We start from the raw sequence: 53,506 nt of genomic DNA on the forward strand, positions 1-53,506 counted from the left end.
GCGTGGGGGTTCAAGTCCCCCTCCGGACACGATCTTGAGAACGAACGCAAAAGGCCGTTGACCTGGCTTTATCCAGGTTAGCGGCCTTAGTTGTTTCTCGGGCTGTTGCCGCCGTGGGATCACCGTGGGATCACGGCCCTAGATGAGGACTGTCGAGGGTGTGATCTTGCCTCCGTCGAGCGAGACGGTTACGGTCCCACTGCTGCGCATATAGGCGCGGCTGGCGGCAGAGCCCGCGTAGCTGGGAGGCCGCCTGTTCACGTGGAGGAACAGTGGCGCAGATCGAGAAGAGACCGACGAAGGACGGCAAGACCACCCGGTGGCGGGTGAAGTGGCGCGACGGCGGCGGCCGTGATGGTGACTGGGACGGCGAGACGTTCGACTACCAGGCGGACGCGAAGAGCTTCAAGGCGCTCGTCGACGCCTGCGGTAACCGTCGGCCGTCGCCGGAGCGGCTGGTAGAGCACGGCTTCGGCTACCTGGTGCCGGGTTCCGCCCCGGCGCCGGAGGCGCCGGCCGTGATGACGTTCCGCGCGTACGCGCTGGCCTGGCTGGAGACGCTGACGAAGCCGAGCGTCGAGACGAAGCGGAAGTACCTGGAGCGGCTGGAGAAGCACGTCTTCCCGACGCTCGGTGACCTGCCGATCGACAAGATCACTCGGCGTGTGATGCGCGAGTGGCAGACGGCCCTGCTGGCGACCGGCCTGTCCCGTAAGACGATCGCCAACATCCGGGGCGAGAGCGTGTTCCCGATCTTCCGCGCCTCGTGCCGCCCCGGCGAGGACGAAGAGCCGCCCCTGCGGTCGTACAACCCGCTGGACGGCCTGGCCCTGCCCGACGGCCCGCGCTTCGAGCGGGACATCCTGGAGACGCCCGAGGACGCGGCGATCCTGCTCACGGCGGCGTACGAGGTTGACCCGGAGGCCGCCGACCTGATCCTGACCGCTCTCGCCACCGGCCTGCGGTGGGGTGAAGTGGCCGCTCTGACACCCGAGGCGGTGCGGGCGCACGCCGGCACCGTCGAGGTCCGCCAGGTCCTGCGGAAGGTCAACCGGCAGTGGGTGGTCGACCCCAAGCCGAAGTCGAAGAGCGGCTACCGGCAGGTGCCCGTCGACCCCCGGGTCATGGAGATGCTGCGCCGCCGTGTGGCGTCCGGCATGGCGTTCCTGTTCGTCGCGCCGCGCGGCAACCACTGGCGGTACGAGGACTTCTACGAGTGGCGGTGGGTGAAGATCCGCAAGCTGGCCGAGTCGCGCGGCCTGCGCGGGCACATCACGATGCACGGCCTGCGGCACTCCCTGCTGACCCTGCTGGCGAACGAGGGCTTGGAGCTGTCGAGCCTGACGCACGTCGCCGGACACCGGCAGGTGTCCACGACGATGGACGTGTATGTGCACAGCACTAGGACGCACCACGAGCCGGTGCGGCGCATCGTCGGCGGGTTCCTGGAGGCCGGCATCCGTGCCGGCGAGGAGCAGCGCGCCGCCGGCGCCGGCCGGGCCGCCGAGTACAGGGGTCGGGTCCACCGATCCTCGACCGAGCGCCGGCCGACGATTTCGGCCACGGCCGGTCGTTAGTCGCTACGGGGGAGTTGGTCGGGCGGAGGGATCGCGCAACCGCCTGGGCAGGCGGCGTGCCGGTGATGCGCCGCCTGCCCGCGAGCCCTTGAACCCGTCAGAACTGCCCGATCAGGTCTGCCAGGCGTTCGACCGGCTCGCTGGATGGCGCGAACAAGACCGCCGCGAGCAAGAGCAGGATTGCGATCACGAGAACGACCACCCAGACGTTGACTGTGGCATTCAGGATCCACTGGGAGCCCCCGGTGTTCTCATCCACCTGCGGGTTGGCTGGCGGCGGGGTGGGCTCAGGACGTACGCTCATCGCGTCGTTCTCCTCGCTAGCTGTGGGCGGAACGGTTGAACGGCTCCGGGTGCAACCGGGGCCGTTCGCGTTTGCGACGACCGCGCCGTTCGAACTCATGCTCCGCTGCCCGCAACAGTCGCGCTTTCAACTACGGTTGATGAATGTTCCGAGAGCTTGGGCTGCCGAGTGACGACGATTGGGCGACGCGCGGTCCGATCTGGATCGACAGCGCGCTCCGTGACTGGTTCAAGAGACTCGCGCAAGAGAGAGTCCAGCAGTGGGATGAAGAACCGTCGGCGTACGAGAAGTCGATCCTGCGGTTGAACCCGGAGCTGCGCTTACATCTCGCTGTCATCTCGCTCATGTCCGCAACCCGGCTTCGACTTGACCGGGAACTGCTTCTCCTCACTGGGCAGGCTGAGGAGTTAGGTGCCACCTGGACCGCGTTGGCCGAGGCGCATGCTACGACCCCGCAGAACGCCCATAAGGTATTCGCTAAGCGCCTGATGGGTGTTCGGGGCTCTGTGGCGAACGGCTGGGATGTTGAGCAGGCAGTGGACGAGTTCTACCGCCGAAAGAGCTAGCTGCGTCGGCTTCCGCCATCCTCCTAGGACGGTCTAGAGGTGGTTGTGGATGCCGCCGGATGCCGGAACTGACCGGCAGCGAACGACCTGGTGTACAGGCGGCGCCCAGGTATTAGCGCCGCGCCAGTGCCGGGCACGCCTTGTAGGCGGCGGCGAGGTCCTCGTCGGTGAAGCGGACGAGCCGGCCGAGCCGGTGGCACGGCACGCGGCCCTTGGACACCCAGCGCCGCAGGGTCGTCTCCGCGACGCGCAGCTTCGCTGCGGCTTCGGCGTAGGTGTACTCCTGCACGTCTCCTGCCTTCCATGATCTCCGACGAGTGATAATGATGAGGTCACAGTAAAGCATTGCGGCCGTACAGGTCTACGAGGGAGTCGTGGAGTAGTCCTCGGCCTTTTCGGGGACTGCTCTCGCGTGGGACACGCCTGCTACCACGCGGTGATCTAGGAGTTGACTGCTGCCCAGCGGTTCCGCGAACGAGTCACGCTGACTAGAGTGACGGCATTGGGGGTGGGATCGTACGCATGTTCGATCACGCTCCCTGTTACGTCCGACCGTTTCGCTCGTTGCGCACTGCGGGTGGAGGCTACGTTACGCACCGTACGGATCGTCGGCCAAGTTGGATCGTCAGCCTAGGAGAGGGAACGATGACATCTCGGCAACGAGGCAGTTGCCTCCCCTCCCGGTCGACCGCCCCGTGCATGGAGAGAGCTGCAGAAGCCCTTGGATGGTCGGGCGTGGTCGTGCCCGACGTGTCACTACTTGGCACCCACGTTTCGGTAGTCGTGCTTCGTGATGCCGCCGCGCACGAGTGGCGCTTGGAGAACCGGTGCGCCGAACCTCTGCTTGATCCTGACTCTCTAGCCATGTGGGAGTGGCCGCAGGGCCGCGGTCTGTTTCCCCCGTCTGCGGTGTCCATCCAAGGAGTCCTCGCTGGCGTAGAGAGGTCCCCCCGCAACGCGCTTTCGACCGCGCGGAAGTGGCGCGGGTTCGCCGCTACCGCCGTGGCCTTGCCATCGATCGCCGCGGCAAGTCGAGATCTCCTCCTGGAGTGTTCGTACTCGGGAGTTGCCGTTGTCTGCGAGGACCAGGACGAGGCGAGGATCATCCAGCCTGGGCATTCCGGCCGCCTAGCCACCGCACGTCGAACAACCGTGGACCGCTGGATCGAGGAGCAGCTCTATGGACGCCTCTTGGCGGACGCGGAGCTAGCGGACGCGCTCCTGTAGCGTCGCCGGCTCCAATGCCTTGAGCCAGCCCCCAAGGAACGGGGGCGGTTCCCACTTGTCGGTGTTGCTCTCAACCTCGTAATGGCGGACCTGCGCGTTCCAACACTTCGCGCGCCAGCTCTCCGTCCGCGCGGCCCTCGTCGATCCATGAGGCAGGAGTTCGTCCCGAAGATCAAGCAGCACCTCAAGGGAGTGCTCGAACGCCAGCCGCTCCTGCTCGGGCCAGGGGTGGATGGCCAGTTGCCCCAAGGGCCGGGAGTGGCAAGCCTCGCAGGCGCATTGCCAGAGTCCATCGTCAGGGTCCGCCTGTGCGGCAAGCGCGATCTTGTCGACGCTGATGTAGGCGAGGCACTCCTTCACCATCGCGGCAATCTGCGGATCGTGGCCGCCTCCGCCGCCCCCGTCCTTCATCGGGTAGAGGTGGCGAAGGCTGGTGGATGTACCCACTGCGGCTGCGAGGGCGCCCATGCAGAGCGCCCCAAGGGCAGACACGTCGCAGCGCAGCAGCATCACCGGAACGGGGCAGTTCAACAACCGCAGCAGCGAGCGGACCATGTTCTTCAGGCCGAGTGGGTCCTTGTCGTGCTCCAAAATGACCGCGATGGGCACGCCCGCCTGCTCGATGGAGGAGAGGAGTGTGTCGAGCGCCGGCGCAGAACGTAGCCAGGAGATGTGAAGCGGTAGCAGGGCGATCGCATCTTTGATATCTGCCGCGCGGCGAAGAATGTCTCGAAGCCCCGCTTCGTCGCCCTCGCCCACGTAGCCGGAGTCCGTGAGAACCGGAAGTCCGAGGTTCCTTTGATCGCTGATCCAGGTGCCGTTGAACGGGGTCCGCGCGGCCACGCGGTTGGCGCCGGCATAACGAGCGGCGTCGAGCAGCAGCGGCTGGCGGAAGTTGTTGTGCTCCCGCAAGTGTCGTGCGGCCTGGTAGACACGGGACGCCGCGTCCGTTGCCCTGAAGTTGCCCTTCCTGGCGGTGATCACGAGACCCGCGTTATCTCGGCGCGCCAGCCTGGCAACACTCAGCGCCTCGTCCGAATAGCACTGAATGAGGAGGGCTTCCTGGAAGGGCTGTAGCCGTGAGGGCATCCGGCTGTCGCTTTGCTCGCGGGCGTTATCCAAGCTCACTGCCCGTACCTTCCTGGTGATTCGGCGCTGTGTCCGTTCGGTCTGGCAAGTAGTGGCGTGCGAAGGGTCCTGGCAGCATCAGGGCCGTCGAGGCAGCTTTGTCCAGCGTCCTGCCCAGACTGCCCAAATGAGCGCCAACGACGCGCGTCATCAGCTGCGGCCTTTCCTCGGCGACGGCGCCGGGTTCGACCTTCGCCCAGCCAAGCTGATTCAGCCTGATTCGCAGCATGCGGTGTAGTTGGTCGTCGATGAGCCCGAGGCGGGAGGCTTGCTGGATCAGGGCGGCAATCGACATGCCCCAGGTGACCTTGAGGTCGAGCAGGCGTCCGAAGTCCCGTGTGGTCAGAAGGGCTAGATCCTGACCGATCGCGGCGGAGGGCGCGATGAGCTCGCCGGCGAACTCGAACGCCTCCTGCTCGACCGCTTCTTCCCCGGTGGCGACCTGCCAGCCGTGTAGCACCAGATGGCCTAATTCGTGGGCGACGCTGAGCCGCTGACGGTCGCCGGGGAGGGCGGTGTTGACCACGATGATGGGCCGGCGCTCGGGCAGGTTGAGGCTTACCCCGTCCTGCGCATCCGTGCCGAGGTCTCGCCGGATCACGGCAACCCCAAGTTGTTCGACCAAGCAGATCACGTCGTCGATGGGCGCGTCACCGACGCCGAGCAGCGCTCGAACGCGTTGAGCGGCCTCGTGCGGGGGAACCGCACCCACGGGCAGCTCGGGCAGACCGACCTCTGGCCGGTGTGGTAGCTCCTCGATCAACCGGGTCGCGGTCAGGCTGATCAGATGTGTCAGTCCCTCAATGCGCCTGGTGGCGAGGGCGGTGAGCTTGCTCCGACGTCGACGGTGGTGAACGCAGGAGACATTGGTACCGAGGCTCGGTTCGCGGACGGCGAGGAGTTCGGCGGGAACCTCAAGGACTTCGGCGAGCTGGCCAAGCTGCTCGCCCTCAAGCTCAAGCTGGCCGCTTTCGATCTTGGACACATAGCCCTGGGAGACGCGGGCCTTGAGGGCGAGCTCGGCTTGCGTCCACGCCCGCGACTGCCGAACTACGGTCACGGCCGCTCCATTGCCTCGCATATTGCCTCCCTCCATCATGTCCGGCCACAGTAGCACGGCGGTGCGCGAAATATTCCTGAGTCATTCCTAGATCATTCCAACATCGTTTTAGGTGAGCCAGCATGTACGGCTACAATGCCGTATTGCGTTCATACACGCTCTGCGCTGGAAGTGCTGTTGGTGGCACACCGCCGTTCCACGGTGGAGGCCCAGGTTCAAATCCTGGCCGGCGCTCGACGCCCGGCCACAGGGGAAGGTGGTAGTGGCGCGTGTTCCACGGCAGCATCCCGGCCGACCTGCGCTCGATCATCTACGAGCACGCCGAGTCCTGGCCCGACACTGACCTGTACGTCGGCTGCTCGGGCAACTTCACGATCGAGCGGACGCTGCACAGCCGGCCCGGCGAACAGCGCGCGATCCACGGCAACGACGTCCAGTCGTACTCGAGCGCGCTCGGGTGGTGGCTCGCCGGCCGGGAGCTGGACTACCGGCTCAAGGACGAGCAGCGCGAGGAGCTGGCCTGGCTGGAGCCGTACCTGACCAGCTCCACGGACACCCTCGCCTCGCTGATGCTCGGCACGCGGTTCCTCCAGTACGTCGGGCGGCCCGGCGTCTACTACGAGCGGATGGTCCGGGCGACCGTCGGCCAGTTCCCGACGATGCACGCCAAGACCGTCGCCAAGCTGAACGCGCTGACGCTGCGCCTGGCCTCGTACTACTGCGGCGACGTGCGGGACTACCTGCGTGACGTCGTGCCCGACGACGCCCCAGTGGCGATGTTCCCGCCGTTCTACGCCGGGGACTACGAGGCGCAGTTCGCCGGCATCGACGAGTTCTTCGACTGGCCGGCGCCGACGTACGACACGCTCGACGAGGACGGCAAGGAAGAGATCATCGGCGCGGTCCTCGACCGGCCCCACTGGATCCTCGGCCTGCACATCGCCCGCGAGGAGCTGCGCCCGTGGCTACGCGGCGTCGTCCAGACCTCCAACCGCGGTATGCCGATCTACGTCTACGCATCGTCCGGAGCGCGCCGCGTCGTCGCGCCCGCCCAGCAGGTCGCCCCGATCCTGATGCCGAAGATCGGACCCGCGGACGACCTCGGCGACCGCATGGCCATTCACGTGCTCAACGGCGGCCAGTTCGCCGCCATCCGCTCGCAGTTCATGAGCAAGACGATCCTGCCCGGGTCGCCGCTGCTCGCCTGCGGCGTCAGCGTCGACGGCAAGCTCGTCGGCGCGTTCGCCTACCTGCCGCCGAAGTTCGACCCGGCCTGCGCCTACCTGATGAGCGACTTCCCCGTCTCGTGGACCCGGTACCGGCGGCTGGCGAAGCTGATCGTCATGGCGGCTGCCAGCCGCGAGGCCCAGCTGCTGCTCCAGCGGTCCCTGTCGAAGCGGCTGACCGCCTGGTCGACGACCGCCTTCACCGACCGGCCGAACAGCGCCAAGTACGGCCGGGGCATCCCCGGCGTGAAGCTCCAGAAGCGCAGCGAACCGGCCGCCGACGGCATCCACCGGTACCAGCTCCAGTACGGCGGCCCCCTGGGCGACTGGACATTGGCCGAGGCGCTGGCCGAGTGGAAGCGCCGCCACGGGAAGGACAAGCGATGAGTGACGCCGACGAGCCGCTGACCCTGCGCCGGGAGACGGTCGACCCGGCCGAACTGACGCTGCTGGAGGTCAACGCGCGGTACATGCGCAAGGAGACGTTCGACCGCCTGGTGGCCAACGTGCGCCGAGACGGTGCCCTGACCAGCACGCCGCTCGTGTGGCACGACGCGGCCACCGAGCGAATGGTGGTGCTCTCCGGCAACCACCGCATCATGGCCGCCCGCGAGGTCGGCCTGACGGCCGTCGACGTCATCGTGGTCGATCAGGAACTGTCGCGTGCCCGCCAGGTCGCGCTCCAGCTGTCGCACAACGCCATCGAGGGCGAGGACGACCCGGCGACGCTCAAGCACCTCTACGAGGAGCTGGACGACGTGGACTGGCGGGCCTACTCGGGCCTGGACGACAAGCAGCTCGACCTGCTCGCGCAGGTCGACCTGGAGGGCCTGTCCGAGGCGAACCTGGACTTCGCCACCGTGCAGTTGGTGTTCCTGCCGATGGAGCTGGACGCCGCCCGCGCCTCCTTCGACGAGGCCCGCAAGCTCGTCCAGGCCGACGCCCGCTGGCTCGCCGGGTACGGCGACTACGAAGCCACCCTGGACGCGCTCGCGACGACCCACGGCGCCCACAACGTCGGCAACGTGGCCACCGCGCTGGGCCTGATCCTTCAGGTGTTCGAGCGGCACCTCGGCGAGCTGCGCGACGGCGTGTGGTTCGACCCCGAGTCCGGGGAGCCCATCGGCAACGTCAACCGCCTGGTGCCGATCGAGACGGTGCTGGAGACGCGCTCGCTGCCGGCCGGCGCCGCTGCCGTGGTGGCTCGCGCCGTCAATCAGCTGGTGCGCAAGGGCGAAGTGCCTGCCGACCAGCGGTGGCGGGCACTTGAGTTCTTGGCCGCCGACTATCTGTCGGGGTTATGAAGGTGACGTGCGGGGCGTCCGTCGCGCCGAGGCGCGGCGGACGCCCGCTGCCTAGCCCGTGCCTAGCGGTGCGGGTTGGTCGGCACCAGCTCGGACGCGCCCGCGTACGTCAGGTCGAGATAGTCGCCCGGGTGGTAGACGAAGTGCCACTCCAGTCGCACGCGGCTCGTGAAGGTGACTTCGGCGTTGCCGTCCACGTTCGGGTCGACCACCCGCAGGTCGTCCCGCCCAGCAACCGCGGCCAGTCTGCCCCAACCGGTGAAGGTCACCTCGGTGACGGCATCGACCCTGCCGACGTGTTGATCGTCGGGGTCGTGGTACACATCCCAGTTGATCGTGTCGAGGTCGGGCGTGACCCCGTCGATCACCATCTCGCGCAGGATGTCCGTGGGCAGCTCGACGTCGTCGAAGGTCAGCCCGGCGGTCCAGTTCTCGCTGTTCTTCCCGAGGTAGCGCCCGATGCTGTTGCCCGCCATCGTGCGGCATGCGCTGCTCACCGCGTCCGGCAGCAGACTGTCCAGCGACGGGAACAGCGCCTCCAGCTCCGCCTGGGTCTTCCGCTTCCGCTCGTCGTCCTGCTGATCGCGGGTCAGACGCAGCGCGGTGGCGTAAGCGATGCCTTCCTGCTTGGCCAGTTTCTTGGCCCGGTTGTCCGTGCTCACGGTCAATCCATCCTCCGGCGGACCCCACGCAACCACCGGCGACAGGGGATGTGCCGGAGCTACCGCACCCGCGTGACGATCAACGCCGTGTCCCTCGGTGTCCCCAGTGCCAGGCGTGGGCCGGCGGGCGACAGGAGAATCCGGCGGCGCGGGGCCACCGTGCTCTCAACCGTAGCTCGCGAGATTGGCATCGGGAATTGGCCAAGCCTGGCATGTCTCTGCCCGGTGCCTACCCGGCCGCAATAGAGAACTGAAACCCCCGAAGGAGAACGAGATGTCCGACTCTGCTGACCCGTACGCCGGCCTCGACGAGCGGCAGCGCTACGACCTGGACCGTCGCTGCGACCACCACCCGCCGACGAACCTGGAGCAGGCCGAGCGCCACCTGGCGTGGCGTACCGCCGTGAAGGTGCTGATGGCCGAGGCGATGCGCAGCCTGCCCGCCGGCCGGGAGACGGCCCTCGTCCTGACCAGCCTCGACGACGCACTGATGTACGGCAACGCGGCGCTCGCCCGACCGCCGATGCCCGGCGGACCCACCCCCGGACAGCACTGAGACAGGGCGGCCCGGCCTGACTTCCCCGCAGACCGGGCCGCCCGCACCAGGCGCGACAGCACGAGGAGGTGACCATGAGCGAGCCGGAGTTCCTGCCCTGGGACCGGCAGCGCCGAGAGCCCGAGAAGGCGTACGGGTACTTCCTGCTGTACCGCGACCTGGGCCGCACCCGCACCGTCGCCAAGGTCGCCACCGAGGTCCACAAGAGCCGGGATTACCTCCACAAGCTGGCGAGCACCTGGAAGTGGGTGCAGCGGGCGCAGACGTGGGACCGCGAAGAGGACCGGCTGTACGCCGAGGGCCTGGCCGAGCAGCGACGCGACATGGCCAGGCGGCACGCGCGGATTGCGTCGGCGCTGCAAGCGAAGCTCGTGACCCGGTTGCAATCCCTCGACGCGTCGAAGCTCGGCCCGGGGGACATCGCCCGCTGGCTGGAGGTGGCGACCCGCGTCGAGCGCCTGGCCCTGGGCCTGCCGGACTCGACCACCGCGCACACCGGACCGGATGGCGGCCCGATCCGCGCCGAGGTCGACCAGATGAGCGAGCAGCAGCGGGCCGACTTCTTCCGGGCGCTGATGGCCGAGGCGGCGGCCCGCGCCGGCCAGACCGACGCCGTTGGGGATGTCGACGACCCCCACGACCGCGACGACGAAGGCGACGACGAGGAGGCGGCCCGTGAGTCGGCGACGCAAAGCTGACGGGAAGGTGCGGGCGCCGCGCTGGGCCGTGTGGTGCATCGCCGTCGGCGGTCTGCTGGTCGTCGCGTCCAGTGTCGCCGCCGTGGTGCTCGCGGTGGCGCGGTGAGGCGCGGCCCGCGGTCGACGCGGCTGCTGACCGGGCACCGGACGCCGCCCTTCGCGCAGCCGACCTCCCGACCAGGGGGGTCGGTCGTCGGCCCGCAGACGTGGGCGGCGCTGAACATGCAGCCCCGCCGGGCTGTCGGTCGCGCCCGCGTCGGCCCGACCCGGGCGCAGCGGCGGACGCTGACCCGCCGGGTGTGGGCGTGGAGGCTGCTGCTGTCCGGCTGGTTCACCCTGACCGCCCTGACGCTGTGGGCGGCGGTCCGCTGGGCCGGCCTCGCCGGCCTCGGCTGCCCGGCGTTGATGGTCACGGTGCTGCTGGCGCTCGCCTGGTGCGCGGTTGTCGACCTGCGCGACCGCGAGGCCGAGATGCGGAACGGGCGCTGACCGATGCTGCTGGCCTACCCGGACCCGGCGATGATGACCGACGCCGAGCTGGCCGCCTACCTGCGCGAGGTGTCCGAGGTCCAGGGTCTCGTCCGATACGACTGGTCCCGGCACGCCCGGTCCGAGCAACTGGAGCCCAACAAGGCGTACCGGATCTGGATGCTGCTCGCCGGCCGCGGCTTCGGCAAGACCCGCACCGGCGCCGAGACGGTCCGGAAGTGGGCGACGGCGAAGCCGGGCGGGCACTACGCGGTGATCGCGAAGACGCACCGCGAGGTGTACAACGTCTGCTTCACGGCCCGACGTGCCGGCCTGCTGGCCGTGGTGCCACCCAAGGACGTGAAGACGTTCAACAAGAGCGAGCCGTACCTGGAGCTCAAGAACGGCGCGATCATCCGCGGCTTCGGCGCGCAGGACCCCGACGTGCTCCGCGGCTACGACTTCGACGGCGTGTGGTGCGACGAGTATGCCGCCTGGCCGGTGCAGACAGCACAGGGCGTGTTCGACATGCTCTGGTTCTGCATGCGCGAGGCCGAGAGCCCACACATGGTCATCAGCACGACCCCGAAGCCGCTGCCGCACGTGAAGAAGCTGCTGACCCGGGCGGCGAAGCAGAAGGCACGCACCCGCCGGCCCCGCGTCGTCATCACCCGGGGCAAGACGCTGGACAACGCCGCGAACCTCAGCCAGGAGGCGCTGGAGGAACTGCTGGAGCAGTACGGCGGCACCCGCCTCGGCCGGCAGGAGTTGGACGCCGAGCTGCTGACCGACGTCGAGGGCGCGCTGTGGAAGTCGGCGTGGATCGAGGCCGGGCGCGTCGACAAGGACGACCTGCCGAAGCTGGTCCGCACCGTCGTCAGCGTCGACCCGGCGGACACCGTGTCGGAGACGAGCGACGAGACGGGCATCGTGGCCGTCGGCCGAGGCGAGGACGGCGAGCACTACGTGCTGGCCGACCGGAGCATGAAGATCGCCGGCATGGCTGCCGCCCGGCGGATCTGGCAGTGCTACCTGGACGTCGACGCGGACGTGGTGATCTACGAGGGCTCGTCGGCGTGGATGCGGGACATCCTCGTCGACGCGTGGGTGGCCATGCAGAAGGAGGGCCTGCTGCCCGGTGGCGACCCGCCACTGGACGTCGTGCAGGCCCGGGTGAGCAAGCGGGTCCGCGCCGAGCCGGTGGCCGCCCGGTACGAGGTCGACCCACCGCGGGTGCACCACGTCGGCGCGTTCCCGGCGCTGGAGGACCAGCTGACGACCTGGACGCCGGAGTCGGGCGACTCTCCGGACCGGCTGGACGCCCTGGTGCACGGCGTGACGTACCTGCGATCGAAGGAGTCCCGGCGGGCAGTGGTTGCTTCGCCGCTCGGCCGGCGGCTCCCCCCATCGGCAGGCCGGCGATGAGGGGAGGTCCCGGCCTACGCCTACCTGTGGACTTCAACGCCAGCAGCGGCGGCCCACCTGGTGATGTCCTCCCGCCCAGAACGGTGCCAGTAGGGGAGGCGAACACCTCCAGCCGCCGTGACCTGCTCTACCTCGGGGGCGCCGAACGATTGGAACAGCTCACTGGCGAGCCTGTGCGTCGTCGCGACAAGCCCGACGCCTCCGTCGCTCAGGTCGTCGATGTCAGCGACTGTGTCGGCGAACGGTTTCTCGGTCACAGTCTCCCCTACTTGCTCGTTCGGCCAGCCGAGATTGGAGACCAACGCGACCGGCCGGATCACCGGCCAGATCGTTGCTCGGACGGTTGCGTGCCCGCCGGTCGCAGCCCGGCTTTGGGCGTGGTGGGCAAGGAATCGGAGGCCTGCCCCGATACCGAGGGTGAGCCACTGCGTATCGACGAGGTCGGCGCCCAGGTCCTCGTTCCCGGAAACCGTCGAGCTGACCGCCGTGGAGAAGGCCCCGTTGCCGTTCTCGTGCAGCTCGCAGGCGCCGCGCGAGTAAGGCTTGCTTGGCTCAAGCGAGCCGGTACCCACCAAACGGCGATGTCGCACCGTCGACCGGCTGAAGCGGCGTACCGGAATGCCGAACGCTCCGGCCTGCTGACTGGCATTGCTCAGCTGGAAGGCCTGCAAGGCGGCAGCGTCGACCGTGAAGCTGCCCGGCGCGTCCGGTACAAGCGTGACCACCACGAACAGTTCGTCCTTCGCATGACGCTGGGCGAATTGGGCTTCGACTCGCGCAGCTTCCTCCATCCGGCTGCTCAGGCCGGCGAACCGCGCGCGGTACGCCTCGGCAACCTCGCTCTCGGACAGCCAAACGGTCTCGGTGCCGATTCGCTTGGGGTAGAGCAGCCCCTTGTTCTCATTGACGTAGGCGTGTGGTGCGTTCGCCGAACGTGCGACCCAGAGGATGAGAAAGCCTGTGCCGGGTCGGCTGGGGTCTTCCACGGGGATGACGTCGAAGGTCGGTGTCGGCTGGATGTTGCCGTAGACGGTTTGCCGGAGACGGCGACGCTCATCGTCAGAGATGTTGACGCCGGTGTCGGTTGCGGCGCGGCCTTGCTCGTCCTCGTCCATGCCGAGGATGAGGATCCCGCCGTTGGCGTTCGCCAGTGCGCCGACGTCCCCGCAGAGCTTCTTTCGGTCGCTATTGCTGCTGCCGTAGGTATCGCGCTTGAAGTCCAGGTCGGGACCCTCGGCCGTGGCGGGGATGAGTCCTTTGACCTGGCTGTATGTCAGAGATTCGTCGATCAGCCCACCGAGGAGCTGTTCGAGTCGGCGGTTTCGCAGCGTCGGCATGTGTTCGATCCTGAACGGCTGCCCTTTCATCAGCAAGTGCGCAGTTCAGAAGCAGTTTCTATTAGACGGTCAAGATCATAATTGATACAATGATTATGTACGGCACGATCCGTACGTCCGTTCACGTGGAGTAGGAAGGACCCAGGAGTGACCGCACCGACGAAGACGCGGAGCCGGGGCAAGAAGGCCCCGTACCTCGCACAGATCGACCCGCGCGACCTGCTCGCGCACCCGCGCAACCCGCGGACCCAGTTCGGCGACCTGACCGAGCTGCGCGCCTCTATTGCCGCCCACGGCGTCTGGCAGGCGCTGACCGTCGTCCCCGAGGACGACGGCCACCGGATCGTCGCCGGCCACCGACGCGCGAAGGCGGCGGCCGAGGCAATCGAGGCCGGCGAGTGGCCCGACGGCATGGCACAGACCGTGCCGTGCCTGGTGCGGCCGGACATGGTGGGCCTAGCCCCCGACCAGATCGTCGCGATGCTGGTGGAGAACGACCAGCGCCTCGACCTCACCGAGAGCGAGCGGGCGGCCGGGTACGCCCAGCTGGAGCTGTTCGGCCTGGACGTCGCCGAGATCGCCCGCCGGACCGGCCGGGCCCGGAAGCACGTCCAGTCCGCGCTCAAGCTGACGAAGCTCGGCGAGGCCGCCACCGCGGCGGCCGACGCCGGGAAGCTGTCCCTGGAGGACGTCGCCGAGCTGGAGGAGTTCGAGGACGACCCCAAGACGATGGCGAAGATCCTCAAGGACGTCGGGACCAGCTGGGGGATCAAGCACAAGGTCCAGGAGGAGCGCCGCAAGCGGCAGGTCAAGGAGGCCGTCGCGGCGGTCACCGCCGAGCTGGAAGCGGCCGGCGTGAAGCTCGTCAAGAAGCCGAAGGAGTGGCCGCACAACTGCCAGATGGCGCGCGTCGACCAGCTCCAGACGGCCGACGGCGAGAAGGTAGACCCGGAGGCTGTGAAGGCGCTCGACGGGTACGCCGCCGTCGTCGAGGAGCGGTGGGACTCGGCCGGCGCGTTCATTGTCTGCCTCGACCCGGAGGCCCACGGCTACAAGCGGACCGGGCATAACTACTACAAGAGCCCGGCCGAGGTCGCCGCGAAGGAGGCCGCAGCCAAGGCGCGAGAGGAGCTGATGGCGCGGCTCAAGGAGTCCCGGACCGTGCGGCGCCGGTTTCTCGTCGAGAAGTACGGCAGCGCGAAGGGCGCGAAGACACTGCTGGTCGAGGCGATGCGGTTCGCCGTGGTGTGGCCTGACTTCCTCCAGTACCGCCTCGATCGGGAGTTCATCAAGGAGCTGGCCGGCGGCGAACTGACCGAGGGCGTGACCGCCGGACAGGACCGGCTGAACCGGCTGCTCGTCGCCCGGATGGTCGGCGCGCAGGAGCACAACGTCGAGCAGGTTGCTGACGGCCGGTGGGTCGCGCACAAGGACCTGATCGTGCTGTGGCTCAACCGGCTGGAGGAGGACGGCTACGAGCTGTCCGACGCCGAGGCGGCTCTGCGCGCCCGGCTCGTCGCCGAGGAAGAGGAGCGGAAGCACGCCGAGGAAGAGGAGGAAGCCGAGCGCCTGGCGTACGAGGCCGAGGAAGCCGCGCAGGCCGAGGGCACCGACGAGGACGGCGAGGACGGCGAGGACGGCGAGGAGCGGACGGTCGTCGACGCGCACCTGCCCGAGCACGACGTTGAGCCCGAACCCGACGCCGAGCCGGTCGGTCCGGACCCCTGCGCCGAAGTCGACCTGGACGCGGCCGGCCCCGCGGCCGACAGCGACGAGTGAGTCTGACCCCCACGGGTCGGCAGCCGGCGGCGCGCACCCCCTCGGTGCGCGCCGCCGGCGCGACGGCCCGACCGACCAGCACGGAGGAACCCGTGGACGACCTGCTGCGCGGCACCTGCCCCGCCTGCTCAGCGACCATCGGCGAGACGCACGCGGACGACTGCGACGTGGCCGAGTGCCTGGTGCGCGGCTTGAAGCGCATGTACTGCCAGGCCCTGGTCGACCCCGAGGGCCACGACTGCGGCGCGTCGACGTGGACCGGCGACTGGCCGGGCCACCGCGAGGCCCGCGAATTCGGCTGGCACGTCCGCTGGGACGTCGAGGCCCAGACGTGGGCGCGGTGCGACCCGGACGTGCCCGGGTCCGGACCCGACCTGAACCGGCTCTACCAGCACGCGCGGTGGGACCCCTCGGCCCGCCGCTGGTTGCGGCGTCGGGCGGTGGTGTTCACCGGGACGGTGCGGGGCGGGCGAGCCGCCGCCGAGGAGCTGGCCAAGGTGGCGCAACGGTGGTGCGCGCAGGAGGGCCTGGACGTGGTGTGCCAGCACGTCGGCTCGCGCAGTTGGCGGTGCGTGGTCGCCGACGTCGCCGCCTGTCGTGCCGAACTGGTGGTGGTGCCGTCCGTCGCGGCGTTGGGAAACGGCCGACAGGTGTTCGAGCGGCTCGGGGCGGTACGCGGGGCCGGCGGCGACATCGCCGGCCCCGGCCTGCGCATCGACGCGGACGGCGCGATCGTCGCGGCGTCGGCCGGCGTCGACCAGTAACGCGAGGAGGGTGCACGATGGAGCGAGACAAGCGGGTCATCCTGGCTTGCCCGCCGTACAACATCAACGAGCTGCTGGCCGGCACGGGCGTCCCCGAGTACGTGCCGACGGTGGAGCACTCGCTGATCCGGTGCGTCGACTGCCAGGTGGAGATGTGGGTCGGTCCGAACCAGCGGACGACCGCCGCGCGGGCGCCGCTGGCGACCCTGCTGCTGTGCATGGGGTGCGCGATCAAGGAGACGAGCCGGCGCGGGCTGCCTGCGGCCGTCGGGCACTTCGGCGGCGGTGGCGGAAGGCCACGACTGCCGCGCTAGTCCGCGAGACGGACCAGCGGTGCGGGCTAGTCCGCCAGGCGGACCAACTAGGGCGGGTCACGGTGATGCCGTGGCCCGCCCTCCGTCATGCTGGCTGCCGACGGTAGGTCGCCCAGGCGCGGGCGGCTTCCGCGAGCGGCCCGCGATGCGGGGCTGAGCTCTCCTGCCGCCGCTGCTCCCACAGGGCGGCGAGGGCATCGGCGAACGCGTCCAACGCATGAGGCGCGGCTTGCTTCCAAGCAGGGATCTGAGCCGCCCACGACTCGGCCTGCTCGGGGCTGTGACCAGCACGGATGAGCCGCACGATCATCAGCGCGGCGTCGAGCCATGCGGCGCCCCGGCATGGCATAGACCAGTCGATGACGTGCACGCGGGCGCCGAGGAGGAAGTTGAACGGCGTGACGTCGGTGTGCATGAGGGTGTCCCCGTCGACCAGCTCGGCAACGAGCCGGCCTTCCCACCGCTTTGTGGCAGCCTGAACCCGGACCGGCGGGCACGGAGTGAGCGACTGCGCCAGCGCGGTCAACGTGTCCGCCAGGAGAGGGAGATCGGCCGAGCCGGGTGACAGGTCAGCGTGCCGCCCTGGCACGTGGTCGAACCCGAGCGCGAGCCAACCCGCTTCCTCGACCGTCCACTGAAGCCGTGGCGCGATATCGGGCAGCCATGGGTTGATCCGGGCTTCGGTGCGATGCATTCGGGCCAGCGGGTTTGCTGTTGGAATGGCCTTGCAGAAGACGTGCCCGCGATCGGCGTCCAGGGTCGCGGCGAACTTCGAGACGGAGCCGGCTGTCGCCGAGCGTGCCGCCCGGACCGGGCCGGTGTGCGACTCGATGGCGAGGCGCAGAGCTGCGGGCAGCGTGGCCCAGTGGTGGTCGGGCATCCCGCTCCCTAGCTGACTGCTGCGGCCGTAGGCGCTTGCAGCCTACGGCCGCAGCAGCAGGGGCGGTGCGAGCCCGATCAGCGTGTCGGGCTGTCCGTGCATCCCGCGTGGCACTGCGTGCAGTCGGCGGTCGCCCGCCACAGCGGCCCGTCGATCAGGTAGCCGGCCTCGGAGATGGCGTGGATCGCCCGGTCCAGGGGCACGGCGGTGGACGTCGGGGCGGTCGGCCACTCACTGCCGTCCTCCGGCTCGTGGTGGATGAACCGCCCCGCGATCCGGTCGCAGAACGCGGCGTAGTCGCGGGTGTAGAGGATGAAGGTGTGCCAGCCGATGTCCACCAGAGCGGACGGACCGATCGGGGTGGTCGTCACGGCGGCGGCCGAGAGGAACGCCAGCGCCTGGTCGAGGATGCGCGCCGGCATGTCGGCCGAAAGCTCCGGGTGGTCCTTGGTGATGCGGGCGGTGAGCCGAGCGAACAGCTCGGGGGACACCAGCGAGCTGCCTCGCTTCTGGGTGAGCGGCGGGTTGAGCGCGGTCATGGTCATGTCGGCTCCTCTGTGTCTGCCCTGGCCACTGCCGGGTCTTCACTCAGAGTTGTCTATTGAAGACCCCTTGTGAACGGGTCGGGTGTTGCGGCAACATCGGCTCTCATGGATGCAGAGGCGTCGCTGGGCCCTGCTGAAAACTCAGCAGTGCAACTCGTGTTCGGCCTCGCCCTGCGCCAACTCCGCAGCGAGGCTGGCCTGTCCCTGCGCGCCCTCGGGAAGGCCGCCCACTACGACTTCACTCGCCTGTCCCGTGCTGAGCGCGGTGAACATCTCGTTGATTCCAGCGTGGTCAGGGCACTCGACACAGCGCTGAACAGCGGTGGACTCCTTGCTCGCCTCCACTCCCTGGCCCCACCCGAGACACCGCGGAAGCAGGTGGCCCGGCAAGCGCCCAGGGCCACCGTTAGGGCTAGCTCCGGCGATACGGTGAAGCTGGAGATGAGGACGGCCGACGGAAGGATCGTGCAGGTGGCGCTGACGCGACGCGAGTTCTCCCAGCTGCTGGCGACCGGCGCGCTGCGGGCCGTGCTTCCCGCCGGCGTGACCGACCTCGACCAGGCCGACCGAGTGCGCCGAGTCCTCGACAATCCGCGCCGGCTCGACCCGCAAGTGCTGACCTACTTCCGGCGCTTACTCGCCGAGCACTACACCGCCGACAAGATGCTGGGCCCTCGGCAGCTCCTCGGGCCGGTTATGGCGCAGCTCGACGTCCTCGACACGCTGCGCCGGCACGTTGCGCCCGGCTCTGCCCAGCCGGTGCTACGGCTGCTGACTCAGTACGCGGAGTTCGCCGGCTGGCTCCACCAGGACGGCGGAGACCTGCCCGCCGCGATGAGCTGGTCCGACCGTGCGTCGCAGTGGGCCCAGGCGGCGGGCGATGACGAAATGGTGGCCTACATGCTGGTCCGGAAAAGCAACATCGCCACTCTTGACAATGACCCGACCGCGGTCGTCGCGCTGGCTGCCGCCGCCCAGCGGGTGCGGGGAGACGTCAGCCCGAGGCTGGTCGCGCTGGCCGGCCAGCAGGAGGCCCGTGGCTGGGCGCAGCTCGGCGAGGTCGACCGATTCCGGGCCTGTCTCGACGCAGCGGCCGGACAGCTGAGGGACCACCCGGGTGAGTTGCGCCCGGACGCGCCGGTCTACCTCCACGCCTACGACCTGAGCACGCTGGAGGAGCAAAGCGCCAGTGCGTATCGCAGTGCCGGTGACCTGGCGACAGCTGAGTCGATTTTGGAGCGAAAGATCGGGGATACACCCGCCCACCTTGCCCGGGACCACGCGCACCTGCGGGCGAAGCTGGCGAACGTCGTCGCCGCCAAGGCGGATCCGGACCCTGAGCGGGCCGCAGACCTGGGGATCGCCTGCCTTGAGATGTGCCGACAGTCGGGGTCGGCGAGAATCGCTGGCGAGTTGCGGGCGCTGGACCGGACGTTGGCCCGGCGTTGGCCCGGGTTGCCAGCGGCCCGCGCGCTTCGCGAGGCGCTGGCCGCCTGACCCGCCGCCGCTAGGCCGCCCAACGGACTAGGCCGTGTCTTCAAAGGTTCATAACCATTGGAGTAGCGCGGCGATGGTGACGGTGGCCCGGTATGACGTTGCTGTCTTGTCGTATCGGGTCGCCAAGCTGCGGCACTGCTTGAGCCGGTTGAAGCACCGTTCGACGACGTTGCGCCGCTTGTAGAGCTGCTTGTCGAACGCTGGTGGCCGGCCGCCGCGGCTGCCTCGCCGGCGGCGGTTGGCCTGCTGATCAGCGCGTTCGGGGATCGTGTGTGGGATGCCTCGTCGGCGTAGGTCTGCGCGGATGGCCTTGGAGCTGTAGCCCTTGTCGGCGATGACGTGCTCCGGGCGGACGCGGGGCCGGCCGGGGCCTGAACGCTCGACACGGATGCGGGTGAGGACCTGGGTGAAGCGGGTGCAGTCGTTGACGTTGCCGCCGGAGAGCACGAAGGCCAGGGTCCGACCCAGGCCGTCGCAGGCGAGGTGAATCTTGGTGGTCAGTCCACCTCGAGATCGACCGAGGGCGTGATCTTGTGGTTCGTCCGTTTCTCGGCGCCCCCTTTAGCGCCTGCAGCGTGCTGGTGGGCTCGCACGATGGTCGAGTCGACCGACACCAGCCAGTCGATGTCACCGGCCGCGTCCGCGTCGGCCTGCACGCCGGCCAGCATCCGCTCGAACGTCCCGTCCAGGGCCCACCTGCGGAAACGGGTGTAGATCGACTGCCAGGACCCGTAACGGGTGGGCACGTCCCGCCACGCTGCCCCGGCCCGGACCTTCCACACGATCCCGTTGAGCACCCGCCGGTCATCGACCCGAGGCCGACCACCCGTCACCGCCGACGGCAGATACCTCGACAGGGCTTCCCACTCGACGTCAGACAACTCGTAGCGACGACCCACGCGCTACATCATCCGATACCAAGATCCTTTGAAGACACTGCCTAGCGGCGGGGTGACGGCGGTGGTGCCTCTCGGTGTGGATCGCGGCGCCGGCCGCCGCCGGCTAGTGGTATCTGTCGGTGCGGGCTGGACGACGAGGTCATGCAACGCCTCGACCGGATCTGGCCGGGCACGGGGGAGCGCCGCAGGCGTACGCCTGGTGAGGCACGTGTTCGTCGTACCCGGTCGACCAGCTGCCACAGCTCGGCGGGGAAGCCCACGACGCGCCCTATGACCGTAACGGAGGTTAGTCCGCTGCACGGACCAACTGGGTTGGGCCACGGCGAGGTCTGTGGGGCACCTTTCGCGTTTTGTCGGCCGGGCGGCTTAGGGTTGCGGGTCGCATCGCAACGGCGTCCAAAGAGACGGTGAGCCATGAATGCAGTCATCGACCTCGGCAATGGGGATCTCCTTCAACTGGAGCCGGCCCGCCGTGCCTTCCACCTCTATCCGGGTGCCGGTGGCGCACAGGTCGAGGTGACACTCAGGATCAGCAAAGCCCATGACCTGGCGCCGGGGATCGCATACCGCGTAAGCGCCCGGATGTACGTAGAGGACAGCACGCGCAAGCAGCGGATGCTGTGCGCCCTGGACGCCACGAACCTGGTCACGCCGCTTGTCCGGGCAGGCGACGTGCAGCTGTCAGGCTTCGTCACCGACGAGCAGTTGCGCGTCGTTGAGCAGTTGCGCGCCGGTGGGGATCTGTGGGTGAACCTGCGGTTGTCGCTGGATTCCGTCGAGTGGCGGGAGGATTCGGAGCGGCCGCCGCTGATTTCGGAGGAGGAGCTGGAGCAGCTGCGGGAGAGCGTTGCCAGGGGCGAGCGGTTCAAGCCGTCGCAGCCAGGAGCGATGGTGGTGGTCGAGCGTCCCGTGCGGCAGCAGCGGACCGGGGACCTGAGGTTCGACATCAACGCTGGCGAGTGGGCGGCGCAGATGGCGGCGATCGAGGCTGGGACCTTCGTCGAGCTGCTGGTGCCGCTGGCCGGCGGCGCGGACTACGCCGGTGCGGTGGCGTTGCTGCGCGAGGCGCGCGAGCTGCTGCGGGAAGGCAGTGTCGATGCGGCGATCGGTCAGGCGCGCAAGGCCTTGGAGCAGGTGCGCAAGGAGTACGGCACGCAGAAGCTTTACGAGACTGCGACGAAGAAGTCCCCGCGGACGCGGCCTCTCGCAGAGCGTTGGGCGATCATGGTCGAGGACCTCTACTCCACGATGAGTGGTGCCGCGCACGCCGATGAGGTGACAAAGGAGTTCACGTTCACGCGGGAGGACGGCGCGATGCTGCTCACCGCGACGGCGGGGATGCTCAAGCGGTTGGCTGCTGACCGCCAGACCCTGTAGACAAGCTGCAATCGGCCTGACCACCGGTGGAATGCACTTATTCGATCCGTGCGCTATTTCGGGCCGCTCTGATCAGTTGATCTAGGTGGCTCGTCGGGTCAAGGACCGTCCGTAGTGTTCAGCGCGAACACGCAACGTTAGGGATCTGATCTAGGGCTGGCGTGTGACCTCGCGGCGGGTGGCGACGCCGATGAGGTAGTCCCCGCCGATGGGCGCACGCCACCGGTCGCCGACGTACAGGCCGTGACGCTCCAACTCGGTGCGGAACTGATCGGCGGTGAATCGGTCGTCGGTCGGATGGTCGAACATCAGCCGGTAGGTCGGCCGGGCGAGGGCGCGGGCGGTGACCTCGTCGAAGTAGAACTTCCCGCCGGGGCGCAGTACCCGGGCGATCTCGGCGACCGCGTCGCGCCAGGCGGGGATGTGGTGCACGATCGCGAAGTCGAATACCGCGTTGTAGGCGGCGTCGGTGGCGCCGATGCTGGTGTACAGGTCGGCAGCGTCGCCGGTGTGCAGCCGCACCCGGTCGCCGTATTTCGTCAGCCGGCGTCGGGCCCGGGCGGTCATGGCGGGGTCGAGGTCGAGGGCGTCGACGTGGGCGGCGCCGAACTGGTCGAGGATGAGCCGGGTGCCGTAGCCAGGTCCGCAGCCGATTTCTAGGACCCGGGCGTCGGCTGGCAGGGTGCCGCCGAGGCGGCGCAGCCAGGGCACTTCGTACCAGCGTTGCAGCCATCGCCGGGGCGGTGAGTTGATCAGCGCCGTTTCCATCTGGTTCATCAACATGCGGGTGTGCTCCTACGAGGTTGGGCTACCGGTGGGGGTGGAGGCGGCTCTCGTGGGTGTTTCGGTGTCGAGTGGGCGGCCGGGTAGGAACATCGCGGTCAGGATGGCGGCGATCGCGGCGACGGCGGCGCTGACCGCCAAGGCGAGGGCCATGCCGTGCACGAATGCGGCGTGGGCGCTGACGGCCAGGGCGTTGTCGCCGGTGCGGGCGGCAACGGTGAGGGCGCCGGTGATGGATTCGCGGGCGGTGTTGGCGGCGGGTTCGGGGAGGCCGGTGGTGTCTAGTTTGCTGGTGTAGCCGGCGGCGAGCAGGCTGCCGAGCAGGGCGACGCCCAGCGCGCCGGCGACCTGCCGTAGCGCCATGGTCAGGGCGGTGCCCGAGCCGGAGCGGTGCGGGGGCAACACGGCGAGCACGGCGTCCATGGCCGGGGTGAGGCTCATTCCGGCGCCGAGCCCGGCCACGGTGAGCCATGCCGCCACGTATCCGTAGCTGCTGTTGATGTCGGTGGTAGCGCCGACGCCGAGCCCGGCGGCGGTCAGCAGCAGCCCGCCCGCGACGGGGATCCGGTAGGCGGTGCGGGCGGCGAGCCGCTGTGCCAGCGGGGCGCCGACGACGATGCCGCCGATGAGTGGAAGCAGGCGGAGTCCGGTGCCGAACGCGTCGGCGCCTTTCACGAACTGCAGGTACTGCGGCAGGGTGAACAGCAGCCCGAACAGGGCGAAGCTGGCCAGCGTGGCGGCGCCGGCACCCCAAGCGAACTGGGCGTTGCGGAACAACCGCAGGTCGATCATCGGTTCGGCGGTGCGTAGTTCCCGGGTCACGAACCCGGTCAGCAGGACCGCCGCGACCGCGAGGGCCACCAGAACGAGGGGGTGTCCCCAGCCGCGGCCGGGCGCCTCGACGATGCCGTAGACCAGGATGACCAACCCGGCGGTGGACAGGACCGCCCCGGGAAGGTCGGCAGCCGGTGGCCGGGGATCACGCGATTCGGGCAGCAGTAACCCGATCGCGGCGATCGCGGCGGCCACGACCGGCACGTTAATCAGGAAAATGGCACCCCACCAGTAGTGCTCCAGCAGCCAGCCGCCGAGGATCGGCCCGAGCGGCAGCCCGACGCCGATGCCGACCACGACCAGCGCGACGGCTTTGCCGCGTTCCCGTTCGTCGAACAGCACGGTCAGCACGGCCAGCACGATCGGCATGATGATCGCCGCGCCGGCGCCCATGACAGCTCGCACTGCGATCAGCGTGGCCGCCGAGTCGGTCCAGGTCGCGACAAGACACGCACCGCCGAAAACGGCCAGCCCGGCCAGGAGCAGCCGCTTGCGGCCGTACCGGTCGGCGAGAGCGCCGGCTGGCAGCATCAATCCGGCGAAAACCAGCACGTAGGCGTTGACGATCCACTGCAAGCCGCTGGTGCCGACGGCGAGGTCAGCTGCCAGGGTGGGCAGCGCCACGTTGAGGATCGTCAGGTCCAGACCAAGGGTCAGCACGCTCAGCACCAGCGCGCCGAGAACCCACCATCGGCGATTACCGGCTCGCTCTGGGGTTGTCATCCCGCACCACCAACCTATCGTTAGTAACCGCTGTCACCGCTACTTGACGATGAATCATCAGGGCACGTTATCATCGTGTTGTGGCGATGAATAGTGAAGTGGTGGCGGCCAGGCCCGCCGACGAGTTGGCACCGGCGGCGGCGTTGTTTCGGGGGTTGGCCGACCCGACCCGGCTGGCGATCCTGCGCCGGCTCGCCGACGGGGAGCTGCGCGTCGTGGACCTGACCGCCGCGCTCGGGTTGGCGCAGTCGACCGTCTCGGCGCACCTTGCCTGCCTGCGCGACTGCGGGCTGGTGACCGGCCGCCCGCAGGGCCGGCAGATGTTCTACGCCCTGGCTCGGCCGGAGCTCATGGACCTGCTGCGTGCCGCCGAGCAGCTGCTCGCCGCGACCGGTGAAGCCGTGGCGCTGTGCCCGACCTACGGCTGCGGCGCTGAGGATCAGCGGTGAGCGCGCAGCCGTCGGCGCTCAGCGCGGCCGAGACCGGGCGGCTGACCCGTCGGGGCTTGCGGCTGGCGCAGTTCACCGTGGCCTACAACGTGGTTGAGGGCGTTATTGCGATCACCGCCGGGCTCCTGGCCGGGCTGGTGTCCCTGGTCGGGTTCGGCCTGGACTCCGGGATCGAGTCCGCCGCCGCCGTGCTTGTCGGCGTGCGCCTGGCTGCCCGGCTGCGTAATGGCGAGGCCGACGAGGCCAAGGAACGCCGAACCCTCAAGGCCGTCGCAGTGACGTTCTTCGTCCTCGCGGCCTACGTCGTGGTCGAAGGCATCCGAGACCTGATTGATGGCGAGGAACCGGACACCTCCATCGTCGGCATCGTGCTGCTGGCCGCATCGGTCATCATCATGCCGGTGCTGGCCGCCGCGAAACGCAAGGTCGCCATGCAACTCGGCGGGGACCGACTGATCCTCGCCGACGCCGCCGAGACCCGCATCTGCGTGCTGCTGAGCATCTCCACCCTCGCCGGCCTGGTCCTGTACGCGTTCACCGGCGCGGCCTGGATCGACCCCGTCGCCGGGTTCATCATCGCCGCGTTCGCCATCCACGAGGGCCGCGAAGCCTGGGAAGGTGAACTCGTCGAAGGCGATGACGACGATGACTGAGCACAACAGCCGGCGGGGTGCGAAGCGGCCCGGCTCGGCGTTGCCGGGGCGGCGGGGTGACCGGCCCTACCTGATGGGCCTGGGCCTGGCGTTCGACGTGCGCAGCATTGTGCAGGGCCCGCCGCACCGGTGACGCCGGCTGGCGAAGCCCGGCGGCCCGTGGTGGTGGGGCCGCATCACCACGGTCTCGACTCCCTCGCGGACGGCCTGCGCCGATCGCCGACCTCACAACGGGCCGCGGTGACCATACTGGTGTCTGGGCAACCTTGGGGGGCTGTCACTGGACCTACTGAGCCGTCCCGGAAACGAGAGGGTTACGGGACGGTCCGGCTGTTGAGGTAGGCGGTCCAGTCAGCTTGTGCGTAGCTGCTCCAAGCGCTGGCGGTCTTGTAGGTCAACCCGAACAGGTCAGCGGTCACGGCTGCGGGCAGCTCGGCTTTGCGGGCGGCACCGACGGGGATGCCGCGCCGCCGGAGCCGGGCGCCGAGGGTGGCTGGACCGATGGGCCGTGTTCGCGGTCGGCCGGGGAACAGGTAGGTCGTCAGTGCCGAGGGCAGCCCGTCGCGCGCCGGCCGGATGGCCGAAGCGCCTGCTTAGGAGTGCCCTGCCTGGCACCGCTGCGGCTCGTCGCCAACCAGCTCATGGGCCTTGCGGTATGGGAAGGCGACCACGTGCGGGTCAGCGCGGGCCTGGTCGACGAGGTGCCGCAGCTCGGCGGGGGAGTCCACGACGCGCTCGATGACGGTCACTCCGGCTGGGCTGTTGTCGGCCCGATTCCAGCGGATCGTGATGTACCAGCGGTTGCGCCACTCCACGATCAGCACCGTACTCGCACAGGTGTTCGACGAGTGGTCGAACTGTCCGACCCTCTGGACATACTGGCAGGATGTCCAGAGAGATCAATGTGACGTACCGGGTGGTCCGTGACCTGCCGGCCGCCCAGCGGGCTACCTGGAGCAACCTGCTCGCCGAGTTCGCCGCGGAGGTGCCCACCCCCGAGAAGGTCGAGGTGGTCATCACCGACGAGTACGAAAAGGTGGCTGGCCAGTATCAGGTCCAGGAAGTTGACCGCGCCAACCCGTCGATGACCGCCGAGCAGTACAGGGCCAAGAAGGTCGACGGGGCGCGTGCCGGTGCCATGACCTGTGTCCTGCCGGGGGGCAAGGTCGTGGTAGTGGCCGGCAGCGGGCTGGTGCCTGCCGGGGTCCGGGGCGCTCGGCACGGACTGCTTCACGAGGCGCAGCATGTGCGCCTGGCTCAGCGCGGAGACGCCGCGTGGGGCGTGCACCGGCGGGTGCCGTTCACGCTGCCGGAGCGAGAGATCACGTTTGAGTTCCTGTGGGCCGCCGAGAGTGCGATCGATGAGTATCGGTGCGAGCGAACCGTCCACGAGCGTGGGTGGACGGACCCGACGAACACGGTCCGCCCCGGGAATGTCGCAAGCATCGTCGCGACCTTCCGCGCCGCCCGCATGACGTGGGACGTCACTGGCGACCTGATGGGTGCCTACCAAGCCGCGTTCGCCTCGCTGGACCGCATGGCGAACGTCCTCGCTTACGGCGCCGCTGGCGTCGTCACGGGAGTGATTTCGGCTACCGCCTGGGCGAAAGCGCCTGTCGCGGGACGGATCCTCGACTTGCTAGAGGATCTGCCGGGTACCGACATGGTCGTCCCGCGTGAGGATCTGGCTGCGGTAGCCGTGGAGGTGGCGAAGCGGTTGCGTCGGATCTTGCAGGAGATGGGCTTCGACTACTTCGTTCCGGTCGGTGGCGGCACGTACCTCAAGCCGATGTGACCTTCCGGCTCGCTGGGTGACCTGCTGGCCATTACGATGCGAATATATTCGGCCGCAGTGGCATTGCATATGCTCATACCCGTGACGGGGCTGATCGAGATCACGGTGGTGCTGTTCGTCGTTGCCCGGCTGACCCGGCTGATCGTCGCCGACGAGATCACCCGGCGGCCCCGGGAAGCGATCGTGCGTCGTCTGCCCGAAGGCAGCGCATTCGCGTACCTGCTGTTTTGTCGGTGGTGCCTGTCGGTGTGGATCGCCGCGCCGGCCGCCGCCGGCTGGTGGCACCTGTCCGTCGCCCCCAGGTGGTCGGGCTACTGGTGGGTCGACGTGCCCGCCGTCGCGCTCGCACTGTCCTACGCGACTGGCCTGTTGGTGCGCGCCGAGCCCGAGGAGTAGCGCATGGCGCAGTGGTGGGGCACGAAGCCGAGAGGTGACAGTGACGTCGGCAAGGCGACCGCCGTGGTCGCGTCGGCGGCGAAGATGCGGTACGAGTCCAGCGGCAGCCTGCGGAAGGTCACCCGGCAGGAGTGGCAGGGAGAAGCCTGGCGGCACTACGAGGAATGCGGCGAGTTCTCGTTCCTGGTGAACACGGTGGCGAAGGCGATGAGCCGCGCCCGGCTGTACATCACGCAGGTCGACGACCACGGCCGGCCCGTCGAGACGCCCGACCAGGCGCCGGCCGGCGTGAACGAGACGTTCCTCGGCGGACCCGGGCAGCAGTCCGAACTGCTGAACGACGTCGGCATCCAGCTCGGCGTGCCCGGCGAGTGCTACCTGATCGGAGAGCCGGAGCGCGACGAGGACGGCAAGGCCACTGACCGCGAGAAGTGGTTCATCGCGTCGAACGAGGAGCTGCAAGAGCGGTCCGGCAAGTACGTCCTCGACCAGGGCGAAGGCCCGCGCGAGCTGGAAGCCGACGAGACGGTCATCGTGCGGATCTGGGCACCGAGCCCCCGCAAGCACGCCCTGCCCTCGTCGCAGGTGCAGTCCAACCGGCGGGTGCTGCGGCTGATCGAGCGGCTGACGCAGTACGTCCAGTCGCAGATTGACTCCCGGCTGGCTGGCGCGGGCATCCTGCTGCTGCCCAACGAGCTGTCGTTCGCCGCCGCCGAACATGAGGAGAACCCCGAGGACGGGGTGACGTCGTTCCTGGCGACGCTGACGGAGGCGATGACCACCGCGGTCAAGGACCGCGACTCCGTGGCCGCCCTCGTCCCGATCGTCGTGCAGGGCCCAGCCGAGCACCTGGAGAAGGCGCGGCTGCTGTCGTTCGCCACGGAGCTGTCGTCAACGGTGCCGTCGATGCTGGATGGTGCGATCAGGCGGCTGGCCCTCGGCCTGGACGCCCCGCCGGAGATGCTGCTCGGAATGACCCAGGCAAACCACTGGGGCGCCTGGATGACCGACGAGGCGACGATCAAGTACCACGTCGAGTCGAAGCTGGAGCTGTTCTGCGCGGCGCTGACCCAGCAGATGCTGTGGCCGGCGCTGGAAGGCGCGGCCGGCGTCGCCGACGCGAAGCGGTGGATCGTCTGGTACGACACCAGCGAGCTGACGCAGACCCCGGACAAGGGCGCCGACGCGAAGGACCTGTTCGGCCTCGGCGAGCTGTCCGGCGACGCGCTACGCCGGGAAACGGGGTTCGGCGAGCAGGACAAGCCGACCGACGAAGAGCGCGAGCTGCGCCGGCTGCTGGAGATCATCCGCACGGTGCCGGCGGCCGGGCCGCTGCTGGTGCAACGGCTCCTGGAGGTCGCCGGGGTGACAGCCGACGTCGACCCGGATGCATTGAAGCAGGCCCCACAACCAGCCGAGCTGCCGGGCGGCGAGCCGCCCACCGAGGAAGCGCCAACGCCGAAGGAGCCGCCGTCCGGCGATACCGAGGACCGTGGCCCGCCCGAGCAGAATGCGATCGCAGCGTCGGCCGCCGGGCCGCTGAGCGGTGCGTTCGTCGCTGCCTGCGAGGTGTTGGCGCTGCGGGCGCTGGAGATCGCGGGGAAGCGGGTCGTTGGCCGCGAGCGGTACCGGCATGCCGCATTGAAGGCGTGGGAGTACCACACGGTGCGGCAGTCGACGCCGACGTCAGTCCCCCGGCTACTGGAGGGCGCGTTCACGGCGGTGCCGGCGATCGCCACCCGGCTCGACGTCGACCCGGAGAAGTTGACGGCTGCCCTGACGACGTACGTCGGCGGGCTGCTGGTCACCGGGACCCGGCACGACCCGGGGGATCTGCGCGAGCACCTGACCCGCACGGTGCGCGGAGAGCTGGTGCCGGCATGACGGCCCCGACCGCGCCCGTCCCGGACCTGGTGCAGGGCCACGGACACGCGTGCCGCCGGTCCGGTCGCGGCAAGGGTTGCGAGGTCCTGCGCTGGACGATGTGCCGCACCTGCGGGTGGTGGGGCGATCTGTGGGACGGCGATCAGCCGCCCTTGTCCGACGGCGCTCACGTCTGCGATCCGGCCGACGTGGCGCGGCACGAGCACACCAGGAGGATCCGTGGCTGACCCGGAGAACGTGACCCTGACCCAGCTGCGCGACGCGTTCGCGCTGCTGCGCGTCGACCTCAACGACGACTTCGTGAAGCTGGAGCTGCGCGAGAGCGCGCTGACGATCCACCGGGTGGCGCGCACCACCTCGGGGATGCCTGCGTGCCTGCCGGATGGTGGTGTGCAGGTCACGGGCTCGACGATCAACGTGGTCGCCGTCCTCCCGCTCGTCCCTCAGAAGTAGGCATGGCAGAGCCGGACCTGTGGCTGCCGTTGCGCCTTGACCAGGAGGCGCGAGTGCTCGTCGCCGAGAAGCGGGTTGAGCGGGCCGCGCGGGCGGCGCTGAGCGCCTGGCTGCGCTCGGCGCGGGCGGTGACCCTGCCGGTCACCGCGGCGGCGCTCCCGCCGGACCCCTCGGCGCTCGCCGGCGCCGGGCAGGCGTGGTTCGACGCGATGACGGTGCACCTGCTGCCCGAGGTTGACGCGACGTTTCTCGCCGGTGTGGCCGACGCGGGCGGTGACCTGGAGCTGCTGCGCGTGGCGCAGATGAAGGACGAGTACCTAGCCGCGTTGCCGAACCGGCTCTCCGGAGTGCCCGACAGTGCGTGGACGCAGGTGACCGCGGTCGTCGCCGAGCTGACTGCCGAGGGCGCGAGCATCCCACGTATCCGCGACGCGATCGAGGCGATCCTCGGCGAGCTGTCGTGGGAGGACCGGGCGGTCACGATCGCCCGGACGGAGACGATCGGCGCGTACAACGCGGGCACGCTGACCGCCTGGCTAACCGCCGAGCAGGCGCTCGACGAGAAGCTGGACAAGGTGTGGGTGGCCACGCACGACGAGCGGACCCGCGACGACCACCGCGACGCGGACGGGCAGCGGGTCGCCCTCGACGGCGTGTTCATGGTCGGCGGGGTGCCGCTGCGCTTCCCCGGCGACCCGGCCGCGCCCGCCGGGCAGGTCGTGAACTGCCGCTGCACGATGATCGAGGTGGAGGCCGACGAGCCCCTGCCTGCGGTCCCTGAGCACCCCTGGCCCCGACGGAATCGGGCCAGCGGGTTGGACATCACGGTGACAGCGGCGGGAGCCGCGAAGGGTGGCAAGCAGATGGCGACGTGGAAGGGGACGCTGGCGCCGCTGGGTGCCAGGTCGGGTGACCGGCGGATCTTCGCAGCGGACGGCGAGTGGTCGTTCCGCGACCTGCCGCTCCCGCTGCGGTGGGCGCGTGAGGACGCCCCCGGGCACGAGGGTGCGGTGACGATCGGCCGGATCACCGCCGGCGAGGTGCAGACGTCGAAGCTCACCGGCTCGGGTGACTTCCTGGACGCCGTGCCTGAGCTGGGGGAGGCGCTGGAGCTGCTGCGCAACGGCGTGCTGTTCCCGTCGGTGGACCTCGACGACTTCGAGTTCGTGTACACGGACGCGAAGGGCACGCCGATCGAGGAGATGAGCGACGAGGAGTGGGAGGCGTTCATCGACTCCGGCGAGGAGCCGTACATCACGGTGACGAAGGGCCGGGTCATGGCGGTGACCCTCGTCGGCACGCAGGCGTTCATGGAGGCGAAGCTGGAGCTGGTCGACGACGAGCCCGCCGATGGCGAGGACGACCCTTCAGAAGTGGTGGAGGAAGAGGAAGAGCCGGTCACCGCAGCCGGCGCGGCGGCGAAGAAGTCGCAAGTCGCGCCGCTGTACCCGCCGAAGGTGTGGTTCGACGACCCGGGCCTGGGCGAGTTGACGCCGATCACGGTCACGGCCGACGGGCGGGTGTTCGGGCACCTGGCCGACCGGGACTGCCACCTGTCGTTCCTCAGCGGCGGGCAGTGCGTGATGCCGCCGGAGGAAGGCGGGTTCGACTGGTTCCACCGGCCGGAGATCCAGACCGCCGAGGGGGAGCTGATCGCGGTCGGGCACATCACGGCGTCGACCGGGCACGCCGACCTGGCGGCCAGCGCGGCGAGCGCGGTTGCCCACTACGACGACACGGGCACACAGGTGGCGGTGGTCCGGGCCGGCCGGGACGCCCACGGCACGTGGGTCGCCGGATCGCTGGTGCCGGAGGCCAAGCCGGAGCAGGTGCAGCTACTGCGCCGGTCGCCGCTGTCGGGGGACTGGCGGTGGATCGGCGGTGCACGTCAGCTCGTCGCGGCGCTGTGTGTCAACGTGGGCGGCTTCCCGGTGGTGCGGGGCCGCGCCTCGACGGGCGGCCGGGCGTACGCGATGGTCGCCTCCGGCTGGGCCGGGTGGAAGGCGTCCGAGCCGGCCGCCCGCCGGCAGCGCGATCCGCTGTCCCCGCAGGCGCTGGATGCGGCGGTCCGCCGTGCGGTGGCCGCGGGCTTCGCGGCCGAACGGCAGCGGCTGGTCACTGCGGCGAACGTTGAGCAGATCGCGGCGTCGATTGGCCGCGACCGGACGACCCTCGTGGCGGCTCTGACCGCCGCGGTGCACGGCAAGTAGAGGGGGGAATCCGGTGGGCTGTAACTGCGGCAGCAAGCGTCGGGGCGGCACCGTGTTCGTGCTGTCCTACGAGGATGGCCGCCAAGGCGGCGAGTTCGCGTCGAAGGCCGATGCAGAGATCGCCGACGTGCGCAGGGGAGGCGGCGGCATCATCCGCCAGGTGCAGAAGTAGAGGACCGGGGGTGCGGCGCCCGACGGCACCGCACCCCCGAAAGCAGTTGTGGGCCTTCGCTTGCGAGGCTTCACCTCTCAGGTTCCTCCGCGGGCAGAATGAGCCTCCCCTTGGGGCTATGCCAATTCTTTGCTTCTACGACGAAGCTTCTCCTGTCGATGTCCACCACCCGAAAGTCGGGCTCCCAAGCTTTCAGTGCCTCAGTGTCGGGCAGAATGAGAAAGAGCTGGTCAGCGGGTTCCACACGCTTGGCGGTGCGCCTGAACGACCTGACGTAGTCGAAATAGCGTTGGTAGGCAAGGGCTGCACGAACGATCCGAACGCCGGCCCTGGGTGCAGCTCGGCCGGCAGCCCCAAGGGCGAAGCGCAGGGCGGTTAGTAGCTTGAGCAGTTTGCCGGGCCGGTCGTCGATGAGCGCCCCCCACTCCTCGGCGTATCCCGCGGCCATCTCAGGGTCTGACGTCCAACGGTAGGCCGACCACTGGGCCAGTTTCCGCGCGGCCCACGGCGAGATGTCGGTGGCCTCGTTGACGACGAGCCCCAACACGATGCCCAGGATGATCTCCCAGCGGTTCACGCCTCGCTCCAGCCGAAGGCCATGCGGGTCCGGATGGTCGGCGCTGGCTGGGTCTGCCGTTGGGCGATCAGCTGTTGGGCGCTGGCTATCCCGTGCCCGGTGAGCTGGTAGTAGCGGCGGCGGGGCTTGCCGGGTTCGGTGTTCGTGTCCCAGCGGGAGGTCACCCATCGCGATTCTCTGAGCCGCTCCAGGATCTTGTAAATGGTCGGTCCGGACTTCCCCGTGGCCTTCATGATCGCCCAGCCGTGTAGCTCGTGGTCGTCGGCTTTGAGTAGGGCGTTCAGGACGGCCAGGAGTGGTCCCGTTACGCGTACAGGTCCGTCAGGCATGCGCTTAACGATAATAGCTGAAATAAGGGTCGTCCACTGTCGACGCGTCGTCGTGCAGGAGCCCATCTGCATCGGCGACGCCCGTTGACGGGCACGGTCCGTCGAGTGGAGAAGTGGAGAGGCGGTGCGGTGCCGTCCGGCACCGCACCGCCTTGTGTCTATGTCATGGGCTGCCACCCCCGTCCACGGGGGCAGATGCGCCTGCCGCGAGGGCCCCTGATGGATCCTGTGGGCCAACATTCGGCGGCGCTGCCTGGTTGGAAGGCCCGGCAGTTGCATCACCGGAGCCTTCAGGCGAAAACGAGCACTTGATGCGGAACGCAACGGCTGTCCAGCCGACCTCGACGTACCCGCCCGACTTCTCGGCCCGCCTCACGAACTTCGTAGCCAAGAGTAGGAGGAGTAGTGCGGTCGTCAGGGGAAGAACCGCAGCGATCCAAGCTGCGGCTTCTCCCACGGTTGCGTCCTACCGGAGCGGTCTGGGCTTCATGACCTGCCCACTTTCTCGGTAACGCCGGTCGCGCCGGCTTCCCCGGAGTGTTGGCCGGCTCGATGTTCATCGCCGACCACGTGTCGCGTGACGGCCGATGTGCTGCGCCGCGATCGACTCCCAAACAACGTGGGGTGCTCGCTCAGAGTGAGGCTCCTGGGCGCGTCCACGTACTCATAAGTAGGACCCGTGAGTCCTAAGGCCATCCCAAGACCCCTTCCAGGATGACCGGCGCTCGCCTTGATCGCCAATCGGGGACCCTGGGCTACTCTGTCAGGCAGCAAACACCGATGCTGGCTGCGGGCCGGTCGGGGATGAAACCCCTACCGTGCTGAGGAGCCGACGGTGGAATTCGAAATCCCTGGGAGCCTGGACGGACTCGACCTCGCCGCACTGGGCCAGCTGGAAACGCAGGCCGTAGCGGCGTTCGACGCCCTGCGCGACGACCCGGCCCTGGACGCCGCCGGCCTGTCCCGGCTGCGTGAGCTGGCCACCTTCGTCCAGTCGGTGCGAACCCAACAGCAGCAGATCGAGCAGGCAGCGCTGCAGGTGGCCTCCGAGTTGGAGGATCTGGACGCTGCCGTGCACAGCGCTGCCGAGGCCCCCGACAACGAGGCCGACGAGGCAGACGACGCGGGCAGCGACGTCGACGGCGACGATCCTTCGCCGGAGGAGGACCAGGTCGCAGACGTGCCGGCACCGCAGCCGACGCCGGTCGTTGCGTCGCTGGCTCGTCGGGCAGCCCGCCGGCAGCCGAAGCCGAAGATGCCCAGCGCCGGCAGGTCGGCGGTCATCAAGGCGGCTGCGGACGTGCCGAACGTGCCGCACGGGCACGTGTTTTCCTCCGTGTCGGAGGTCGCATCGGCGTTCGACGACAAGTTCGCCGGGTTCCCTCGCGGAGTGGGCGTCGCGACCCGCATCAAGCAGAACGTGGCCCGGGTCGAGCTGCCCGTTGACCAGGCGCTTGTTGCCGGCGGCAGGGGCTTGACCGACATGGAGCTGGTCGACCTGGCCGCCACCGAGTCGCGGCTGCCCGGGGGCAACCTCGTCGCGGCCGGTGGCTGGGGTGCTCCGTCTGAGACGCTGTGGGAGCTGTGCGAGGGCCTGGAGACGACCGAGGGTCTGCTGGATCTCCCGGGTATCACGGTCCCGCGCGGCGGCGGTATCAAGGTCCCGTCGAACCTCGACTTCCGCGATCTGTACTCGGGGGTCGGCTTCGTGCAGACCGAGGCGGACAGCACCGCCGGCACGGACAAGCCCGCCTACAGGGTGCCGACGGTGAACTGGGCCGAGACGCGCCTTGAGGTGGACGGGGTGCAGATCGAGCAGGACATCGTGCAGAACGCGGTGTGGCCGGAGCTGACCCGGGACGTGGTCCGGCGGGCGCTGACCGCCCACGAGCACAAGATCAACGCACGATTGATCCAGCGCATGGCCACCGCGCCGAGCCAGTCGACGCAGTTCGCGCTGCCCCTCGGCGGTGACATCGACGGCGACGAGACGACCACCGCGCTACTCGGCGCGGTGTCCCTGGCGACGACGGACTACCGGTACCGCTACCGGCTGGGCCGCCGGCAGCTCCTGGAGTGCGTGGCGCCGTTGTGGCTCATCGACTGGATCCGGGCGGACATGAGCCGCCGGGCCGGCGTGAACTACCTCGACGTGACCGACGAGCAGATCACCGCATGGTTCACCCGGCGGCACCTGCGGCCCCAGTTTGTATACGACTGGCAGGACGGGTACGTCGACGCGGGCGGCAGCGGCTTTGGCGGCACAGCGGCGCCGAGCCAATGGCCGGCAAAAGTGGACGTGTTGATCTACGCGCCGGGCACGTGGGTGACGGGCTCCAAGCCGATCATCGACCTGTCGGCGGTCTACGACTCGACGAAGCTCAAGGACAACGAGTACATCGCGCTGTTCACCGAGCAGGCGACGCTGCTGGTGAAGCGGTGCTACACGTCGTACAAGATCAGCGTCCCGCTGTGCCCGACCGGCGTCACCGGCAGCACCGTGGCGTTCGACTGCTCCGCCGCGGCCTGAGCTACTCGATCGACGGGGGCCGCGCCCGCGCGGCGCGGCCCCCTCCCCGGAGGAGATGACGGGTGACGCAGCCCCTGGTGTACGTGGAAGCCCCGGCGACGACGCCTTACAAGTACGGCCTGTTCTCGGCGGCGGCGGTGGTCGACCCGGCCGACCAGCGCGAGTTTCAGGCTGGCGTGGAGTGGGAGCCGCAGTGCGTCGACTCCCCGGCTCCGACGAACCTGGCAGCGGCCTCGGACCCGGATCGCGCGGCGATGGCCCTGCCGGACGGCGTGCCGAGCGTGCAGGCCGCAGTCATCCGGCTGTACGCCGGGCTGACCGGCCGGTCGACGGCCCGACCCGATCTGCTGGACCGTGGGCGGCGGGCCCTCGCCCTAGTCGAGCAGCAGTCGCTGGAGCACTACGTGTGGACCGGCGAGGCCGAGAATGCGACGTACCTGGCGGACGCCGATACCGAGGTGCTGGCGGACTCGGAGACGGCGCCTGTGCCGCTGGAGACGGGCGTGGGCCTGCTGGAGGCGCACATCAGCGACCGGGCTGGCGTGCTGGGTGCGCTGTGGGCACCCCGGTGGACGGCCGGGTGGTTCGCAGAGAAGGGCCAGTCGCGGATCGAGGGCCCGCGGCTCGTGTGCCCGTTGGGCGACCCGATCGTGTTTGCGCAGACGACCGGCGTTGGCCCAGGTGGTGCGGTGCCGGCCGCCGGTGAGGCGTGGCTGTACGGGACGGGCCCGGTGATGGTGCGGCGGTCGGCGGTGTACCTGCCGAAGTTGGACGAGTCCCTGGACCGCAAGGACAACGAGGTGTTCGCGGTCGCCGAGCGGTTCTACACGGTGGGGTGGAGCTGCGCGGTGGCGGCGGTCAAGGTCAAGCTGCCGGGCGTGCCGGCGTAGGAGGAGACATGCCCCTGATCTACCCGAAGGACCGCGAGGACGCGAAGACCCTCGCGCGGCAACTGCTCGCCGTAGCCGGCAAGGAGCGGCACGACGAGGTGCTGACCACGAGTGACGGCCCACTGGGGCTGGCGTTCGACGTGCCGGACGACCTGGCTGAGCAGGTGCTGGCTACCGGCGGCGGGCGCGTCGTCGAGACGCCGGGCGAGCCGGCGGCTGATGTCGGCGAGGGGAGCATGCCGGCTGACGCCGGGCGCGTCGTCGAGACGCCGAGCGAGCCGGCGGCTGATATCGGCGAAGAGAGCACGTCGGCTGACGCCGGGGCCGACGTGTCCGAGGCGGACGCTGAGTCGAACGGCGGGTCCTCCCAGCCGTCGGCGAGGGCGTCCCGGTCGTCGCGTACCTCGCGGAGTGGCCGGTAGACCCCACGCCTCGGACGCGCGCCGCCCTGCCTGGCTCTTCCCCGTGCCAGGTGGGGCGGCGCTTTGTGTGACCCGCTCCACGGCCCGAGGCGTACATAAAGATTGTACGCAAGCCCGAAACTCGCATACAATGAAGATGTACGCAACGCGCTACCCTTACAGGAGGACAGAGAGATGCAGGAGCGGGTCGACGAGCTGGCCACCGAGTTCGGCGTCAAGGCTGAGGCCGCCGACCAGTGGGGCCCGGTCGCCATGCTGGCGCGGCAGGTGGTGGAGGCCGAGCGGGAGCTGGAGCGGCACTCCTGCGAGCTCATCGGGGCGACCGAGGACGCGATGGTGACCGCGAAGGCGGGCGACCTGCGGGCGTCGGTGCGCGGCGACCTGCTGGCCGCCGTGAGCGGCAAGGCGGCGGCGGTGGACGCTGCGCTGATGAAGCTGGCCGAGCGGCGGCAGGCCCTGGCGATCGTCGCCGAGAGCGTGAAGAAGGCCCGGCCGGAGCTGGCCGAGCAGCAGTGAGTTGAGCGGACCGACGCCCCTCGCGCCACGCGGCGCGGGGGGTGTCGCCGTTGTGTGGCCCGCTCCACAGTCCAAGGCATACATAAAACCTGTACATGAGGAGTGCTGTCTACATACAATGAATATGTACAGCAAGCTGCCCCAACCGCGTGAGGAGTGCCCGATGGCCCGCGAGATGAGCTACCAGATGACCCGCACGATCGAGGCGCTGGAGCAGCTGACGGCGAGCTTCCGCGAGCGCCTGGTGGCCGGAGAGGGCCTGTTCCCGCGCGAGACGGAGGAGCAGGAGCGTGCCCGCCTGGCCCACTACCGGCGGGTGCGGGAGCACAACGCGCGGGTGCGGGCTGAGCGCGAGCGCCGGGAGGCCGCGCGGCAGCGCCGCGCGAACGAGCGCGAGGTGGCCGAGGTGCGCAAGTCGATGTGCGGGCGGTGCTTCACCGTGCTGCCCGCGTCGGGGGTGTGCGGCAACTGCTGCTGACCGACCCCGAGCGCCCCCGCTGCCAGATGGCGGCGGGGGCGCTGCCGTTCCCGCCGGCGGGAGGCCGGCGGTTCACGTGGAGGAGAGAGATGACGACAACGACAGTGGCGCGGCGCGCGAACGCCGTGCCGACCGACCCGCGGCAGCACGCGCGGGACATCGCCGAGGCGGTCGACTACGCGTGGCACAGCCGGTACGGCGGCTCGCGGATCGAGGTGCCGATGTCGGTGGTGGCCGCCCTGGCGCTGGTAGCCCGGGAGACGGAGGATCCCGACCGGCTTGCGGAGTTGGCCGAGATGTTCGAGCGCCTGGACCACGAGGGGTTCGGGCTGCTGATGCAGCGGCTGTGGTGCGAGTTCGCGGCGATCCGGCCCGACCTCAACCCGCGGACGAAGCACCTGTGGTCGTGGACCGATGAGGACCAGGGCGAGACGATGCTGCGCGCGGTGCAGGCCGTCGGCCAGGCGGCGCTGCGCAAGGGCCTGTTCGGACGGTGCGGCCCGGACGGCTGGGGCGAGGCGGACCTGCTGGGAATGCTGCTCCAGACGATGAAGAGCCACGGTGGCAAGAAGGGCATCGGCCAGTTCCTCACCCCGGAGAGCGTGACGATGCTGCTCGGCCGGATGGTTGCTCCGGACGAGGGCGCGAGGATCCTGGAGCCGTGCGCCGGCACGGGCACGATGCTGCTCGGCGCCGCGCAGGCGATGCGGGAGAAGGGGCTCGACCCCACGACGTGCGAGTGGTGGGCGAACGACCTCGACCCGCTGGCGGCGGCGCTGTGCGCGGTGAACTTCCACCTGTGGGGGTTGGGCCTCCGGGTGATCGTCGGCTGCGGCGACGGACTGCTGGACCAGTGGATGCACGAGGCGTTGGAGCACCGGCAGATCGCGATCGACGAGATGCAGCGGGCGTGGAAGTTGGCCCGGCAGATCGCGGCGGTGCGGCACGTCCTGGAGCTACCGACGCCGGAGAGCGCGTTGGACCGGCACCTGCGTAAGGCGAAGCCGAAGACGCCGCCCCCGCCGCCTCTGCCGCCCCTGCCGCCGGCCTCGTCGACGTTCGACGCGGAGGCCGTGTTCCGGCAGGGGCGACTGTTCTGAGCTGCCCCTGTGTGACCTGCTACACAGCCCTGCTCGTACATAAAATGTGTACGTGAGAGGGCTTGTCGCATACAATAATTGTGTACACATTGCCCTGATTCACGTGGAGGTCGAGATGGGCAAAAGCACCGTGCAGGCCGGCATGCGCCTGGCGATCGAGCAATGCGGGCGGTTCAACTGCCTGGACGAGAAGAGCTGCTGCGTCCACTGCGGGGAGCACCGCGACGAGGCACACCAGCCGGACTGTAGGCACGCGGCCGAGCTGGACGACGACCCGGACGACGAGTGCGACGCGCGGCCGGCCGAGGAGGGGCCCTCGGTGGAGTTCGTGGTGGCGAGCTGGGGTGGCGGGTCGACGCGGGTCGTCGGCAACCGCGACGGCGTGTGGGCGTACTGCCAGATGCTGGTCGCGCGCCGGTACCGCGAGCAGGTTGCCGAGAAGATGCTGGCCTGGCTGGCGGACGGTGCGCCGTCGCCGCACACGGTCGTGGCCTGGCACGGCGAGACGGAGTTCTGGAGCGTGGACGCGGCCAGCTAGTGGCTGCGCAGGCGGGGCTGGGCGGTTGCCCGGCCCCGGTGCGGAGTTCCTAGATGGGCTCTCGCTGTACGGCCGCTATTGACGATTGCGGCCGGACAGCGCAAGGTATCGGTTCGACCCAATGTTCACGTGGAGGTAAACGTGGGTCTCAGAGCGCTCATCGGCACCGAGGGTGCCGGCGGGTTCTACCGGGCGAGGCACGTCCAGCACGACGCCTGCCCGACGATGATCGTGCCCGCCCTGTCCGTGCTGGTGCACGACATGCTCGGGCACAACGTCCAGGCGGCCGTCGACGAGCTGATGCGCTGCGACTGGTCGCGGCTGTACGCCCTGCCGGGCACCGGCACCGCCGGGCACCTCGTCGGCGTGCCGAGCCACGGCGGGCCGGAGCCGGAGGCCGGGCACCTCGCCTCGGCCAACGCGGGCGACCGCGAGTGGGCGTACCTGTTCGGCGACCACCGGCTGCACGTCTACCTGGGCGTGCTTCCCGAGCGCGGCCCGAAGCAGTGGAAGCCGTGGGCGTGCTGGTCGGTGCACGAGCTGCCGAGCCTGCCGATGACGGAAGTGCTGGACGTGCAGAAGGCGGGCTACGCCGCCCAGTGGAGGGCGAGCGACTTCCGGGGCTACATGGAGGCGGTCCGCGACCGCAGGCGGGAGGTTGTGAGATGAGGGCGCTGGTGGGGCAGTTCGCCCCGGGGAGCCGGTGGTACCGGGCCCGGACCGTCGAGCTGGAGGGCCAGCCCACCTGGACCCTCGCGCAGCTGCGGGTGATCTGGGCGCGGACCTTCCGGCGGGACACCGCCGAGTTCGTGGAGGCGCTGCTGCGCCGGGACTGGTCGGTGCTGGCCTGCACGCCGTGGCCGGAGGCGGCCGTCGCCGAGCGGCGCCCCGAGTGGGCGTACGTGTGCGGCATGGGGCGCGCGGCTCGCGCCGAGGTGTCCGGCCGGGCGCTCGTCGGCCGGATGGGCGAGGACGCGCCCGACGACGGCGACGGCTGGGCCTACCTGTGGGAGCACGGCCTGGGCGCGCTGCACGTCTACGCGGCCCACGCCGGTCTGTGGCATCACCTGGCGACGTTGCCGGCCGATGTGTGGTCCGGGCTGACCGAGCAGCTGGTGGTCGATGTGGAGAGCCGGCTCTGCTGGCTGGAGCGAGAGGGGGCGGCGGCATGACCGCTGAGATGAGGGGACAGGGCAGCCAGGCGATCCGGACGGACGAGCTGCGCCGCCGCGACGAGGTACTGCTGTTCGGCAAGCTGGTGGAGATCGCCGACGTGCAGTCGGTGCTGGACTTCCCGAGCTGCGTCAACCTGGTCATCCGCCCGCAGGGCGGGCAGCCGAGGGAGACGCTGGTGCCTCGCGACATGCTGCTACTGGGGATGCGGCTGCCTCGGCTGCTGTCGCTGCCGTGCGTGGCCTGCAAGGGGGCGGTGAAGACGCCGGTCGACCTGGCGCTGGGCCCGGTGACCGAGGTGGTGTGCGCCGGATGCCGTGGCCAGGTCGTCGAGGGCACGGCGCGGATGACGCCGCCTTCCCCGGCCGGGCCGCCGCTGGCCGGACCGTGGCTGACCCCGGCCGGGAGGGTCTGATGTCGAGCGACGTGTTCCGGGCGCTGCTGGCCGACAACGACGCCGACCGGGAGAAGTTCATCAGCCGGGAGGTGCTGCGGCACGGCGTGATGCGGCAGATCGTCTGCGAGCGCAGCGGCAAGGTGCTCGACGTCCGTACCGCGGTCATGGTGACGACGGTGAAGGGCGACAGCCGCTCCGCGTACGTGCTCGACGGGCCCGCGTGGGACGAGGTGGAGCCGGCGCTGCGCGCGAAGGCCGCCGAGCTGGGCATGGAGGTCGAGGTGATCGACGGCCGGACGCTGTGACGGGGCTGCCGGGCCCTGTCCGGCCGTAACAAGAAGCGGGGCTGCACCCACCAGGTGCCGCCCCGCTTCGCCGTGGAGGAGAGCCGGCCGACAGCACGACGCTGAGGGCGCTGTGTCCCACCCGGGGCCAGCGCCCTCTCGGCTACGCTGGCGGGGTATTCGCCGCTGGCTGCGGGCCGGGCATGGAGCTCTCCTGTTGAGGATGTGCTGATGTCCGCAGTGTGCGATACCCCTGTGAAGGGGAAGATGCTCCGGGCCACCAAGCTCGGGGTGTGCGGTGACCCGATCCTGGGCGCCGGAGGCTGGCCGGTCCACGTCACGTCGAAGGGCTTCGTCTCGGTCGAGTACGCGGCCGAGGTCGACGACGGCGAGGAGATCGACCAGAAGGACGCCAACGGCGACAGCCTGGTCTACGAGCCGGCTCGGCGGCGGATCAAGCTGTACAACGTGACGGTGACGGCCGGCCGGGTCGACCCGGAGCTGTACACACTGTTCACCGGGATGCCGGTGGTGCTCGACGAGGACGGCAACGCGACGGGCCTGCGGATCACCAGCAAGGTGAACCTCGACTCGGCGGTTGCGCTGGAGCTGTGGTCGGGGACGGCGCTCAAGAAGTGCGCGGCCGGCGCGGTGCAGCGGCCCCGCTTCGGGTACTTCCTGCTCCCGCAGATCATCGACGGGCAGATCGGTGACTTCACGATCGAGAACGGGGCGGCGAGCTTCACCCTGACCGGCAAGGCGATCGAGAATCCGGGGTGGGGGACCGGTCCGTACGACGTGTACCTACGGTCGACGGGCGTCGAGGCGCTGGAGAGCCCGATGGGCGACTTCGACCTGCTCCACCTCGACTGGACGCAGCTGCCGCCGCCGGCGCCGACGTGCGGCCTGACCGAGCGGCCGCCGGACGGCACCGTGGCCGCCGACGCGACGGACGCGACGGACATGACGGCGGAGTACACGGCGACGTACGTGCCGGCGGGCCCGCCGGTGCACCCGTACACGGTGGACTGGGGCGACGGCGCGCAGACGATCGGCCCGGCCGTGGCGGCGAAGGTGAGCCACCAGTACGCGGCCCCCGGGACGTACCTCATCACGGTCACCGACACGACCACGGGCGCGTCGCGCTTCAAGTCGTTCGTCGCCCCCGCGGTCTGAGGTAGCGGTGACGCAGCCGGTGCGGACCGGCCCGTGCCAGTGGCCGCTGAACACGGCGTACTGCAAGGGCTGGGACGCCATCGACGAGGCGGCCCGGACGGCGGCCACGGAACTCGCCACGGAGATCGTCTGGGCGCTGTCCGGCCGCCGGTACGGCGTCTGCCCGACGACGGTGCGGCCGTGCCGGCGCAACGACCACGACGCCTGGCTGCGGTTGGAGCGGTGGCTGCCGCTGTCGTACGGCAGCCTGGCGGTCGCGTTCTGCGGCTGCGTCGGGCATATCTGCTCGTGCAGCTCGTCCGGGTGGGAGCTGAGCCTGCCCGGTCCGGTTCACGCGGTCACCCGGGTGCTCGTCGACGGCCAGGAGGTGCCGGCGGCGGCGTACGCGGTGTACGACCGGCGGTGGCTGGTGCGCGTCGACGGGAAGTGCTGGCCGGAGCGGCAGGACCTGACGGTGGCCGACGACCAGCCGGGCGCGTGGGCGGTGACGTACGAGCGGGGCGTGGAGGTGCCGGCCGGCGGGAAGATCGCCGCCGGGCACATGGCCTGCGAGCTGGCGAAGGCGATGGTCAGCGACACCACGTGCCGGCTGCCCCGCCGGGTGCAGTCGCTGGTGCGCCAGGGCGTGCAGCAGACGTTCGTCGACCCGGCGCAGCTCGCCAAGGACGGCATGACGGGGCTGCCGGAGGTCGACCAGTGGCTGCGGATCGTGAACCCGCACCGGCTGCCTCGTGACTCGGTGGTGTGGTCGCCGGATCTGGACCGGGGCAGAAGGAGGAGGTCGTGACGGAGCCAGTGGCGCAGGTCGCCGACGACGTGGCATGGCCGGTCGCGGTGCGACTGCGTGTGCTCGTCGGCGACGCGCTGGCCGAAGCGCTCGGCGGGGCGCCGGACGTGTGCGCGGTGGTTCCCGGCCGGGACGTGGCGATCGACTCGTGCTGCGACGGGCAGGCGTGGGTGCGGATCGTGCGGACGTACCCGGTGCTGGCGGGGGACTTCCCGAACGGGCGCGGCACGCCGCTCGGCGCGGGCAACGACCCCGGGGCGTTCTGGGCGGTGGAGTTGGGCGCCGGCAGCGCCCGGTGCGCGCCGAGCCCCGACGACCAAGGGAACCCGCCGACCGGGGTCGAACTCGAGCGGTCGGCGGCGGAGCTGGCCGACGACGCCGGCCGGATCCGGCGGGCGGTGCTGTGCGAGCTGCAGAAGTTCGAGTCCGTTGAGGACGTGTGGATCGGGGAGCAGGCCAGCGTCGGCCCGTCCGGCGGCTGCGTCGGCCAGGAGGTCCTGGTCGCGGTGATGACGAACGTCTGCGTGTGCGAGGAGGAAGGCTGATGCGGAGCGGCCAGAAGGTCACGGTGAAGGCGCTGACGGCGATGCCGGGCGTCGCCGACGGCGCGGTGCTGCACAACGTCGAGTGGGGTCCTCGGCTGGCGACGCTCGTCGACGCCGGCCGGTACGAGGTCCTGGAGGGCGGCGACGCCGAGCCGACCGCCACCGCGGCGGCCGGCGGCGAAGAGCGCGGCGACGCCGCGGAGGCGACCACCACGGCGGCCGCCGACGGCGACGGTCCGAGACGGACCCGGCGGCGCTGATGGGGGTGCGGGTCAACACGCGCGTCGACCTGTTCGCGGGGGAGATGCGGCAGCTGCTCACCGGCCCGGTCGGGCCGGTGCTGTCGTTCGTGCGCAGCGTGGCCCGGCGGGTGCGGACCCGGGCGGTGTTGAAGTGCCCGGTGGACACCGGTCGGCTCCGCTCCGCGCACCGCGAGGAGGTCGGCGTGCGGTCCGGCCAGGTGTACGGCTTCGTGGTGAACGACACGGAGTACGCGGCGATGGTCCACGGCGGGACCAAGCCGCACCAGATCCGGCCTCGGCGGCCGGGCGGGGTGCTGCGGTTCGAGACGGGCGGTCAGGTGGTGTTCACGACGTTGGTGAACCACCCGGGGACGCGGGCGCAGCCGTGGCTGCGTGAGGCGATGGAGGAAGTGGCGGTCTCGGCGGGGTTCCGGATCGTCCGCTCATAGGGGAGGAAGCAGATGAGGGAGTTCACGACCAGCGCGAAGGTGGCGGAATCCGGCGACGCCAAGAAGCTGCCGGACGTCAAGTTCAAGCTGGACAAGGTGAAGATGGTGTGCCGGGCGCCGAAAGACGCCCAGCTGGCGTACCTGATGGCGGCGGCCTCGTCGAGCCGGACCGAGGCGGACCAGGTGGCGGCGGTGCTCGACTTCTTCGAGCAGACGCTGGACCCGCCGAGCCTGGCGGTGTTCAAGAGGCGGCTGCTGAACACGAACGACGAGTTCGACTTCACCGACGCCATGGCGATCTTTCAGCACGTGTGCGAGGAGTGGTCGGCCCGCCCTACTGGGTCGGGCAGCGACTCCTGACCCTGGCGGTCAAACGCTGGCCCGAGTTCCACGGCTCGATGCTGCTGCGCACCGGCCGGGAGCCGCTGGACCTGCCGCTGCCGTCGCTGCTGGACGTGATCTACGCCTGGTGGGTGGAGGGCGGCACGGAGAAGGACGTGGCGAAGTTCCGGCAGGCGCTGGAGGCTCCGCCGACGGAGGCGGACCTGGAGGACCGCGAGGAGTGGTCCGACGAGGAGACTGACGACTCGTTTGCCCGAGCGCTGGGCGGGATGCAGCGCGTGGGCTCCAGATGACGAAGGAGGGCGACCCCGGTCCGGGGTCGCCCTCCTCGCTTGTGCGTCAGCGGAAGTCGCTGTCGCGGAAGGTCGTGCCGGTGGTCCGCTGGGGCATCGAGTCCGGCGCGGCCGGCGGTGCGGCCGGGAGCGCCTCCCCGGCCGGCGCGGCGGCCAGGAACGGCAGGAAGCGCTGGAGGAAGTCCTCGACGCCGGGCAGCGCGAGGACCCGGGTCACGCCGGCGGCCACGGCGACGGCCTGGGCGATGAGCGGCACGTCGTCGACGCCGCCGGCGATGGCGACGGTGGGCAGCAACGACAGCAGGGCGACCGTGGCGGCGAAGACCGTACGGGCAGTGGCCCGCCACGGGTGGCGGGTCTGGGTGGTGGGGGTCGCGGGACTCGTCATGGCTCTCTCCTCGGGTTGGTCACACACACAGGTCCAGCAGCGGCACGCACACCAGCGCTGGACGGGAATCGGGCTCGGGCGTGGGTTCGGGCGGCGGGCTGGGTGCCGGTTTGCCCGGCGGTCCTTCCGGCCCGGCCGGTCCGGTCGGACCGGCCGTACCGGGAGTCGGTCCGGGCCGAGGGGTGGGCGACGCGTCGACGCGTCCCTTGGCCGGCGGGCCTCCGCTGCCGGACGGCGGCTGCGGCGACGGCGCCGGACCGGGGGCGGCGCACTGGTATCGCCGGCGCAGCTCTTGCACCGACTCGTCCCTGGGGGCAAGCCGGTCCAGGACCACGCACAGATCCCGGCGGGTCTGCGCTAGCCGTTCGTCGCGCGCCCGGTCCTCGGCACGCGCCGCCGCGCGCCGCTCGGCCATGTCGCGCTCCAGGCCCTGGAGCCGCTGGTCGACGCTGCCCATCGCCAGCATGTACGCGACGTACGCCCCCGCGGTGGCACAGATCAGCGGCAGCGCGGCGTACAGCGTCAGCAGCTTCACGAGCTGCCGGCGCGGGTTGTGCAGCAGCACCGGCTCGTCGGTCAGCAGCTCGTACTGCCTGCTACTGCTGTGCCTGGTCACCGGGGCCCCCTCTCGGTAGCGCGTCCGGGTCGAGGCCGGCGCCGTAGACGCCCAACCGCAGCCGGGCGTACATCTCCTGGTAGCGGTGCAGCTCCGACTCCAGGTGCTGAACGCGCTGCTCCAGGAAGGCCAGCCGGGCGTCGACCCGCTTGTCGAAGTCGACCTCCCGCTGCACGTCGCTGGTCCGCAGGGTGCCGCGCAGCCCCAGCAGCGCCGTGACGATGGTCGCCAGGACCGCGAGTGCGCCCACCGCCACGGTGAGGCCGGACACGTCCCCGGCGGCGGCCCTGATGACCTGCCCAGACAGCCACACCGACGTGCCACCTCACGGGATCAGCGGGGTGCTCAGCGCACCGGGTTGCGGTAGGCGGCGTCCCAGGTGTGGCGACCGATCAAGCCGTCCTGGTCCAGGTCCTGGTCCCTCTGGAAGGCCAGGGCCAACGCGCGGTACTCCGGGCCGTAGATGCCGTCGTTGCCGGCCTTGCCGAGCCAGCTGCGGCCCTTGCCGACTGACCAGCCCCGGCGGGCGAGTTGATTCGCCCACTCCTGGAGCCATGCCCTGTCGGAGCGGCCCTGGAAGGTCCGCTTGTACTTTCCGGACACCGAGTGGTCCGGGCCGGTGGACGGCCCGAAGTACCAACCGCTCGGCAAGGGGAACGCAATCGGCGTGCCCGGTGCGGGCTTCGTGCCGGCTGGCGGCTTCGGCTGCGTCGTGGGGGGCTGCCCGACGATCGGCAGGCCCGCCTTGAGCCAGGCGTAGATCTCGTCACCGGGGCACTCGGTGGACCCTCGGTCGCGGTGGCCGAGCAGCGTAAGCCGCTTGCCCTTGCGGGCGTTGGCCTCGTCGTAGAGCCACTTGAAGGCGCGGCGGGCGGCGTCGGAGACGTCCTGGCGGCCAGCCTGGTCCTTGCCGATGACGCAGACGCCGATGGACTCGGTGTTGTGGCCGGCGCAGTGTGCGCCGAGGACGGTCCACCCGCGGCCCTCGTAGAGGTCGCCGGTGACGGAGTTGATCAAGAAGTTGTAGCCGATGTCGCTCCAGCCCCGGACCCGCATGTGGTAGTCCTGAATCTGGCGGGGGGTCTGGGTGGCGCTGGCGGCCGAGTAGTGGCCCATGAAGACGGTCCGCTTGGACCAGGGCACGGTGGAGCGGGACTCGGGGGCGCGGGCGCCCCATTCGGCGCGGCTGATGATGTCCACGGGTGGTCCTCCGGCAGCAGTGTTCGGCTGTCGGGGGACAGGGACAACGGTAGCGGCAGCTTCCTACGCGCAGTGCTCGGCCCGGAAGCGGTTAATGAAGCCGACTCGGGGGCAAGGCGTGCAGGGAAAACAGGCAGACCCGGAAGAGCGACCTCGGGTGGCGGATCCGTTACCCTTCGGATGCCGCGCGGTCGCTACTCCCGGGTCCTCCTACCCGACCGGACGGGCAGTTCAGGGTCGGACGGCGACTCCAGCTCGCACCGTGTGGCCGCGTTCGAGGATCAGGTAGTGCGAGAACAGGCCCGAACGGGCTCCGGCGACCCGTTCTTCGGCCGCGAGTAGTTCGCCGGTTCGAGCGTCTACGACGAGGGTTAGGGTCGAGCCTCCAGCGGCCACCGTGAAGGCGAGGCCAGGACGTCCGGCCACGTCTCTGGTCACGCCCCCGTAGGTGATGCGCCGGAGGCCGGCGAGGACCCGCAGGCACGCCGCGCGCTGGTCACGGCCAAGGTACTGGCTGACGGCCAGCCCGACTACGCCGTGGATGAGCATTCGCGGGTACGCGGTCTCGTCGGCCAGCTCGCGCGGCGCCAGCAGGCCGCTGAGGGGGGCAGGGTCGGTCGGCAGTGGCTCGGGCAGGTGCGGGTGAAGGCCCCCGCGGGCGTGCTTCGTGATCGTTGCCGGGGAGCGTGCGAGCAGGTGCCGCTCTTCTGGCCGTGGCCGATGGTTGACGCCGGACAGGTCTGGAAGCCTGCGAACCGCTTCCTGCCCGGAGCCATCAGCGTTTCGCCGCCACGTTTGCAGGTCGGTCCTGGTGATCGCGTTGGTGGAGCGGGCCCACGTCTGAACGTGCAGGTACGTGTAGGGGAGCTGGCCGGTGTCGTCTTCGGGGGTGGCGCCGACGTTCGCCGCCAGGGCCATCAGCCGCTCCTGCGGGGTGAGGCCGGGGTCTGTGACGCTGACGGGCGGAACTGCGGCGGATGGCCTCCCGGATGCGGGAGACGCGGACGGCGGCAGTACGCGGTGCGTTGGCGGGGACGTGGGCGTGCCCGTCTGGCAGGCGGTGAGCAGGACGCTGCCGAGGACGCCTACCGCCATACGGCGGGCAGGATCGGTCGGTCGTGGCATGGGCATCGTGAGTTGATTCCTCGCTGGGCGGTGGGGGACCGGCACCGGGCCGCGTAGCGTCGCAGCGCGCCCGGTGCCGGTTGGTTTGCAGGTCCGGTCGGTCGGTGCCGACTCGCTCAGGGTCGGGGTGGTGCGCGCCGGCCTTAGGCTGCGCTCATTTGGGCGTGGACGGTGACGCAGCGGCTCAGGGTGAGCACCACGCTCGGGTCCTGGAATGCTTCGTCGAACTGATCGAGTTCGGCGTTGGATAGACCAGCGGCGGTGAGCTGGTCGCGCACGCGTCGGGCCACGTGGCGGTAGCGGGTGCAACCGGGGCCGCCGCCGCGGCTGGTTTCGGTCAGGGTGCTAGTGCACACGTGGTCCACACCTAAGCGGATGAGCAGTCCGATGGTGTCCTCGGCCGAGCACGGCCCTGCCGGCGACGGAGTGAGGGCGTGGATCGCCCGGACGACCCTGTCGATGACGCTGGTAGCGCCCGGACCAGCGGCATAGATGACCGGCGGAGCGGGGAGGATACCCGCGAGGATGAGCCATCCACCGGGGCGGAGCGACGCGGTCAAGGGTGCGAGCGCGTCGAGTTGATCTGGCTGGCGATCTGACAGGACGACGTCGTAGCCGTCTGGATCGGCGGACCAGTGCGCCGCCCCGTGGAAGTCGTCGATGGCGAAGAGGTGCCCGCTCGGACCAACCAGGCGGGACAAATGCTCGCGGTCGGCGGCACCGGTGAGGTCCAGGACTCGTTGCCCGGGGCGGACGCCGACGCGGTCTAGTTGATCGGTCAGCAGTCGCGTGAGTGTTTTCCGTGTCGCCGTGCGCCAATCCTGGGCGGTGGACAACGTGTCGGTGTTATCGGTCATGATGACCGGCTCCTGTCGGTGAGTGCGGTCGGGAGGCTGTGCGCTGGGTCGTCCGCGCCGGCCTGGTGGCTATTTCGTTGGTCAGGGCAGCCGACGTCCGGGCGGGAAACGCCGTCGTGTGGCCGCCGGGTGCCGCCACGGCGGGCGGGCCGGCCGTGGCGGGTCAGGGGCCAGAGGACGGGCCCGCTGGGAAGGTGCAGTGGGAGGGCGGCGTGGTAGCCGTGAGCGGTGAGGAAATCGCGGGCCGCCTCCGTCGTCACGACGGCGGAGATCGGGTAGCCGAGTTCGTCGACGACCTGGTGGTGCTGCACGAGAAGTGCCCGGGCCAGGCCTTGCCTGCGGAAGTCCGGGTGCACGGACAACCACGACAGCCAGTGGTGCGGGGCGGCCGATCGGTAGCTGCACAGGGCCGAGGTGAGTTGCTGGAAGCGTGGCAGGTACCGGCCGGTGGCGGTGCTCAAGTGGTAGTCGGCGAGAGCGCTCCGGTCATCGTCGGAAGACCTGCTCCACATTGCGACGGCCGACATGTCGACGAGCACGTCGACATCCCGCCGCTCCACGGCGTGGTCGATCTCGATCGCCAGCAGCCTGTGGAAGACGTTGGGTCGCTGCCCTGCGTCTGGTACCAGCCATTCGGCGATCGGGTCGGTGTGCAACTCGGCGGTCAGCATGGTCGCGATGCTGGCGACGTCTGCCTGGGTGGCTGGGCGGGCGATCATCGTTGCGCCCGGGTTCACTGGCTCTGCCGAGGTGGTAGCGGCGGTGCGAAGAACGCGTCCGGGACGGTAGCACCGCGCGGGGCCCTCCACATCCGCCAGATTTCCGGCCCGGCGGTGGGTAGGTGCATCGACGGGCCCGGTAGGTATCCGAGCCGTTGGTAGAGCCTGCGGTTGCGGTTGTTGGTGGCTTCCAGGTAGGCCGGCATGCCGAGCGCGTCGAGCTGCTGGTGATAGCCGCTCAACAGCCTGGTCCCCAGGCCGCGGCGCTGCTGCTTCGGGTCGACAGCCACGTAGGCCAGGTAGTGGTGCGCGTCGTGCGGGTGGTACGCCTCGAACATCGCCTCCAGCAGGGCGAACTTCGGCGCATACGCCCCAGTCGCGCGCTCCAGTGCCTCTTGGTGTTCGGCGGAGCCGGGTTCCGGCGGAGTCAGTCGGGGGTACCAGATCGCCACGGCGGATAGGTCCGCATATGTGTCGACGTGACCATGGGCAAGACCGTGGTCCAGGACGAGTTCGAAGTAGCGGTGGTAGGCGAGCCGCCGGTCTCTGTGGTCCGGGATCAGCCAGTCGGCGACCGGGCCGACGAAGAACGCTTCGGCGAGGACGGAGACGAGCGGTTGGGCATCGCTGGGTGTCGCCCGTCGCACGCCCAGGCTGGTGCTGGTGTCGGTCATGGTTGCTCCTGGGAATCTGCTCACGCCGGCTGGCGGAGGACGTCGGGGGTGCGGAGGGGGGCGGCGGCGCTGTCGGCACCGAGTCCAATTGCCTCGTAGGTGTGCTGTGCCCATCGGCGCAGGATCAGCGCCCAGATGACACCGACGACAGCGGCGGCGGCGTACGCGGCGGGGAAGAGCCACCGCAGGGGGGAGTCGGGGTCGACGCCGAGAAGGGTGTCGAACTCGTTGACGGTGACCCCGAGGATCGCGAGCAACGCGACCGTCGCGATCAGTGGCGCTACGAGGGCGCGCCAGGCACCCTCGTTGTGGTTGAGTCGCGCGAAGAAGCCGATGACCGCTGCCGATGTGGCGGTCATGAGGACCAAGACGCCGAGACCACCTGTAACGGTGACCCAGAAGAAGAGGTGCACGATGGGGTCAGCGTTGGCTATCGCATAGCCTATGAGGACGGCTACCGCCAATGCGCTCTGCGTGATCGAGCCGGCCTTGGGTGCGCCGGTGCGTCGGCTGGTGCGGCCCAGCACAGCGGGTAGAACGCGCTCGCGGCCGAGCGCGAACAGGTAACGGGCGACGGTGTGGTGGAAGCTGAGCAGCGCGGCGAACAGGCTGGTGATGAACAGGACCCGGCCGATGGTCACCACGCTGGACCCCAGATGCGGTGACACCAGGTTGAAGATGAGGTCGGTGCCGTCCTCGGTTGCTGCTTGCACGATTTTGTCTGGTCCGGTGGCGACGGACATTGCCCACGCCGACAGTCCGTAGAGCAGGCCGGTGACGCCGACGGCGATGTAGGTGGCGCGGGCGACGGTGCGACGCGGGTCGCGTGTCTCCTCGCTGAACACGACGGTTCCTTCGAACCCTACGAACCCGGTGATGGCCGTGACCAATGCGGCGCCGATACCGGCGGTGAAGAGGTGCGACGGTGCGAGGGTGTCGAAGCTGACGCTTCCGTCGGCGGGATGAGCGACCATGACGGCGTCGAAGACGAGGGCGACGGCGCATTCGGCCAGGAGCATGACGGCCAGCACCTTGCCGTTGAGGTCGATGCGCAGTAGGCCGAGGATCGCCACGACGACCCAGGCGAGCAACGCGCAGAGCCACCAGGTCACGTTCCAGCCGTACCGGTCGTCGAGGAATTGGGCGAGCACTGCGCCGAAGCCACCGTAGAGCCCGATTTGCATGGCGTTGTACGCCACCAGCGCGACCATGGCCGCAGCGACCCCGGCTGGTCGGCCGAAGCCGCGGGTTACGTAGGTGTAGAAGGCGCCGGCGTTGACGATTCGTCGGGACATGGCGACGTAGCCGACCGCGAACAAGGCGAGCACAGCGGCGACGACCAGGTACGCCACGGGGATGCCTGCGACGCCGGTTACGGACCATCCGGTGGTCGCGCCGCCGGCTATGACCGTCAGCGGTGCGGCGGCGGCTATCACGAAGAACACCACTGAAGGGATCCCGAGCCGGCCGCGAGCCAGGACGGCGGAAACTGTGTCGGGTTTCGAACGTGGCATGGAGGAGTCTCTTTCGGGAGGGGGTGTGTGGATCAACCGCACTCAGGACGTGCGGTGGCTCAGAACGTTCCTGCCCAGAGCGGCGCCGAGGTCCGCGAGCAAGTCGCGCAGCGGCGGCCACGACTCGGCCACCAGGCGACGCATGTGCACGCGGGCGGCCAGGGGTGCGCCGTCGAGCAGGGATGTGTCGAGATGGGTGGCCAGCGCCAGCCCGGCCAGCGCGACGTCCAGGTGGCCGAACGGCCGGTTGTTGCGCGCGTGCTGTGAGATCCGCGCCCATGACCACGCTGCGGTGTTCATGTCGGTCGGTACGTAGATCGTGCGCTGGCGCCAGAAGCTGCGGGTCTGTTCCTGTTGCAGGAGCCCGTCCTGCCACATCCGAGTGGCGACCTGCTCGTAGGAGGTGGCGGCCAGAAACGCCAACCAGGTTCTCGTGTCGGTGTGCTGCGGCGCGGCGATGATCCGGGCAAGGACGACGTGTTGCAGCCAGTCCGACGGCTGGAACGTGGCCACGACCCGGATTCGCCTGCCCTCGAAGGTGATCCGACGCTCGTAGTACAGCTCTGCGAGCAGCGCGGCGGCGAGCCCGAACGAGAGTGCGATCTCGAAGAGCCGAGGCTTCCCGGTCTGGTCGTCGTGGGCCATGAAGAAGAACTCGTCTGCGATGCGACTGGTCGGCGCGGGTGCGGTCCCTACCGCGCGCACCGGGCGACGCGGCGGGACGTGAGTGAGAGCGTGTGAGGGGTCCGGCACTCCGGCTGTGCCAGGGGGTGTGTTCACCGCGGCTGGCCTTCCTGTATCGGGTGATTGGAGGGGTTGAGAAGTTGGAGCTGCTGCAGCAGAAGCAGCCCACCCGGATGCTGTGCTAGCTCCTCGATGGCCCACGCCTGCTGACCACAGCCGCCGTCGACACATTGATGGCAGGTGCCGCCGTCTTTGTGTTGGAGCACCGTCCTGCGGGCGGAATCGAAGCGGTCGACCGGGCGGTCGCTCTCGTCGAGGCCGCTCATGGGGCAGCGGTGTGTCGTCGTAGAGCGGCGATGCTGACGCGCAACTCCACGCAGGGCGGGTGCTCCTGGACGGGCGGGCGGGTGCATTCGGGTCGGTGCCCGAGAACCCACATCCACTCGTCACTGAGGTGCGCCAGGTCGGTGCGGAGCTGCGCGACGACGACGTCCAGGGGGGTGCCAGGGACCAGGTCGCGGCCGATCGACCAGTCATCGCCGCCGAGTTGAAGCAGCGCGCCGGGCTCGACGCCGGGAACATCGCCGGGGCGCGTCATGCTGACGGCCCCTCGTCTCCCCGGCGGCGCCCGTCCGGTTCCGCTGGGACAACGGGGGCCGCACGGCCACCGCGATCCCGTTCGGCGCGAAGGAGGACGGCTGCGCGCTCGAGGTTCT

Annotated in this window: 67 protein-coding genes, 1 tRNA gene and 2 pseudogenes (1 of these 70 cut by a window edge); 43 read left to right on the plus strand and 27 right to left on the minus strand. The window is 69.8% G+C overall.

Going from position 1 to position 53,506, the window contains the following annotated elements; all coding sequences use genetic code 11:
- The first annotated feature begins 272 nt into the window (after window positions 1–272).
- Window positions 273–1,577 carry a tyrosine-type recombinase/integrase gene (locus AB0C25_RS33885; protein WP_357378844.1) on the plus strand — a complete coding sequence of 435 codons (1,305 nt, stop codon included), beginning with the start codon at window positions 273–275 and terminating at the stop codon, window positions 1,575–1,577.
- A 97-nt stretch (window positions 1,578–1,674) separates the two neighbouring features.
- On the opposite strand, the gene AB0C25_RS33890 is transcribed toward AB0C25_RS33885, so the two are convergent.
- Entirely contained in the window at window positions 1,675–1,881 is a 207-nt protein-coding gene (locus AB0C25_RS33890; RefSeq protein WP_357378846.1) for a hypothetical protein, read from the minus strand.
- A gap of 143 nt (window positions 1,882–2,024) precedes the next feature.
- On the opposite strand from AB0C25_RS33890, the gene AB0C25_RS33895 reads away from it, so the two are divergent.
- The gene (locus tag AB0C25_RS33895) at window positions 2,025–2,447 is read left to right on the plus strand and encodes a hypothetical protein (protein WP_357378848.1); all 423 of its coding nucleotides are present in this window, start codon (window positions 2,025–2,027) and stop codon (window positions 2,445–2,447) included.
- Window positions 2,448–2,559: 112 nt separating this feature from the next.
- Here AB0C25_RS33895 and AB0C25_RS33900 read toward each other — a convergent pair whose 3' ends face one another.
- The 3 genes from AB0C25_RS33900 to AB0C25_RS33910 form a co-directional block, all read right to left on the minus strand.
- Window positions 2,560–2,736 carry a helix-turn-helix domain-containing protein gene (locus AB0C25_RS33900; protein ID WP_357378850.1) on the minus strand — a complete coding sequence of 59 codons (177 nt, stop codon included), beginning with the start codon at window positions 2,734–2,736 and terminating at the stop codon, window positions 2,560–2,562.
- Between the two features lie 917 nt (window positions 2,737–3,653).
- Window positions 3,654–4,802, minus strand: coding sequence for a hypothetical protein (locus AB0C25_RS33905; RefSeq protein ID WP_357378852.1), 1,149 nt, complete (start codon window positions 4,800–4,802; stop codon window positions 3,654–3,656).
- Window positions 4,789–5,862 (minus strand): XRE family transcriptional regulator, encoded by a 1,074-nt coding sequence (locus AB0C25_RS33910; protein ID WP_357378854.1) that lies wholly within the window; start codon window positions 5,860–5,862, stop codon window positions 4,789–4,791. Before AB0C25_RS33910 ends, AB0C25_RS33905 begins: the two co-directional genes overlap by 14 nt.
- Window positions 5,863–6,024: 162 nt before the next feature.
- On the opposite strand from AB0C25_RS33910, the gene AB0C25_RS33915 reads away from it, so the two are divergent.
- From AB0C25_RS33915 to AB0C25_RS33925, 3 genes are all read left to right on the plus strand, one after another.
- Window positions 6,025–6,096: transfer RNA gene (locus AB0C25_RS33915), tRNA-Gly, on the plus strand.
- Between the two features lie 35 nt (window positions 6,097–6,131).
- Entirely contained in the window at window positions 6,132–7,475 is a 1,344-nt protein-coding gene (locus AB0C25_RS33920) for a hypothetical protein (protein WP_357378856.1), read from the plus strand.
- Complete coding sequence (locus AB0C25_RS33925) at window positions 7,472–8,392, plus strand: ParB N-terminal domain-containing protein (RefSeq protein ID WP_357378858.1); 921 nt, start codon at window positions 7,472–7,474, stop codon at window positions 8,390–8,392. Before AB0C25_RS33920 ends, AB0C25_RS33925 begins: the two co-directional genes overlap by 4 nt.
- A 62-nt stretch (window positions 8,393–8,454) precedes the next feature.
- On the opposite strand, the gene AB0C25_RS33930 is transcribed toward AB0C25_RS33925, so the two are convergent.
- Window positions 8,455–9,054: a hypothetical protein gene (locus AB0C25_RS33930; protein ID WP_357378860.1), complete on the minus strand. Its 600-nt coding sequence runs from the start codon at window positions 9,052–9,054 to the stop codon at window positions 8,455–8,457.
- Window positions 9,055–9,328: 274 nt separating this feature from the next.
- Here AB0C25_RS33930 and AB0C25_RS33935 point away from each other — a divergent pair, with 274 nt between their 5' ends.
- The 5 genes from AB0C25_RS33935 (at window position 9,329) to AB0C25_RS33955 (ending at window position 12,201) form a co-directional block, all read left to right on the plus strand.
- Complete coding sequence (locus AB0C25_RS33935) at window positions 9,329–9,610, plus strand: hypothetical protein (protein ID WP_357378862.1); 282 nt, start codon at window positions 9,329–9,331, stop codon at window positions 9,608–9,610.
- Window positions 9,611–9,684: 74 nt separating this feature from the next.
- Window positions 9,685–10,308, plus strand: coding sequence for a hypothetical protein (locus AB0C25_RS33940; RefSeq protein WP_357378864.1), 624 nt, complete (start codon window positions 9,685–9,687; stop codon window positions 10,306–10,308).
- A complete protein-coding gene (locus AB0C25_RS33945) occupies window positions 10,286–10,414 on the plus strand; it encodes a hypothetical protein (RefSeq protein WP_357378866.1) in 129 nt (42 codons plus the stop codon). The genes AB0C25_RS33940 and AB0C25_RS33945 overlap by 23 nt, the downstream gene beginning before the upstream one ends.
- Complete coding sequence (locus AB0C25_RS33950; RefSeq protein ID WP_357378868.1) at window positions 10,411–10,797, plus strand: hypothetical protein; 387 nt, start codon at window positions 10,411–10,413, stop codon at window positions 10,795–10,797. Before AB0C25_RS33945 ends, AB0C25_RS33950 begins: the two co-directional genes overlap by 4 nt.
- A gap of 3 nt (window positions 10,798–10,800) precedes the next feature.
- Window positions 10,801–12,201 (plus strand): terminase family protein, encoded by a 1,401-nt coding sequence (locus AB0C25_RS33955; RefSeq protein WP_357378870.1) that lies wholly within the window; start codon window positions 10,801–10,803, stop codon window positions 12,199–12,201.
- A 20-nt stretch (window positions 12,202–12,221) separates the two neighbouring features.
- On the opposite strand, the gene AB0C25_RS33960 is transcribed toward AB0C25_RS33955, so the two are convergent.
- Window positions 12,222–13,568 (minus strand): ATP-binding protein, encoded by a 1,347-nt coding sequence (locus AB0C25_RS33960; RefSeq protein WP_357379022.1) that lies wholly within the window; start codon window positions 13,566–13,568, stop codon window positions 12,222–12,224.
- Between the two features lie 117 nt (window positions 13,569–13,685).
- Here AB0C25_RS33960 and AB0C25_RS33965 point away from each other — a divergent pair, with 117 nt between their 5' ends.
- Genes AB0C25_RS33965 through AB0C25_RS33975 form a run of 3 tightly spaced genes read left to right on the plus strand, consistent with a single transcriptional unit; the run spans window position 13,686 to window position 16,395 of the window.
- A complete protein-coding gene (locus AB0C25_RS33965; RefSeq protein WP_357378872.1) occupies window positions 13,686–15,317 on the plus strand; it encodes a ParB N-terminal domain-containing protein in 1,632 nt (543 codons plus the stop codon).
- A complete protein-coding gene (locus tag AB0C25_RS33970) occupies window positions 15,314–16,081 on the plus strand; it encodes a hypothetical protein (protein WP_357378874.1) in 768 nt (255 codons plus the stop codon). The genes AB0C25_RS33965 and AB0C25_RS33970 overlap by 4 nt, the downstream gene beginning before the upstream one ends.
- A 17-nt stretch (window positions 16,082–16,098) precedes the next feature.
- On the plus strand, window positions 16,099–16,395 hold the full coding sequence (locus tag AB0C25_RS33975) for a hypothetical protein (protein WP_357378876.1): 297 nt from the start codon (window positions 16,099–16,101) through the stop codon (window positions 16,393–16,395).
- Between the two features lie 85 nt (window positions 16,396–16,480).
- On the opposite strand, the gene AB0C25_RS33980 is transcribed toward AB0C25_RS33975, so the two are convergent.
- Window positions 16,481–17,275 carry a phosphotransferase gene (locus AB0C25_RS33980; protein WP_357378878.1) on the minus strand — a complete coding sequence of 265 codons (795 nt, stop codon included), beginning with the start codon at window positions 17,273–17,275 and terminating at the stop codon, window positions 16,481–16,483.
- A gap of 77 nt (window positions 17,276–17,352) precedes the next feature.
- On the minus strand, window positions 17,353–17,820 hold the full coding sequence (locus AB0C25_RS33985) for a hypothetical protein (protein WP_357378880.1): 468 nt from the start codon (window positions 17,818–17,820) through the stop codon (window positions 17,353–17,355).
- 204 nt (window positions 17,821–18,024) lie between these two features.
- Here AB0C25_RS33985 and AB0C25_RS33990 point away from each other — a divergent pair.
- Both AB0C25_RS33990 and AB0C25_RS33995 read left to right on the plus strand, forming a co-directional pair.
- A pseudogene (locus AB0C25_RS33990) lies at window positions 18,025–18,087 on the plus strand (hypothetical protein); the annotation flags it as partial.
- Between the two features lie 174 nt (window positions 18,088–18,261).
- Complete coding sequence (locus AB0C25_RS33995) at window positions 18,262–19,317, plus strand: XRE family transcriptional regulator (protein WP_357379024.1); 1,056 nt, start codon at window positions 18,262–18,264, stop codon at window positions 19,315–19,317.
- A gap of 48 nt (window positions 19,318–19,365) precedes the next feature.
- On the opposite strand, the pseudogene AB0C25_RS34000 reads toward AB0C25_RS33995, so the two are convergent.
- Window positions 19,366–20,216, minus strand: a pseudogene (locus tag AB0C25_RS34000) (IS5 family transposase).
- A gap of 414 nt (window positions 20,217–20,630) precedes the next feature.
- Here AB0C25_RS34000 and AB0C25_RS34005 point away from each other — a divergent pair.
- A complete protein-coding gene (locus AB0C25_RS34005; protein WP_357378882.1) occupies window positions 20,631–21,593 on the plus strand; it encodes a hypothetical protein in 963 nt (320 codons plus the stop codon).
- Window positions 21,594–21,743: 150 nt separating this feature from the next.
- Here AB0C25_RS34005 and AB0C25_RS34010 read toward each other — a convergent pair whose 3' ends face one another.
- A complete protein-coding gene (locus AB0C25_RS34010; RefSeq protein ID WP_357378884.1) occupies window positions 21,744–22,376 on the minus strand; it encodes a class I SAM-dependent methyltransferase in 633 nt (210 codons plus the stop codon).
- 12 nt (window positions 22,377–22,388) lie between these two features.
- Window positions 22,389–23,933: an MFS transporter gene (locus AB0C25_RS34015; protein WP_357378886.1), complete on the minus strand. Its 1,545-nt coding sequence runs from the start codon at window positions 23,931–23,933 to the stop codon at window positions 22,389–22,391.
- Between the two features lie 101 nt (window positions 23,934–24,034).
- Here AB0C25_RS34015 and AB0C25_RS34020 point away from each other — a divergent pair, with 101 nt between their 5' ends.
- The 3 genes from AB0C25_RS34020 to AB0C25_RS34030 are packed head-to-tail and all read left to right on the plus strand — an operon-like array spanning window position 24,035 to window position 25,168.
- On the plus strand, window positions 24,035–24,382 hold the full coding sequence (locus AB0C25_RS34020) for a metalloregulator ArsR/SmtB family transcription factor (RefSeq protein ID WP_357379027.1): 348 nt from the start codon (window positions 24,035–24,037) through the stop codon (window positions 24,380–24,382).
- A gap of 56 nt (window positions 24,383–24,438) precedes the next feature.
- The gene (locus AB0C25_RS34025; protein WP_357378888.1) at window positions 24,439–25,035 is read left to right on the plus strand and encodes a cation transporter; all 597 of its coding nucleotides are present in this window, start codon (window positions 24,439–24,441) and stop codon (window positions 25,033–25,035) included.
- Window positions 25,028–25,168 carry a hypothetical protein gene (locus AB0C25_RS34030; protein WP_357378890.1) on the plus strand — a complete coding sequence of 47 codons (141 nt, stop codon included), beginning with the start codon at window positions 25,028–25,030 and terminating at the stop codon, window positions 25,166–25,168. Before AB0C25_RS34025 ends, AB0C25_RS34030 begins: the two co-directional genes overlap by 8 nt.
- 460 nt (window positions 25,169–25,628) lie before the next feature.
- Here AB0C25_RS34030 and AB0C25_RS34035 read toward each other — a convergent pair whose 3' ends face one another.
- Entirely contained in the window at window positions 25,629–25,850 is a 222-nt protein-coding gene (locus tag AB0C25_RS34035) for a hypothetical protein (RefSeq protein ID WP_357378892.1), read from the minus strand.
- Window positions 25,851–25,921: 71 nt separating this feature from the next.
- On the opposite strand from AB0C25_RS34035, the gene AB0C25_RS34040 reads away from it, so the two are divergent.
- From AB0C25_RS34040 to AB0C25_RS34065, 6 genes are all read left to right on the plus strand, one after another.
- Window positions 25,922–26,830, plus strand: a complete 909-nt coding sequence (locus AB0C25_RS34040) for a hypothetical protein (protein ID WP_357378894.1) — start codon at window positions 25,922–25,924, stop codon at window positions 26,828–26,830.
- 81 nt (window positions 26,831–26,911) lie between these two features.
- On the plus strand, window positions 26,912–27,226 hold the full coding sequence (locus tag AB0C25_RS34045; RefSeq protein ID WP_357378896.1) for a hypothetical protein: 315 nt from the start codon (window positions 26,912–26,914) through the stop codon (window positions 27,224–27,226).
- A gap of 3 nt (window positions 27,227–27,229) precedes the next feature.
- Entirely contained in the window at window positions 27,230–29,110 is a 1,881-nt protein-coding gene (locus AB0C25_RS34050) for a hypothetical protein (RefSeq protein ID WP_357378898.1), read from the plus strand.
- Window positions 29,107–29,337 (plus strand): hypothetical protein, encoded by a 231-nt coding sequence (locus AB0C25_RS34055; RefSeq protein ID WP_357378900.1) that lies wholly within the window; start codon window positions 29,107–29,109, stop codon window positions 29,335–29,337. Before AB0C25_RS34050 ends, AB0C25_RS34055 begins: the two co-directional genes overlap by 4 nt.
- Window positions 29,330–29,563, plus strand: a complete 234-nt coding sequence (locus AB0C25_RS34060; protein ID WP_357378902.1) for a hypothetical protein — start codon at window positions 29,330–29,332, stop codon at window positions 29,561–29,563. Before AB0C25_RS34055 ends, AB0C25_RS34060 begins: the two co-directional genes overlap by 8 nt.
- 2 nt (window positions 29,564–29,565) lie before the next feature.
- Complete coding sequence (locus AB0C25_RS34065; RefSeq protein WP_357378904.1) at window positions 29,566–31,773, plus strand: phage minor head protein; 2,208 nt, start codon at window positions 29,566–29,568, stop codon at window positions 31,771–31,773.
- Between the two features lie 242 nt (window positions 31,774–32,015).
- Here AB0C25_RS34065 and AB0C25_RS34070 read toward each other — a convergent pair whose 3' ends face one another.
- Together AB0C25_RS34070 and AB0C25_RS34075 are read right to left on the minus strand one after the other, a co-directional pair.
- Entirely contained in the window at window positions 32,016–32,522 is a 507-nt protein-coding gene (locus tag AB0C25_RS34070) for a hypothetical protein (RefSeq protein WP_357378906.1), read from the minus strand.
- Complete coding sequence (locus AB0C25_RS34075; protein WP_357378908.1) at window positions 32,519–32,851, minus strand: helix-turn-helix transcriptional regulator; 333 nt, start codon at window positions 32,849–32,851, stop codon at window positions 32,519–32,521. The genes AB0C25_RS34070 and AB0C25_RS34075 overlap by 4 nt, the downstream gene beginning before the upstream one ends.
- Before the next feature lie 835 nt (window positions 32,852–33,686).
- On the opposite strand from AB0C25_RS34075, the gene AB0C25_RS34080 reads away from it, so the two are divergent.
- From AB0C25_RS34080 to AB0C25_RS34165, 18 genes are all read left to right on the plus strand, one after another.
- The gene (locus AB0C25_RS34080) at window positions 33,687–35,381 is read left to right on the plus strand and encodes a major capsid protein (protein WP_357378910.1); all 1,695 of its coding nucleotides are present in this window, start codon (window positions 33,687–33,689) and stop codon (window positions 35,379–35,381) included.
- Between the two features lie 62 nt (window positions 35,382–35,443).
- Complete coding sequence (locus AB0C25_RS34085) at window positions 35,444–36,271, plus strand: hypothetical protein (RefSeq protein WP_357378912.1); 828 nt, start codon at window positions 35,444–35,446, stop codon at window positions 36,269–36,271.
- Between the two features lie 8 nt (window positions 36,272–36,279).
- Window positions 36,280–36,693 carry a hypothetical protein gene (locus AB0C25_RS34090; RefSeq protein ID WP_357378914.1) on the plus strand — a complete coding sequence of 138 codons (414 nt, stop codon included), beginning with the start codon at window positions 36,280–36,282 and terminating at the stop codon, window positions 36,691–36,693.
- A 174-nt stretch (window positions 36,694–36,867) separates the two neighbouring features.
- Window positions 36,868–37,209 (plus strand): hypothetical protein, encoded by a 342-nt coding sequence (locus AB0C25_RS34095; RefSeq protein ID WP_357378916.1) that lies wholly within the window; start codon window positions 36,868–36,870, stop codon window positions 37,207–37,209.
- A gap of 124 nt (window positions 37,210–37,333) precedes the next feature.
- On the plus strand, window positions 37,334–37,687 hold the full coding sequence (locus AB0C25_RS34100) for a hypothetical protein (protein ID WP_357378917.1): 354 nt from the start codon (window positions 37,334–37,336) through the stop codon (window positions 37,685–37,687).
- An 89-nt stretch (window positions 37,688–37,776) separates the two neighbouring features.
- Window positions 37,777–38,787 (plus strand): N-6 DNA methylase, encoded by a 1,011-nt coding sequence (locus AB0C25_RS34105; protein ID WP_357378919.1) that lies wholly within the window; start codon window positions 37,777–37,779, stop codon window positions 38,785–38,787.
- Window positions 38,788–38,902: 115 nt separating this feature from the next.
- Window positions 38,903–39,325, plus strand: a complete 423-nt coding sequence (locus AB0C25_RS34110) for a hypothetical protein (RefSeq protein WP_357378921.1) — start codon at window positions 38,903–38,905, stop codon at window positions 39,323–39,325.
- A 141-nt stretch (window positions 39,326–39,466) separates the two neighbouring features.
- A complete protein-coding gene (locus AB0C25_RS34115; RefSeq protein ID WP_357378923.1) occupies window positions 39,467–39,994 on the plus strand; it encodes a hypothetical protein in 528 nt (175 codons plus the stop codon).
- Window positions 39,991–40,497, plus strand: a complete 507-nt coding sequence (locus AB0C25_RS34120; RefSeq protein ID WP_357378925.1) for a hypothetical protein — start codon at window positions 39,991–39,993, stop codon at window positions 40,495–40,497. Before AB0C25_RS34115 ends, AB0C25_RS34120 begins: the two co-directional genes overlap by 4 nt.
- Window positions 40,494–40,913, plus strand: a complete 420-nt coding sequence (locus AB0C25_RS34125) for a hypothetical protein (RefSeq protein ID WP_357378927.1) — start codon at window positions 40,494–40,496, stop codon at window positions 40,911–40,913. Before AB0C25_RS34120 ends, AB0C25_RS34125 begins: the two co-directional genes overlap by 4 nt.
- A complete protein-coding gene (locus AB0C25_RS34130; protein WP_357378929.1) occupies window positions 40,913–41,200 on the plus strand; it encodes a hypothetical protein in 288 nt (95 codons plus the stop codon). The genes AB0C25_RS34125 and AB0C25_RS34130 overlap by 1 nt, the downstream gene beginning before the upstream one ends.
- A 234-nt stretch (window positions 41,201–41,434) precedes the next feature.
- Complete coding sequence (locus AB0C25_RS34135; protein ID WP_357378931.1) at window positions 41,435–42,355, plus strand: hypothetical protein; 921 nt, start codon at window positions 41,435–41,437, stop codon at window positions 42,353–42,355.
- A 7-nt stretch (window positions 42,356–42,362) separates the two neighbouring features.
- Window positions 42,363–43,142, plus strand: a complete 780-nt coding sequence (locus tag AB0C25_RS34140) for a hypothetical protein (protein WP_357378933.1) — start codon at window positions 42,363–42,365, stop codon at window positions 43,140–43,142.
- Window positions 43,139–43,687 (plus strand): hypothetical protein, encoded by a 549-nt coding sequence (locus AB0C25_RS34145; RefSeq protein ID WP_357378935.1) that lies wholly within the window; start codon window positions 43,139–43,141, stop codon window positions 43,685–43,687. The genes AB0C25_RS34140 and AB0C25_RS34145 overlap by 4 nt, the downstream gene beginning before the upstream one ends.
- The gene (locus AB0C25_RS34150) at window positions 43,687–43,947 is read left to right on the plus strand and encodes a hypothetical protein (RefSeq protein ID WP_357378937.1); all 261 of its coding nucleotides are present in this window, start codon (window positions 43,687–43,689) and stop codon (window positions 43,945–43,947) included. Before AB0C25_RS34145 ends, AB0C25_RS34150 begins: the two co-directional genes overlap by 1 nt.
- A gap of 5 nt (window positions 43,948–43,952) precedes the next feature.
- Window positions 43,953–44,378, plus strand: coding sequence for a hypothetical protein (locus AB0C25_RS34155; protein ID WP_357378939.1), 426 nt, complete (start codon window positions 43,953–43,955; stop codon window positions 44,376–44,378).
- 12 nt (window positions 44,379–44,390) lie between these two features.
- Window positions 44,391–44,738, plus strand: a complete 348-nt coding sequence (locus AB0C25_RS34160) for a hypothetical protein (RefSeq protein ID WP_357378941.1) — start codon at window positions 44,391–44,393, stop codon at window positions 44,736–44,738.
- Window positions 44,699–45,013, plus strand: coding sequence for a hypothetical protein (locus tag AB0C25_RS34165; RefSeq protein WP_357378943.1), 315 nt, complete (start codon window positions 44,699–44,701; stop codon window positions 45,011–45,013). The genes AB0C25_RS34160 and AB0C25_RS34165 overlap by 40 nt, the downstream gene beginning before the upstream one ends.
- A gap of 46 nt (window positions 45,014–45,059) precedes the next feature.
- Here the strand turns inward: AB0C25_RS34165 and AB0C25_RS34170 are convergent, their stop codons facing one another.
- From AB0C25_RS34170 to AB0C25_RS34230, 13 genes are all read right to left on the minus strand, one after another.
- A complete protein-coding gene (locus tag AB0C25_RS34170) occupies window positions 45,060–45,401 on the minus strand; it encodes a hypothetical protein (RefSeq protein WP_357378945.1) in 342 nt (113 codons plus the stop codon).
- Window positions 45,402–45,420: 19 nt separating this feature from the next.
- Window positions 45,421–46,017, minus strand: a complete 597-nt coding sequence (locus AB0C25_RS34175; RefSeq protein WP_357378947.1) for a hypothetical protein — start codon at window positions 46,015–46,017, stop codon at window positions 45,421–45,423.
- The gene (locus AB0C25_RS34180) at window positions 45,998–46,330 is read right to left on the minus strand and encodes a hypothetical protein (protein ID WP_357378949.1); all 333 of its coding nucleotides are present in this window, start codon (window positions 46,328–46,330) and stop codon (window positions 45,998–46,000) included. The genes AB0C25_RS34175 and AB0C25_RS34180 overlap by 20 nt, the downstream gene beginning before the upstream one ends.
- A 32-nt stretch (window positions 46,331–46,362) precedes the next feature.
- Window positions 46,363–47,217, minus strand: coding sequence for an N-acetylmuramoyl-L-alanine amidase (locus AB0C25_RS34185; RefSeq protein WP_357378951.1), 855 nt, complete (start codon window positions 47,215–47,217; stop codon window positions 46,363–46,365).
- A 231-nt stretch (window positions 47,218–47,448) separates the two neighbouring features.
- Window positions 47,449–48,135 (minus strand): hypothetical protein, encoded by a 687-nt coding sequence (locus AB0C25_RS34190; protein WP_357378953.1) that lies wholly within the window; start codon window positions 48,133–48,135, stop codon window positions 47,449–47,451.
- A gap of 350 nt (window positions 48,136–48,485) precedes the next feature.
- Window positions 48,486–49,178 carry a hypothetical protein gene (locus AB0C25_RS34195; RefSeq protein ID WP_357378955.1) on the minus strand — a complete coding sequence of 231 codons (693 nt, stop codon included), beginning with the start codon at window positions 49,176–49,178 and terminating at the stop codon, window positions 48,486–48,488.
- 17 nt (window positions 49,179–49,195) lie between these two features.
- Window positions 49,196–49,918, minus strand: coding sequence for a GNAT family N-acetyltransferase (locus AB0C25_RS34200; protein ID WP_357378957.1), 723 nt, complete (start codon window positions 49,916–49,918; stop codon window positions 49,196–49,198).
- A 14-nt stretch (window positions 49,919–49,932) separates the two neighbouring features.
- On the minus strand, window positions 49,933–50,592 hold the full coding sequence (locus AB0C25_RS34205) for a GNAT family N-acetyltransferase (protein ID WP_357378959.1): 660 nt from the start codon (window positions 50,590–50,592) through the stop codon (window positions 49,933–49,935).
- 20 nt (window positions 50,593–50,612) lie between these two features.
- On the minus strand, window positions 50,613–52,106 hold the full coding sequence (locus AB0C25_RS34210) for an APC family permease (protein WP_357378961.1): 1,494 nt from the start codon (window positions 52,104–52,106) through the stop codon (window positions 50,613–50,615).
- Window positions 52,107–52,148: 42 nt separating this feature from the next.
- A complete protein-coding gene (locus tag AB0C25_RS34215; protein WP_357378963.1) occupies window positions 52,149–52,811 on the minus strand; it encodes a GPP34 family phosphoprotein in 663 nt (220 codons plus the stop codon).
- Between the two features lie 71 nt (window positions 52,812–52,882).
- Window positions 52,883–53,116 (minus strand): hypothetical protein, encoded by a 234-nt coding sequence (locus AB0C25_RS34220; RefSeq protein WP_357378965.1) that lies wholly within the window; start codon window positions 53,114–53,116, stop codon window positions 52,883–52,885.
- Window positions 53,113–53,388, minus strand: a complete 276-nt coding sequence (locus tag AB0C25_RS34225) for a hypothetical protein (protein WP_357378967.1) — start codon at window positions 53,386–53,388, stop codon at window positions 53,113–53,115. Before AB0C25_RS34225 ends, AB0C25_RS34220 begins: the two co-directional genes overlap by 4 nt.
- Window positions 53,385–53,506 carry the final stretch of a hypothetical protein gene (locus AB0C25_RS34230; RefSeq protein WP_357378969.1) on the minus strand. It continues 181 nt past the right edge of the window, so 122 of the gene's 303 nt are visible here — the last part of the coding sequence; its start codon lies beyond the right edge, outside the window; the stop codon is at window positions 53,385–53,387. Before AB0C25_RS34230 ends, AB0C25_RS34225 begins: the two co-directional genes overlap by 4 nt.

This window comes from Micromonospora sp. NPDC048839, from assembly GCF_040649915.1.
In the GTDB taxonomy this organism is placed as follows: domain Bacteria; phylum Actinomycetota; class Actinomycetes; order Mycobacteriales; family Micromonosporaceae; genus Micromonospora.

Excerpts from the sequence above, each read along its gene's own strand:
- AB0C25_RS34065 (WP_357378904.1), top strand. The coding sequence starts at position 29,566 with ATGGCAGAGCCGGACCTGTGGCTGCCGTTGCGCCTTGACCAGGAGGCG.
- AB0C25_RS34040 (WP_357378894.1), top strand. The coding sequence starts at position 25,922 with ATGTCCAGAGAGATCAATGTGACGTACCGGGTGGTCCGTGACCTGCCG.
- AB0C25_RS34005 (WP_357378882.1), top strand. The coding sequence starts at position 20,631 with ATGAATGCAGTCATCGACCTCGGCAATGGGGATCTCCTTCAACTGGAG.
- AB0C25_RS34205 (WP_357378959.1), bottom strand. The coding sequence starts at position 50,592 with ATGACCGACACCAGCACCAGCCTGGGCGTGCGACGGGCGACACCCAGC.
- AB0C25_RS34160 (WP_357378941.1), top strand. The coding sequence starts at position 44,391 with ATGAGGGAGTTCACGACCAGCGCGAAGGTGGCGGAATCCGGCGACGCC.
- AB0C25_RS34100 (WP_357378917.1), top strand. The coding sequence starts at position 37,334 with ATGTACAGCAAGCTGCCCCAACCGCGTGAGGAGTGCCCGATGGCCCGC.
- AB0C25_RS34090 (WP_357378914.1), top strand. The coding sequence starts at position 36,280 with ATGCCCCTGATCTACCCGAAGGACCGCGAGGACGCGAAGACCCTCGCG.
- AB0C25_RS34210 (WP_357378961.1), bottom strand. The coding sequence starts at position 52,106 with ATGCCACGTTCGAAACCCGACACAGTTTCCGCCGTCCTGGCTCGCGGC.
- AB0C25_RS34225 (WP_357378967.1), bottom strand. The coding sequence starts at position 53,388 with ATGACGCGCCCCGGCGATGTTCCCGGCGTCGAGCCCGGCGCGCTGCTT.
- AB0C25_RS33980 (WP_357378878.1), bottom strand. The coding sequence starts at position 17,275 with ATGCCCGACCACCACTGGGCCACGCTGCCCGCAGCTCTGCGCCTCGCC.
- AB0C25_RS34125 (WP_357378927.1), top strand. The coding sequence starts at position 40,494 with ATGACCGCTGAGATGAGGGGACAGGGCAGCCAGGCGATCCGGACGGAC.
- AB0C25_RS33890 (WP_357378846.1), bottom strand. The coding sequence starts at position 1,881 with ATGAGCGTACGTCCTGAGCCCACCCCGCCGCCAGCCAACCCGCAGGTG.
- AB0C25_RS34095 (WP_357378916.1), top strand. The coding sequence starts at position 36,868 with ATGCAGGAGCGGGTCGACGAGCTGGCCACCGAGTTCGGCGTCAAGGCT.
- AB0C25_RS33925 (WP_357378858.1), top strand. The coding sequence starts at position 7,472 with ATGAGTGACGCCGACGAGCCGCTGACCCTGCGCCGGGAGACGGTCGAC.
- AB0C25_RS34170 (WP_357378945.1), bottom strand. The coding sequence starts at position 45,401 with ATGACGAGTCCCGCGACCCCCACCACCCAGACCCGCCACCCGTGGCGG.
- AB0C25_RS34110 (WP_357378921.1), top strand. The coding sequence starts at position 38,903 with ATGGGCAAAAGCACCGTGCAGGCCGGCATGCGCCTGGCGATCGAGCAA.
- AB0C25_RS33895 (WP_357378848.1), top strand. The coding sequence starts at position 2,025 with ATGTTCCGAGAGCTTGGGCTGCCGAGTGACGACGATTGGGCGACGCGC.
- AB0C25_RS34130 (WP_357378929.1), top strand. The coding sequence starts at position 40,913 with ATGTCGAGCGACGTGTTCCGGGCGCTGCTGGCCGACAACGACGCCGAC.
- AB0C25_RS33995 (WP_357379024.1), top strand. The coding sequence starts at position 18,262 with ATGAGGACGGCCGACGGAAGGATCGTGCAGGTGGCGCTGACGCGACGC.
- AB0C25_RS33955 (WP_357378870.1), top strand. The coding sequence starts at position 10,801 with ATGCTGCTGGCCTACCCGGACCCGGCGATGATGACCGACGCCGAGCTG.
- AB0C25_RS33985 (WP_357378880.1), bottom strand. The coding sequence starts at position 17,820 with ATGACCATGACCGCGCTCAACCCGCCGCTCACCCAGAAGCGAGGCAGC.
- AB0C25_RS33975 (WP_357378876.1), top strand. The coding sequence starts at position 16,099 with ATGGAGCGAGACAAGCGGGTCATCCTGGCTTGCCCGCCGTACAACATC.
- AB0C25_RS34030 (WP_357378890.1), top strand. The coding sequence starts at position 25,028 with ATGACTGAGCACAACAGCCGGCGGGGTGCGAAGCGGCCCGGCTCGGCG.
- AB0C25_RS34220 (WP_357378965.1), bottom strand. The coding sequence starts at position 53,116 with ATGAGCGGCCTCGACGAGAGCGACCGCCCGGTCGACCGCTTCGATTCC.
- AB0C25_RS34010 (WP_357378884.1), bottom strand. The coding sequence starts at position 22,376 with ATGTTGATGAACCAGATGGAAACGGCGCTGATCAACTCACCGCCCCGG.
- AB0C25_RS34015 (WP_357378886.1), bottom strand. The coding sequence starts at position 23,933 with ATGACAACCCCAGAGCGAGCCGGTAATCGCCGATGGTGGGTTCTCGGC.
- AB0C25_RS34200 (WP_357378957.1), bottom strand. The coding sequence starts at position 49,918 with ATGATCGCCCGCCCAGCCACCCAGGCAGACGTCGCCAGCATCGCGACC.
- AB0C25_RS33960 (WP_357379022.1), bottom strand. The coding sequence starts at position 13,568 with ATGAAAGGGCAGCCGTTCAGGATCGAACACATGCCGACGCTGCGAAAC.
- AB0C25_RS34105 (WP_357378919.1), top strand. The coding sequence starts at position 37,777 with ATGACGACAACGACAGTGGCGCGGCGCGCGAACGCCGTGCCGACCGAC.
- AB0C25_RS34055 (WP_357378900.1), top strand. The coding sequence starts at position 29,107 with ATGACGGCCCCGACCGCGCCCGTCCCGGACCTGGTGCAGGGCCACGGA.
- AB0C25_RS34075 (WP_357378908.1), bottom strand. The coding sequence starts at position 32,851 with ATGCCTGACGGACCTGTACGCGTAACGGGACCACTCCTGGCCGTCCTG.
- AB0C25_RS34050 (WP_357378898.1), top strand. The coding sequence starts at position 27,230 with ATGGCGCAGTGGTGGGGCACGAAGCCGAGAGGTGACAGTGACGTCGGC.
- AB0C25_RS34190 (WP_357378953.1), bottom strand. The coding sequence starts at position 48,135 with ATGGCCCTGGCGGCGAACGTCGGCGCCACCCCCGAAGACGACACCGGC.
- AB0C25_RS34120 (WP_357378925.1), top strand. The coding sequence starts at position 39,991 with ATGAGGGCGCTGGTGGGGCAGTTCGCCCCGGGGAGCCGGTGGTACCGG.
- AB0C25_RS33940 (WP_357378864.1), top strand. The coding sequence starts at position 9,685 with ATGAGCGAGCCGGAGTTCCTGCCCTGGGACCGGCAGCGCCGAGAGCCC.
- AB0C25_RS34150 (WP_357378937.1), top strand. The coding sequence starts at position 43,687 with ATGCGGAGCGGCCAGAAGGTCACGGTGAAGGCGCTGACGGCGATGCCG.
- AB0C25_RS33935 (WP_357378862.1), top strand. The coding sequence starts at position 9,329 with ATGTCCGACTCTGCTGACCCGTACGCCGGCCTCGACGAGCGGCAGCGC.